64 protein-coding genes and 1 tRNA gene (2 of these 65 cut by a window edge) are annotated in these 57,147 nt (G+C 34.4%); 28 read left to right on the plus strand and 37 right to left on the minus strand.

The features are described from left to right. Positions 1 to 413, plus strand: the final stretch of a protein-coding gene (glyS, locus tag O5633_RS00885; RefSeq protein WP_269610124.1) for a glycine--tRNA ligase subunit beta. The gene continues 1,753 nt to the left of window position 1, outside the view; only the last 413 of its 2,166 coding nucleotides appear in the window; its start codon lies off the left edge, out of view; the stop codon is at positions 411 to 413. A gap of 20 nt (positions 414 to 433) precedes the next feature. On the opposite strand, the gene chlP is transcribed toward glyS, so the two are convergent. After that, complete coding sequence (gene chlP, locus O5633_RS00890; protein ID WP_269610126.1) at positions 434 to 1,768, minus strand: geranylgeranyl reductase; 1,335 nt, start codon at positions 1,766 to 1,768, stop codon at positions 434 to 436. A gap of 137 nt (positions 1,769 to 1,905) precedes the next feature. Here chlP and O5633_RS00895 point away from each other — a divergent pair, with 137 nt between their 5' ends. From O5633_RS00895 to ccsB, 7 genes are all read left to right on the plus strand, one after another. Then, entirely contained in the window at positions 1,906 to 2,616 is a 711-nt protein-coding gene (locus O5633_RS00895; protein ID WP_269610128.1) for a M15 family metallopeptidase, read from the plus strand. Positions 2,617 to 2,746: 130 nt separating this feature from the next. Next, on the plus strand, positions 2,747 to 4,549 hold the full coding sequence (gene typA, locus O5633_RS00900) for a translational GTPase TypA (RefSeq protein WP_269610129.1): 1,803 nt from the start codon (positions 2,747 to 2,749) through the stop codon (positions 4,547 to 4,549). After that, positions 4,549 to 4,929, plus strand: a complete 381-nt coding sequence (locus O5633_RS00905; protein ID WP_269610131.1) for a DUF309 domain-containing protein — start codon at positions 4,549 to 4,551, stop codon at positions 4,927 to 4,929. Before typA ends, O5633_RS00905 begins: the two co-directional genes overlap by 1 nt. A 133-nt stretch (positions 4,930 to 5,062) precedes the next feature. After that, complete coding sequence (locus O5633_RS00910) at positions 5,063 to 6,619, plus strand: hypothetical protein (RefSeq protein ID WP_269610132.1); 1,557 nt, start codon at positions 5,063 to 5,065, stop codon at positions 6,617 to 6,619. 75 nt (positions 6,620 to 6,694) lie between these two features. Further along, the gene (gene lptB / locus O5633_RS00915) at positions 6,695 to 7,420 is read left to right on the plus strand and encodes an LPS export ABC transporter ATP-binding protein (RefSeq protein WP_269610133.1); all 726 of its coding nucleotides are present in this window, start codon (positions 6,695 to 6,697) and stop codon (positions 7,418 to 7,420) included. Positions 7,421 to 7,426: 6 nt separating this feature from the next. Beyond that, a complete protein-coding gene (locus tag O5633_RS00920; RefSeq protein WP_269610134.1) occupies positions 7,427 to 8,617 on the plus strand; it encodes an LptF/LptG family permease in 1,191 nt (396 codons plus the stop codon). A gap of 37 nt (positions 8,618 to 8,654) precedes the next feature. Next, the gene (gene ccsB, locus O5633_RS00925) at positions 8,655 to 9,602 is read left to right on the plus strand and encodes a c-type cytochrome biogenesis protein CcsB (protein WP_269610135.1); all 948 of its coding nucleotides are present in this window, start codon (positions 8,655 to 8,657) and stop codon (positions 9,600 to 9,602) included. Between the two features lie 17 nt (positions 9,603 to 9,619). On the opposite strand, the gene rpe is transcribed toward ccsB, so the two are convergent. Further along, positions 9,620 to 10,372 (minus strand): ribulose-phosphate 3-epimerase, encoded by a 753-nt coding sequence (rpe, locus tag O5633_RS00930; protein ID WP_269610136.1) that lies wholly within the window; start codon positions 10,370 to 10,372, stop codon positions 9,620 to 9,622. Positions 10,373 to 10,571: 199 nt separating this feature from the next. Between rpe and glpX the strand changes: the two genes are divergently transcribed. The 7 genes from glpX (at position 10,572) to O5633_RS00965 (ending at position 17,626) form a co-directional block, all read left to right on the plus strand. After that, positions 10,572 to 11,576 carry a class II fructose-bisphosphatase gene (gene glpX, locus O5633_RS00935; protein WP_269610137.1) on the plus strand — a complete coding sequence of 335 codons (1,005 nt, stop codon included), beginning with the start codon at positions 10,572 to 10,574 and terminating at the stop codon, positions 11,574 to 11,576. Positions 11,577 to 11,606: 30 nt separating this feature from the next. Next, complete coding sequence (locus O5633_RS00940; RefSeq protein ID WP_269610138.1) at positions 11,607 to 12,932, plus strand: glutamyl-tRNA reductase; 1,326 nt, start codon at positions 11,607 to 11,609, stop codon at positions 12,930 to 12,932. Between the two features lie 104 nt (positions 12,933 to 13,036). Further along, complete coding sequence (locus tag O5633_RS00945; protein WP_269610139.1) at positions 13,037 to 14,332, plus strand: glucose-1-phosphate adenylyltransferase; 1,296 nt, start codon at positions 13,037 to 13,039, stop codon at positions 14,330 to 14,332. A gap of 161 nt (positions 14,333 to 14,493) precedes the next feature. Further along, positions 14,494 to 15,912 (plus strand): NADP-dependent phosphogluconate dehydrogenase, encoded by a 1,419-nt coding sequence (gene gndA, locus O5633_RS00950; protein ID WP_269610141.1) that lies wholly within the window; start codon positions 14,494 to 14,496, stop codon positions 15,910 to 15,912. A 5-nt stretch (positions 15,913 to 15,917) separates the two neighbouring features. Next, on the plus strand, positions 15,918 to 16,634 hold the full coding sequence (gene pgl, locus O5633_RS00955) for a 6-phosphogluconolactonase (protein ID WP_269610143.1): 717 nt from the start codon (positions 15,918 to 15,920) through the stop codon (positions 16,632 to 16,634). Positions 16,635 to 16,668: 34 nt separating this feature from the next. After that, positions 16,669 to 17,244, plus strand: coding sequence for a CIA30 family protein (locus tag O5633_RS00960; RefSeq protein WP_269610145.1), 576 nt, complete (start codon positions 16,669 to 16,671; stop codon positions 17,242 to 17,244). Further along, complete coding sequence (locus O5633_RS00965) at positions 17,231 to 17,626, plus strand: coat protein (RefSeq protein WP_269610146.1); 396 nt, start codon at positions 17,231 to 17,233, stop codon at positions 17,624 to 17,626. The genes O5633_RS00960 and O5633_RS00965 overlap by 14 nt, the downstream gene beginning before the upstream one ends. Before the next feature lies 1 nt (position 17,627). On the opposite strand, the gene ilvD is transcribed toward O5633_RS00965, so the two are convergent. From ilvD to O5633_RS00980, 3 genes are read right to left on the minus strand one after another with little or no spacing between them, the layout of a single operon-like run. After that, positions 17,628 to 19,298 carry a dihydroxy-acid dehydratase gene (ilvD, locus tag O5633_RS00970; protein ID WP_269610147.1) on the minus strand — a complete coding sequence of 557 codons (1,671 nt, stop codon included), beginning with the start codon at positions 19,296 to 19,298 and terminating at the stop codon, positions 17,628 to 17,630. A gap of 32 nt (positions 19,299 to 19,330) precedes the next feature. Further along, the gene (locus tag O5633_RS00975) at positions 19,331 to 19,630 is read right to left on the minus strand and encodes a hypothetical protein (RefSeq protein ID WP_269610149.1); all 300 of its coding nucleotides are present in this window, start codon (positions 19,628 to 19,630) and stop codon (positions 19,331 to 19,333) included. Between the two features lie 24 nt (positions 19,631 to 19,654). Next, positions 19,655 to 20,272: a uracil phosphoribosyltransferase gene (locus O5633_RS00980; protein WP_269610150.1), complete on the minus strand. Its 618-nt coding sequence runs from the start codon at positions 20,270 to 20,272 to the stop codon at positions 19,655 to 19,657. Between the two features lie 71 nt (positions 20,273 to 20,343). On the opposite strand from O5633_RS00980, the gene O5633_RS00985 reads away from it, so the two are divergent. The 4 genes from O5633_RS00985 (at position 20,344) to purQ (ending at position 23,272) form a co-directional block, all read left to right on the plus strand. Then, positions 20,344 to 20,856, plus strand: coding sequence for a pentapeptide repeat-containing protein (locus O5633_RS00985; protein ID WP_269610151.1), 513 nt, complete (start codon positions 20,344 to 20,346; stop codon positions 20,854 to 20,856). 14 nt (positions 20,857 to 20,870) lie between these two features. Beyond that, positions 20,871 to 21,932 carry a cobalamin biosynthesis protein CobW gene (cobW, locus tag O5633_RS00990; protein WP_269610152.1) on the plus strand — a complete coding sequence of 354 codons (1,062 nt, stop codon included), beginning with the start codon at positions 20,871 to 20,873 and terminating at the stop codon, positions 21,930 to 21,932. A gap of 409 nt (positions 21,933 to 22,341) precedes the next feature. After that, complete coding sequence (purS, locus tag O5633_RS00995; RefSeq protein ID WP_269610153.1) at positions 22,342 to 22,614, plus strand: phosphoribosylformylglycinamidine synthase subunit PurS; 273 nt, start codon at positions 22,342 to 22,344, stop codon at positions 22,612 to 22,614. A 4-nt stretch (positions 22,615 to 22,618) separates the two neighbouring features. After that, positions 22,619 to 23,272 carry a phosphoribosylformylglycinamidine synthase subunit PurQ gene (gene purQ / locus O5633_RS01000; protein ID WP_269610154.1) on the plus strand — a complete coding sequence of 218 codons (654 nt, stop codon included), beginning with the start codon at positions 22,619 to 22,621 and terminating at the stop codon, positions 23,270 to 23,272. 72 nt (positions 23,273 to 23,344) lie between these two features. On the opposite strand, the gene O5633_RS01005 is transcribed toward purQ, so the two are convergent. From O5633_RS01005 to hisA, 17 genes are all read right to left on the minus strand, one after another. Then, positions 23,345 to 24,412 (minus strand): class I fructose-bisphosphate aldolase, encoded by a 1,068-nt coding sequence (locus tag O5633_RS01005; protein WP_011823524.1) that lies wholly within the window; start codon positions 24,410 to 24,412, stop codon positions 23,345 to 23,347. 98 nt (positions 24,413 to 24,510) lie between these two features. Then, positions 24,511 to 25,611, minus strand: a complete 1,101-nt coding sequence (locus tag O5633_RS01010) for a Gfo/Idh/MocA family protein (RefSeq protein ID WP_269610156.1) — start codon at positions 25,609 to 25,611, stop codon at positions 24,511 to 24,513. 21 nt (positions 25,612 to 25,632) lie between these two features. After that, entirely contained in the window at positions 25,633 to 26,037 is a 405-nt protein-coding gene (locus tag O5633_RS01015) for a hypothetical protein (protein ID WP_269610158.1), read from the minus strand. Then, positions 26,030 to 26,914, minus strand: a complete 885-nt coding sequence (accD, locus tag O5633_RS01020; protein WP_269610159.1) for an acetyl-CoA carboxylase, carboxyltransferase subunit beta — start codon at positions 26,912 to 26,914, stop codon at positions 26,030 to 26,032. The genes O5633_RS01015 and accD overlap by 8 nt, the downstream gene beginning before the upstream one ends. A gap of 60 nt (positions 26,915 to 26,974) precedes the next feature. Then, positions 26,975 to 27,454, minus strand: coding sequence for a prepilin peptidase (locus O5633_RS01025; RefSeq protein WP_332299680.1), 480 nt, complete (start codon positions 27,452 to 27,454; stop codon positions 26,975 to 26,977). A gap of 58 nt (positions 27,455 to 27,512) precedes the next feature. Continuing rightward, complete coding sequence (locus O5633_RS01030) at positions 27,513 to 28,415, minus strand: phosphoribulokinase (protein WP_269610162.1); 903 nt, start codon at positions 28,413 to 28,415, stop codon at positions 27,513 to 27,515. An 87-nt stretch (positions 28,416 to 28,502) separates the two neighbouring features. Next, positions 28,503 to 29,582, minus strand: a complete 1,080-nt coding sequence (leuB, locus tag O5633_RS01035) for a 3-isopropylmalate dehydrogenase (RefSeq protein WP_269610163.1) — start codon at positions 29,580 to 29,582, stop codon at positions 28,503 to 28,505. 26 nt (positions 29,583 to 29,608) lie between these two features. Then, complete coding sequence (gene lpxD / locus O5633_RS01040; protein ID WP_269610164.1) at positions 29,609 to 30,661, minus strand: UDP-3-O-(3-hydroxymyristoyl)glucosamine N-acyltransferase; 1,053 nt, start codon at positions 30,659 to 30,661, stop codon at positions 29,609 to 29,611. 45 nt (positions 30,662 to 30,706) lie between these two features. Next, complete coding sequence (gene proB, locus O5633_RS01045; protein WP_269610165.1) at positions 30,707 to 31,789, minus strand: glutamate 5-kinase; 1,083 nt, start codon at positions 31,787 to 31,789, stop codon at positions 30,707 to 30,709. Next, a complete protein-coding gene (locus O5633_RS11670; RefSeq protein WP_420063630.1) occupies positions 31,786 to 32,307 on the minus strand; it encodes a YqeG family HAD IIIA-type phosphatase in 522 nt (173 codons plus the stop codon). Before O5633_RS11670 ends, proB begins: the two co-directional genes overlap by 4 nt. After that, positions 32,295 to 32,831, minus strand: a complete 537-nt coding sequence (locus tag O5633_RS01050) for a DUF3727 domain-containing protein (RefSeq protein WP_269610166.1) — start codon at positions 32,829 to 32,831, stop codon at positions 32,295 to 32,297. The genes O5633_RS11670 and O5633_RS01050 overlap by 13 nt, the downstream gene beginning before the upstream one ends. A 63-nt stretch (positions 32,832 to 32,894) precedes the next feature. Continuing rightward, the gene (gene ruvX, locus O5633_RS01055) at positions 32,895 to 33,329 is read right to left on the minus strand and encodes a Holliday junction resolvase RuvX (protein ID WP_269610168.1); all 435 of its coding nucleotides are present in this window, start codon (positions 33,327 to 33,329) and stop codon (positions 32,895 to 32,897) included. Next, on the minus strand, positions 33,326 to 34,363 hold the full coding sequence (locus O5633_RS01060) for a hypothetical protein (protein WP_269610169.1): 1,038 nt from the start codon (positions 34,361 to 34,363) through the stop codon (positions 33,326 to 33,328). Before O5633_RS01060 ends, ruvX begins: the two co-directional genes overlap by 4 nt. Positions 34,364 to 34,401: 38 nt before the next feature. Further along, positions 34,402 to 35,505, minus strand: coding sequence for a hypothetical protein (locus O5633_RS01065; protein WP_269610170.1), 1,104 nt, complete (start codon positions 35,503 to 35,505; stop codon positions 34,402 to 34,404). A gap of 99 nt (positions 35,506 to 35,604) precedes the next feature. Further along, on the minus strand, positions 35,605 to 36,162 hold the full coding sequence (locus O5633_RS01070) for a thylakoid membrane photosystem I accumulation factor (protein WP_269610171.1): 558 nt from the start codon (positions 36,160 to 36,162) through the stop codon (positions 35,605 to 35,607). A 68-nt stretch (positions 36,163 to 36,230) separates the two neighbouring features. Then, on the minus strand, positions 36,231 to 37,832 hold the full coding sequence (locus O5633_RS01075) for a DUF3685 domain-containing protein (RefSeq protein WP_269610172.1): 1,602 nt from the start codon (positions 37,830 to 37,832) through the stop codon (positions 36,231 to 36,233). 128 nt (positions 37,833 to 37,960) lie between these two features. Then, positions 37,961 to 38,731, minus strand: coding sequence for a 1-(5-phosphoribosyl)-5-[(5-phosphoribosylamino)methylideneamino]imidazole-4-carboxamide isomerase (gene hisA, locus O5633_RS01080; RefSeq protein WP_269610173.1), 771 nt, complete (start codon positions 38,729 to 38,731; stop codon positions 37,961 to 37,963). 94 nt (positions 38,732 to 38,825) lie between these two features. On the opposite strand from hisA, the gene O5633_RS01085 reads away from it, so the two are divergent. Then, the gene (locus O5633_RS01085; RefSeq protein ID WP_269610174.1) at positions 38,826 to 39,743 is read left to right on the plus strand and encodes an NAD-dependent epimerase/dehydratase family protein; all 918 of its coding nucleotides are present in this window, start codon (positions 38,826 to 38,828) and stop codon (positions 39,741 to 39,743) included. On the opposite strand, the gene pgsA is transcribed toward O5633_RS01085, so the two are convergent. Continuing rightward, positions 39,715 to 40,287 (minus strand): CDP-diacylglycerol--glycerol-3-phosphate 3-phosphatidyltransferase, encoded by a 573-nt coding sequence (gene pgsA / locus O5633_RS01090; protein ID WP_269610175.1) that lies wholly within the window; start codon positions 40,285 to 40,287, stop codon positions 39,715 to 39,717. The two genes, O5633_RS01085 and pgsA, sit on opposite strands and share 29 nt — an antisense overlap. A 213-nt stretch (positions 40,288 to 40,500) precedes the next feature. Between pgsA and O5633_RS01095 the strand changes: the two genes are divergently transcribed. Both O5633_RS01095 and O5633_RS01100 read left to right on the plus strand, forming a co-directional pair. Then, positions 40,501 to 41,112, plus strand: coding sequence for a PCC domain-containing protein (locus tag O5633_RS01095; protein ID WP_269610176.1), 612 nt, complete (start codon positions 40,501 to 40,503; stop codon positions 41,110 to 41,112). Positions 41,113 to 41,321: 209 nt separating this feature from the next. Beyond that, complete coding sequence (locus O5633_RS01100) at positions 41,322 to 42,209, plus strand: GNAT family N-acetyltransferase (RefSeq protein ID WP_269610177.1); 888 nt, start codon at positions 41,322 to 41,324, stop codon at positions 42,207 to 42,209. A 12-nt stretch (positions 42,210 to 42,221) separates the two neighbouring features. On the opposite strand, the gene O5633_RS01105 is transcribed toward O5633_RS01100, so the two are convergent. The 3 genes from O5633_RS01105 to nth form a co-directional block, all read right to left on the minus strand. Then, the gene (locus O5633_RS01105) at positions 42,222 to 42,425 is read right to left on the minus strand and encodes a hypothetical protein (protein WP_269610178.1); all 204 of its coding nucleotides are present in this window, start codon (positions 42,423 to 42,425) and stop codon (positions 42,222 to 42,224) included. A 21-nt stretch (positions 42,426 to 42,446) separates the two neighbouring features. Further along, positions 42,447 to 43,115 (minus strand): SDR family oxidoreductase, encoded by a 669-nt coding sequence (locus O5633_RS01110; RefSeq protein WP_269610180.1) that lies wholly within the window; start codon positions 43,113 to 43,115, stop codon positions 42,447 to 42,449. A 77-nt stretch (positions 43,116 to 43,192) separates the two neighbouring features. Next, positions 43,193 to 43,846 (minus strand): endonuclease III, encoded by a 654-nt coding sequence (gene nth, locus O5633_RS01115; RefSeq protein WP_269610181.1) that lies wholly within the window; start codon positions 43,844 to 43,846, stop codon positions 43,193 to 43,195. A 189-nt stretch (positions 43,847 to 44,035) separates the two neighbouring features. Between nth and O5633_RS01120 the strand changes: the two genes are divergently transcribed. Beyond that, positions 44,036 to 45,094, plus strand: a complete 1,059-nt coding sequence (locus O5633_RS01120; RefSeq protein WP_269610182.1) for an ABC transporter ATP-binding protein — start codon at positions 44,036 to 44,038, stop codon at positions 45,092 to 45,094. Between the two features lie 175 nt (positions 45,095 to 45,269). After that, entirely contained in the window at positions 45,270 to 45,821 is a 552-nt protein-coding gene (locus O5633_RS01125) for a ferritin (RefSeq protein WP_269610183.1), read from the plus strand. Positions 45,822 to 46,128: 307 nt separating this feature from the next. On the opposite strand, the gene O5633_RS01130 is transcribed toward O5633_RS01125, so the two are convergent. Beyond that, positions 46,129 to 46,728 (minus strand): Crp/Fnr family transcriptional regulator, encoded by a 600-nt coding sequence (locus tag O5633_RS01130; protein ID WP_269610184.1) that lies wholly within the window; start codon positions 46,726 to 46,728, stop codon positions 46,129 to 46,131. Between the two features lie 283 nt (positions 46,729 to 47,011). Further along, positions 47,012 to 48,070, minus strand: a complete 1,059-nt coding sequence (locus O5633_RS01135) for a chlorophyll a/b binding light-harvesting protein (RefSeq protein ID WP_269610185.1) — start codon at positions 48,068 to 48,070, stop codon at positions 47,012 to 47,014. 228 nt (positions 48,071 to 48,298) lie between these two features. Here O5633_RS01135 and O5633_RS01140 point away from each other — a divergent pair, with 228 nt between their 5' ends. Further along, complete coding sequence (locus O5633_RS01140; protein WP_269610187.1) at positions 48,299 to 49,057, plus strand: AhpC/TSA family protein; 759 nt, start codon at positions 48,299 to 48,301, stop codon at positions 49,055 to 49,057. Between the two features lie 10 nt (positions 49,058 to 49,067). Then, a complete protein-coding gene (locus O5633_RS01145) occupies positions 49,068 to 49,283 on the plus strand; it encodes a hypothetical protein (RefSeq protein WP_269610188.1) in 216 nt (71 codons plus the stop codon). 2 nt (positions 49,284 to 49,285) lie between these two features. Here the strand turns inward: O5633_RS01145 and O5633_RS01150 are convergent, their stop codons facing one another. From O5633_RS01150 to O5633_RS01165, 4 genes are all read right to left on the minus strand, one after another. Beyond that, complete coding sequence (locus O5633_RS01150) at positions 49,286 to 50,092, minus strand: ATP-binding cassette domain-containing protein (RefSeq protein ID WP_269610189.1); 807 nt, start codon at positions 50,090 to 50,092, stop codon at positions 49,286 to 49,288. Between the two features lie 34 nt (positions 50,093 to 50,126). Beyond that, positions 50,127 to 51,461 carry a Rieske 2Fe-2S domain-containing protein gene (locus O5633_RS01155; protein WP_269610190.1) on the minus strand — a complete coding sequence of 445 codons (1,335 nt, stop codon included), beginning with the start codon at positions 51,459 to 51,461 and terminating at the stop codon, positions 50,127 to 50,129. 189 nt (positions 51,462 to 51,650) lie between these two features. Continuing rightward, positions 51,651 to 51,842, minus strand: coding sequence for a hypothetical protein (locus O5633_RS01160; RefSeq protein WP_269610191.1), 192 nt, complete (start codon positions 51,840 to 51,842; stop codon positions 51,651 to 51,653). A gap of 127 nt (positions 51,843 to 51,969) precedes the next feature. Continuing rightward, positions 51,970 to 52,140: a hypothetical protein gene (locus tag O5633_RS01165; RefSeq protein WP_269610193.1), complete on the minus strand. Its 171-nt coding sequence runs from the start codon at positions 52,138 to 52,140 to the stop codon at positions 51,970 to 51,972. 350 nt (positions 52,141 to 52,490) lie between these two features. Here O5633_RS01165 and galE point away from each other — a divergent pair, with 350 nt between their 5' ends. Beyond that, positions 52,491 to 53,537 (plus strand): UDP-glucose 4-epimerase GalE, encoded by a 1,047-nt coding sequence (galE, locus tag O5633_RS01170; RefSeq protein WP_269610194.1) that lies wholly within the window; start codon positions 52,491 to 52,493, stop codon positions 53,535 to 53,537. Between the two features lie 431 nt (positions 53,538 to 53,968). Here the strand turns inward: galE and O5633_RS01175 are convergent. The 5 genes from O5633_RS01175 to O5633_RS01195 all read right to left on the minus strand — a co-directional run bounded on the left by O5633_RS01175 (position 53,969) and on the right by O5633_RS01195 (position 56,556). After that, a tRNA-Met gene (locus O5633_RS01175) sits at positions 53,969 to 54,045 on the minus strand. 52 nt (positions 54,046 to 54,097) lie between these two features. Further along, positions 54,098 to 55,060 (minus strand): asparaginase, encoded by a 963-nt coding sequence (locus O5633_RS01180; RefSeq protein ID WP_269610196.1) that lies wholly within the window; start codon positions 55,058 to 55,060, stop codon positions 54,098 to 54,100. Positions 55,061 to 55,063: 3 nt separating this feature from the next. Beyond that, positions 55,064 to 55,561 (minus strand): CGLD27 family protein, encoded by a 498-nt coding sequence (locus O5633_RS01185; RefSeq protein WP_269610197.1) that lies wholly within the window; start codon positions 55,559 to 55,561, stop codon positions 55,064 to 55,066. Beyond that, positions 55,554 to 55,928, minus strand: a complete 375-nt coding sequence (rsfS, locus tag O5633_RS01190; protein WP_269610199.1) for a ribosome silencing factor — start codon at positions 55,926 to 55,928, stop codon at positions 55,554 to 55,556. The genes O5633_RS01185 and rsfS overlap by 8 nt, the downstream gene beginning before the upstream one ends. Continuing rightward, a complete protein-coding gene (locus tag O5633_RS01195; RefSeq protein WP_269610200.1) occupies positions 55,921 to 56,556 on the minus strand; it encodes a DUF3318 domain-containing protein in 636 nt (211 codons plus the stop codon). The genes rsfS and O5633_RS01195 overlap by 8 nt, the downstream gene beginning before the upstream one ends. A 120-nt stretch (positions 56,557 to 56,676) precedes the next feature. Here O5633_RS01195 and carB point away from each other — a divergent pair, with 120 nt between their 5' ends. Further along, positions 56,677 to 57,147 carry the 5' end (the start) of a carbamoyl-phosphate synthase large subunit gene (gene carB / locus O5633_RS01200; RefSeq protein WP_269610201.1) on the plus strand. Its footprint extends 2,838 nt past the window's final position, so only the first 471 of its 3,309 coding nucleotides appear in the window; it begins with the start codon at positions 56,677 to 56,679; its stop codon lies beyond the right edge, outside the window.

Raw genomic sequence — 57,147 nt, forward strand, 5'->3', positions numbered from 1 at the left:
TTAATTTTCGATCTTCATTATTAATGGAAATGAGGAAAAATAATACACTTAATTTGTTGCAAGCTGTAGTAACTCGAGCCTCTAAGTTGGCAGCTAAAAGTTCTATCCCTAAAGACGTGATAGATCCTTCAGGTTTTGTAAATAAATCACTATTTGAGAAGGATTGTGAAATCGAAATGTTTAATGTTTTGGAGAAATTAAAACCTCTAGCTATAAATTGTGATCGTGTTAAATATAAATTATTAGCTGATGGTCTAGTCTCAAGTGCTGAAACTTTAGCCAACTTTTTTGATGGAGAAGGAAGTGTAATGGTTATGACTGATGATATTAATCTAAGAAATAACAGACTAAATCTACTGACAATCCTTAGAAATCAATCTTTGAAGATTGCCGATTTCAGCAAGCTTAGTTAATTAGTTAATTAATATTGGTATTATTTTTTACTGGTTTTTATACCACCTTTAATTGAACTTACGGCTAACATTTTATTAACTTCTTTATCATCTCTTACTGCGCTTGGTACTGGCTTGTATGTGCTTGGTGCTAGCGCCTTCCCTCTTAAAACAGAACCAATAGTTAATAGGGTAAGTTTTAATTGTTGAAGCGGCTTCATTGCAACCACAGTTTTATAGAGATAGCTATCGAATGTAAGTCTTTGAACATCCATGTCACCACACATCTCTACGAAAGCCTCTCTTGCTCCATCACTGGTATAGAAAATTCTTTGGAGAATATCTAAAACTGTATATGTAGTTCCATACTTTTTATCCCATTTTTTTAAATATTTTTTTAGATCATTCTCTGAGGGTATTGTTTTTCCATTTTGACTTGATTCGACAATTTGCTCAGCACACATTCTCCCGCTTTTGGCCGCAAAATAAATTCCTTCCCCTGAACTTTTGGTTACATAACCAGCAGCATCTCCGACTAGAGCCATTCTTCCAACAACTCTTCTTGGTCGGGGATGCTCAGGTATTGGATGAGCTTCTACTTTGATGACTTCACCATTTACGAGTCTCTTCTTTGCTCTCTCTCTAACACCAATCTGGAGGCTTTTTATTAAACTACCATTTTGTTTCATTGTTCCTGTTCCCGCTGCAACATGGTCGTATTTTGGAAAGACCCAACCATAGAAATCAGGTGATACATCTGTGCCTACATACATTTCGGCCCTGTCTTCGTAATACTTCATTTCCTCTTTAGGAAGTTTTATCCTTTCTTGAATTGCTACTGCGTAGTTGTAATCACCAGCATCCATTGCTTTTGCAACTCTGCTAGTTGCACCATCTGCCCCAACAATTAAATCAACCTCTAGTTGCTTGCCTTTCTCTTCGGATTGGTCGTTAAGGATTTCTGTGTAATGAAGTGTATATGGACCTTGCTTGTTAGTACCAGTTTCTATTTTTGACACCAATCCATTTACTAATGTTGCGCCAAGTTCTGCGGCACGATTTCTCATAAATGAATCCATTACTTCGCGCCTCAACATGCCTATATATTCTTTGTCGCTTCCTGGATAAATATCATCCAAAATAATATCTACTTCTCTATTGGATGGAGATATCATTTTCATATTCCTGACTTTCCTATCAATAATTGATTCAGGAAGATCAAATTCAGAAACCATACACAATGGAATAGCTCCTCCACAAGGTTTTGCATTATCAAGCTTTCTCTCGAAAATCCAAGTTTTAATTCCCGCTTTAGCCAAAATTTCTGCGGCGCATGATCCACTTGGACCACCACCAATAACAGCAACTCTTAACATCTTTGGATGAAAAATTTAGTTCTCTATATATAAAACTTACATCCTTCTCTGATAGAAAGTATAAAGATTGGAGATACTCGTTACTATCGAAACATCATTTTTGTGAATTTCAATTGTTTTGACCATAAGCAGATCGTATGAATTACCAAGATGACATCCCGCTGGCCAAAAGGATTAGAACCATCAAAACCCTTACCACTAAATCTTTTTTGCGTTTAGGACTTCTATTCGTTGGCCTTGGTATATCTTTAACGTTTTTAGCTGATAAATCATTATTACGCCAAACAGAATCTTTAGATGATTCGATTAACTCCACTGAGACAAATCAAAATAAAAGTTTGTTAGGCCATCTCCCTTACCCTGAGGCTTCAAAAAATGAGTTAATTCTTTTCTCTCCAGGTATTTATATTCATAAGGAAATTTATGAAAATTTTAAGGAAATGCAATTTATGGCGGCCCAAAGAGGGATTTCTTTACAACTATTAAGTGGTTATAGATCAATTGATTTGCAAAGAGATATTTTTTATGAAAATAAATCTATTAGAAATCAAACTGCTGTTGAGCGATCTATGGTTTCAGCTCCTCCAGGCTATTCTGAACACAGCACAGGATATGCAATCGATGTAGGTGATGGGAATTATCCCGAGACTCATTTTGAGGTTGAATTTGAACAAACGCCTGCTTTTAAATGGATGAAGAGGTTTGCTCCTAAATATCATTTCGTTCTTTCATTTCCACCCAATAACAAACAAGGAGTAACTTATGAGCCTTGGCATTGGAGATTTGAAGGGACTGTTAATGCTTTAAGGAAATTTGAAGCTGCCAATAAAGTTATAAAATTCAAATAAGTTTGACTTAATTTTTTTATTTCCATTTTTTTATTCGATATGTTAATTGGCATTTAAAACAGCTAAAGGAAGTCATGGTGAGATATTCTTTAAGTTTCTATTAACCAAAGAAATTTAATTTTTTTAAATTATGAGTTTTGATATACAGGCCATAAGGAATATCGCAATAATCGCTCACGTTGATCATGGTAAGACAACTTTGGTTGATGCACTTTTAAATCAATCCGGGACTTTTCGAGATAACGAGGAAGTTCCAACTTGTGCGATGGACTCAAATGATTTGGAACGTGAAAGAGGCATAACAATTCTTTCTAAAAACACAGCTGTTACATATAACGATACCCGTATAAACATTGTTGACACTCCAGGTCACGCTGATTTTGGAGGGGAAGTCGAGAGGGTTTTGGGTATGGTAGATGGCTGTCTTCTTGTTGTTGATGCCAACGAGGGACCAATGCCACAAACTCGATTCGTTCTAAAAAAAGCTTTAGAGCAGGGTTTAAGACCTATTGTCTTTGTGAATAAAATTGATCGTGCAAGAGTAGAACCTGAAACCGCGGTAGACAAAGTTTTAGATCTGTTTTTGGAACTAGGGGCTGATGATGATCAATGTGATTTTCCTTATTTATTTGGGAGTGGATTAGGTGGTTTTGCAAAGACTGATGTCAAAAGTGAAAGTGATAATATGAAACCTTTATTTGAAGCAATTATTAGGCAAGTTCCTCCTCCGGTAGGCGATCAGAATAAGCCTTTACAATTACAAGTCACCACTCTTGATTATTCAGATTTTTTAGGAACGATAATTATTGGAAGAGTACATAATGGAGTGATTAAAAATGGCCAAAGGACTTGTTTGATAAAGGAAGATGGAAGCTTGAAAAAAGGAAGGATTAATAAACTATTAGGATTTAAGGGATTAAAAAGAATCGAAATAGATGAAGCAAATGCTGGAGATATCGTTGCCTTGGCTGGATTTGAAGATGTTTCTATTGGAGAAACCGTCGCCTGTCCTGATGAACCGAAGCCTTTACCTCTAATAAAGGTAGATGAGCCAACATTGCAAATGACTTTTGTTGTAAATGATTCTCCATTTGCAGGAAAAGAGGGAAAGTTTGTAACTAGTCGGCAGTTGAAGGATCGTTTAAATAAAGAACTTCTTACGAATGTTGCATTAAGAGTCGAGGATACAGATTCTCCTGATCGTTTTTCTGTTAGCGGAAGAGGAGAGCTTCATCTAGGAATTCTTATAGAGACAATGCGAAGAGAGGGGTATGAATTTCAAGTTTCTCAACCACAAGTCATTTTTAGGACTATTGATGAAATCAAATGCGAGCCGGTTGAGACCCTAGTCCTTGATGTCCCTGAAGCTTCTATTGGCGCGTGTATTGAAAGCCTTGGGGTAAGAAAAGGTGAAATGCAAAATATGGAAACGGGAACTGATCATCGAACTCAGCTTGAATTTGTTATCCCATCAAGAGGCTTAATTGGATTTAGGGGTGAGTTTATTCGTGCAACAAGAGGTGAAGGGATTATGAGTCATTCGTTTTTTGAATACAGGCCATCAGTGGGAGATTTTGAACAAAGGAGAAATGGAGTCCTTATTTCATTTGAAGAGGGTGTGGCTACCTTCTATTCCTTAAAAAATGCTGAAGACCGAGGACAATTTTTTATTACTCCTGGAGCCAAAGTTTATAAAGGAATGATTATTGGAGAGAATAATCGACCACAAGATCTTGAATTAAATATTTGCAAGGCTAAACAACTTACCAACATGCGATCAGCTGGTGCAGATGAGTTAGATCAATTGCAATCCCCAATTGAAATGACATTAGAAAGAGCTCTTGAATACATTGGACCAGGGGAGATGTTGGAAGTTACTCCTGAATCTATAAGGCTTAGGAAAATTAATGCAAAGAAAAACTTGAAAAAATGATGACTCTTATAGATAAACAAGATGATTTATTTATTAATGATTCTCGTTTTGAACTAGGAATGAAATTATTTAATTCTTGTCAGTGGTACAAATCTCATGATGTTTTTGAAGAGATATGGCATGAGACTGGAGAGCCTGAAAGGCAGTTAATACAGGGCATATTGCAAGTGGCTGTTGCACAAGTTCATCTAGAAAATTGTAATTTAAATGGGGCGACGATACTTTACGGAGAAGCATTGGGTAGATTAAAAAGATTTCACTTAACTAATTTTGGATTAGATATTGAAGGACTTTCTAATTGCGTTTCAAGGAGATTGGAAATCCTACAAATTGGTAGGGACCTAGCTGGTTGCAGCTTGCCTGTTCTCAGTTTGCTTTGAAAACTTTGTTAAACCTTTTATAGTATTGCTGTTAAATAGAGATGATTTTATATTATTTTTCTTGTTATGCTGTTGCTTTGCTTCAATTTGGATTAATCCAAATTATATAGATCGACATTCTGCATAAATAAAAATGGAATTTAAGAGAATCAATCAAATACAATTACCAGATCAGCGTTTTTATCAGATATTTTTTCCTGTTTTATTTATAATTATAGGTTTATTTGGTGCATTTAATCATGCTCTTTGGAGAGACGAGATGCAAGGATGGCTGGTGGCTTGGCAAAGTGATAACTTAATAGATTTATGGAAAAATAACGCACCATCTGGACATCCTGTCCTCTGGTCATTGTTAATTTATTTCTCAAAGAATATTACTGGCACACCCATAAGTATGCAACTTATGCATTGGTTTTTAGGTAGTTCTGCGATTTTAATTTTTTGGAGATTTAGTCCATTTAGCGTAACTACTAAAGCCTTATTTACTTTTGGATATTTTCCTTTTTGGGAATATTTCTTTGTTTCTAGACATTATGTTATTTCAGAATTAATTATATTTATTTTTTGCTCTATTTATAATTTAAAAGAAAAAACCTACATACCATTTTCTTTATGTATTGGCCTTTTGGCTAATACACAAGCTTTGTCCTGGTCATTAGCATTCGCAATTGGAATGACTCTATTATTGGATTGGTTTTTTAACCCTAATCAAAGAAAAAATTATAAAAGAAATAAATATTGGATTCTTGATTTAACATCTAGTATCGCTATTTCCTCCACACTATTGTGTTTTGCAGCTTTTAGTCTTCTTCAAGTAAGAGATTCAGTTAAGTTACTTTCTTCTTTTATAGATATTCGTCACTTCTTTAGAGTTATAGGACAGATTTTTGGAGGATATATGCTTATTATTCCTGATTCAAGTAGATTTTTTGATTTAGTTTTATGTGCCTTAATTACTTTGATTTTGCTAGTCAGTACAATCACATTTATTAAATTTTATCGTCCAGCATTAACTTATTTCTTTAGCGGTCTTATATTTTTATTTCTTTTCAATTATTTTTTATTTTTGGGTGATGGTTCAAGACATTATGGATATTATTTTCTATTGATTATCTCTTCATTATGGTTATCACTATCTAATCAAAATCAACAACTTACGTTTTCTAATCAACAAAATTTATTCACTAAAGGTAATTTATTTCATTTCCCTAGATTACTTACCATTTGTTTAACTATACATTTCGTTGTTGGGATTCATATGGTCATTAATGATTTTCGGGTACCGTATTCTAGTGGGAAGGAAACTGCTCAATATATTAAGTCTAAAGGATGGGAGGACTTTCCAATATTTGCGACTAGAGATGTTGAAGTGGCGACAGTATCTGGATATCTAGATAGAGAATTCTACTTGCCTGAATTGGATGGATTTGGAAGTTATGCACAGTGGGCTAATCGGCTTATATTAGACAGAACTAAAACACTTGATGAAGTCCAAGTTTATTTAGATAAATTTCCTAAAGTAAATAAATTATTACTACTTTTAAGTAATCGATCATCTATTAAGAATTTGGAACCAGGTGAATCTCTTTACTTTGAAAAATTTAGACTAATTGCTGATTCAAAATTTGAGAACTCCTTTCATGATTCAGAGATGTTTTACTTATATTGGGTTGAGAGGATTGCTGATTAACCTTATATATAAGAGGTATAGTTTATTATCAGATAATTCTTATGCATAAGCTTCCCCCTTATAGGTTCTATTGAAATGACTCTAGTTATTGAGAGTTTGGACTTAACCATATCCAATAAAGCTATTGTAAAAAACGTTAATTTAAATGTTAAACCTGGTGAGGTTGTGGGTCTTTTGGGACCAAATGGTGCGGGTAAAACTAGTACTTTTAATATGATCGTGGGCTTGATCAAGCCAAACAAAGGCAATATCTACTTGGAGGGAAATAGCATAAAAAGTTTTTCGATGACAAAAAGAGTTCAATTAGGAATAGGATATTTACCTCAAGAACCAAGTGTCTTTAGAAATCTTACAGTTATTGAGAATTTGGATATTGCGCTTTCTCAAGCTAACTTATCAATTTCTTTATTTAGAAAAAAACGTGAAGAATTGATTGAGGAATTTAATTTGGTCTCCTTCCTTGATCGTTTTGGTTATCAACTTTCCGGTGGGGAAAGACGGAGATGTGAGGTAGCTAGAGCTTTAGCTGTGGGACGTTTAGGTCCTAAGTTTTTACTTTTAGACGAGCCTTTTGCAGGAGTTGACCCTATAGCTATTAATGATCTACAGAATTTAATTAGGAAACTAAAAAATAAGAATATAGGTATATTAATTACTGATCACAATGTAAGAGCAACATTAGCTATAACTGAACGCTCTTATATTCTTAATCAAGGTGAAATCCTCGCCAATGGATCTACAGATCAACTTACAAGAAATGAAGTTGTTAAAGAGAGTTATCTTGGTAATTCATTTGATTAATTAGTTATGTTTAATAACCTATTATTATTATTATCTAGTGTTCAAAAATTAGTAGAAAGGGTATGGAAAATAATTCCATTGTTAGATAGATGGATACTTTTTGAATTATTGCCACCTTTATTTTTTTCAATAGCTGCTTTTACTGTCGTTTCTCTTTCGGTAGGAGTTGTTTTTGATCTGATAAGGAAAATAGTTGAGATTGGACTTCCTTTTTCTATAGCTATTCAGATTCTATTGTTAAAGCTACCTAGTTTTATAGTTATTTCTTTCCCTATGGCAATGTTACTTTCGACTTTGTTGGCTTACGGAAGTCTTAATGATAATAGTGAAATTAAGGCATTAAAAAGTATTGGTATATCAATTTATAGAATTATTTTACCAGGATTAATTTTGTCAATATTTATGTCGTATATGACTTTCATTTTTAATAATAATATTGTTCCAAGTACAAATAAAAATGCTGAAATTATCTTAGCTAATTCTTTAGGTAAATCTTTTACAAATGAACAGGGAGAAGATATTATCTTTTCTAAGAAAGGAGAAATTTTAGATCCATATTCAAGCTATAAAAAAACAGGAGTTACACATCTTTTTTATGCTTGGAAATTTATTGATGGACAGATGTTGGATGTCACAGTAATTGATTTCTCAAGATTAGGTTTTACTCAAATGCTTAAGGCCAAAAAGGGAATTTGGAATAGTGAAAAAAAGAATTGGGAATTCTTTGAAGGAGATATTTTGACACTAAGTCCCGATGGAAGTAATACACGAACTAAATTCTTGAGCTTTTTATATCCATTAGGTACTGAGCTTACTAATATTGCACAATTGCCAAAAGATGCAAATGATATGAATCTTGGTGAAGCTAAAACGGCTATGGAATTATATCTAAGTAGCGGTAATATTAAAGAAGCAAGAAGAATGAAAGTAAGAATTCAAGAAAAATTTACTTTACCAATTGCTTGTTCGGTTTTTGCTTTGATTGGTTGTAGCTTTGGGGTAATGCAAAAAAAAGGAGGAGGTAGAAGTCAAAGTTTCGGATTAAGTATTATTTTAATACTCATCTATTACATTTTTAGTTTTAGTTTTAGCTCTCTTGGAGTCAAAGGCATAATAAATCCTTTTTTTGCTGCTTGGTCCCCTGTTTTTTTGTCTATGTTAGGAGGGAGTTTTTTGTTAAAACAGGCAAGCAAATGATCCTGTCTTTCTAAATAATCTCTTGTTCCTTTTATTAATGGATAATTTTCAGTTAAATAATTTTTCTTTTGACCCTGTTGTTTCTCTTGGGTTTGTAGCTTTTCTTTCCTTATTAATTGCATTACCTATTTCATTTTGGTCAGTTGCCAGTAGAAGTGATTCCTCTAAAGCTAGATTTTTAGTCGCAATATCCAATCTTTTTCTAACTAGTCAATTGATCCTGAGATGGTGGCAATCTGGACATTTCCCAATTAGTAATCTCTATGAGTCACTTTGCTTTTTGACTTGGGGTTGTACCTTGACTCAACTTTTTGTCGAAAGGGCATGGCGGTCTCCAATCGTTTCTGCTGTTGCGACTCCTATCTCATTGCTTTCAATAGGTTTTGCTAGCTTTTTTTTACCAGAGAATTTGCAATCTTCTACACCTTTAGTTCCAGCACTTCGTTCTAGTTGGTTGGTAATGCATGTAAGTGTAATTATGAGTTCTTACGCTGCATTACTAATAGGTTCAATTCTGTCTTTTGGTGTCTTTCTTGTTGATGGAAAAAAGCAATTCAATATCCGTAATAGCTCCCTTGGCTCTGGGTTGTTTAGGCAAAGTTCTGAGCTATATATTGAGGAAAGAGCTGAGAACTTAAATTCAATACAACCGGTGGAATTTACAAATGCTGAGCAACTTGATTCTTTAAGTTATAGATCAATAACTCTTGGATTTTTATTGCTTACAGTTGGTCTTATTAGCGGTGCTGTTTGGGCTAATGAAGCTTGGGGTAGTTGGTGGAGTTGGGACCCTAAAGAAACTTGGGCTTTAATATGTTGGTTGGTTTATGCTGTTTATTTGCATACTAGGCTAACAAGAGGATGGCAAGGTAAAAAGCCTGCATTAGTTGCTATAGCAGGCTTTTTTGTTATTATTGTTTGCTATATAGGGGTAAACCTTCTTGGGGTTGGCTTACACAGTTATGGTTGGTTCTTTGATGCTTAGTAGTTAATTAATATTTACTATTTCTCTACAATTATTCCATTCTGTGCGTCATTCGCAACTTTCCTTAGTGCATCACAACCTTCTTTAAGTGTTGGGTAAGCGAACATACCACTTCCTGCTATGAAACAGTTTGCCCCTGCAGCGCAACATTGAGATAATGACCAATCTGCTTTTATTCCTCCATCAACTTCTATATCTACGTTGTGTCCATTTTCTAAAATTATTTTTCTTAATTGAGTGATTTTGTTTAGCATCGTTGGAATATAAGCTTGCCCGCCAAATCCAGGATTGACTGTCATTACCAGTACGTGATCAACCATATCCAGAACATCCTTGACCATATCCATTGGAGTATGTGGATTAAGGGCTACGGAGGGAGACCCTCCTAGTTGGCGAATCTTGCCAAGAATTCGATGAAGGTGAACATTAGCTTCTGCATGAGCAATTACAACTCCTGGCTCTCCATTTGCACCCTTACTTGCTTCTACATATCCCTCAAGCATGGTTTCACAATTGTATTGACTAACCATTAACTGAGTTTCAAATGGAACTTTGCAATACTTTCGGCATGCGGAAATCATTTCTGGGCCGAATGTGAGATTTGGAACAAAGTTCCCATCCATCACATCAAATTGAATTCTGTCTACACCTGCTAATTCAAGGTCTTTTACACATTGTCCCATATTTGCCCAGTCTGCTGGCAATACTGAAGGGATTATTTGAACTGGACGGTGTTCAGAAAAAATTGCTGACGAGATGGATTGGATCATAGTTTTTGTCTTTTGGCAGAGATTCTATTAATTCATGGTCACAAGTTCTAGTGTGACCATGCACTGATACAGTCATTATTGCTTATCAACAGATAATAAGTTTTTTGTGAGTACTTTTTTCAGAGCATTTATCAATGCCCTCAATTACTTACAATATTATCTGCCTTAAGGCGTAAATTTCTTTACCTAGCTGCAAAAAGTGGATCGTACTCTCGTCCAAGAAATTCTTGAAGTGGTTGAGCAAGCTGCAATTGCTTCTGCTCAATTGACTGGTTTGGGTCAAAAAGATGAGGCTGATGCCGCTGCCGTAGAGGCAATGAGAAAAAGAATGGGAACGATTCAGATGCAAGGAAGGATCGTTATTGGTGAAGGAGAAAGAGATGAAGCTCCAATGCTTTATATAGGAGAAGAAGTGGGATCAGGAACAGGACCTGGAGTCGATTTTGCTGTAGATCCTTGTGAAGGTACGAATTTATGTGCTAACAGCCAGCGTGGCTCTATGGCTGTCTTAGCTGCATCTGATAGAGGTGGCTTGTTCAATGCTCCGGATTTTTATATGAATAAATTAGCTGCGCCACCAGCAGCTAAGGGCAAAGTTGATATCAGAAAAACCCCTAAAGAAAATATAAAAATCTTGAGTGATTGCCTTGGTATCGCAATAAGTGATTTAACTATTGTTGTTATGGATCGGGCTAGACACAAAAATTTAGTGTCTGAAATAAGATCCACTGGTGCCAGGATTCAGCCTATTTCAGATGGAGATGTTCAAGCTGCAATAGCATGTGGCTTTGAGGGGACTGGAACACATTGCTTGATGGGTATTGGTGCTGCTCCAGAGGGCGTTATCTCGGCCGCGGCAATGAGGGCACTTGGAGGCCATTTTCAGGGACAACTTGTATATGATCCTGCAATAGCTCAAACATCAGAATGGGCAGACTATACAAAAGAGGGAAATATTAAAAGATTGAATGAAATGGGCATTACTGATATTGACAAGATCTATGAAGCAAATGAACTTGCCTCCGGAGAAAATGTTGTTTTTGCTGGTGGTGGAATTACAGATGGATTACTTTTTGATGGAGTTAAATTTGAAAAAGATTGCATCAGAACTAGTAGTCTTGTGATTAGTACTCTTGATCAAACAGCAAGATTTACCAATACTGTTCACATCAAAGATGGTGCCAAAAGCATCTCTTTGAAGTGAGATTTAATTAAATGAAGTAAGGGGCAATTTATGCATATTGCTGTCGTCGGTCTTAGCCATCGCACGGCCCCAGTCGAAGTGCGTGAAAAGCTAAGTATCCCAGAAGAGATGTTAGAAAGATCCTTTAATAATTTAAAGAAAATTGATCAAATATTGGAAGTTTCAATATTAAGTACATGTAACAGACTTGAAATTTATAGCTTAGTTAAGGATCCGAAATTAGGAATAGAAGCAATTAGATCTTTCCTTCTTGAATTTTCCGGTCTTGAAGATAAAATATTATTCCCACATTTATTTAATTTCGTCCAAGAAAAAGCAGTTTCTCATGTGATGAGGGTTTCTGCTGGTTTGGATAGTTTGGTTTTGGGAGAGGGACAGATTCTTTCTCAAGTTAAGAAAATGGTGCGTCTTGGTCAAGACCATCAAAGTTTAGGTCCTATTTTAAATAGATTATTAACTCAGGCAGTTAGTACAGGTAAACGGGTAAGAAGCGAGACAAATCTTGGAACTGGAGCAGTTTCTATAAGCTCTGCCGCTGTAGAACTAGCACAATTAAAACTTGGTCAGGCTCACGGAATAGATCAATTGATGACTTTAGAAACTGAAAAGGTCGCTGTTGTTGGGGCTGGACGAATGAGTCGTTTGTTGCTTCAGCATCTTCAATCAAAAGGATGCTGTTCACTGACACTTTTAAATAGAACGATAAAAAGGGCTGAGGACCTTTCAGCAGCGTTCCCCGATATTAAAATTGACTGCCAATTAATTGATGAGCTTGATAGTTGTCTATCACTTAGTACTCTTGTATTTACAAGTACTGCTTCTAATGAGCCAATCATAGATGCAAAAAAATTAATAAATATTGAGAGAAAACCTCTTCTAAGACTTATTGATATTGGAGTGCCAAGAAATATTTCTTCTGATGCAAAATCAGTTGCTGGTATTGAATCTCATGATGTTGATGACCTTCAAGAAGTAGTTTCAAGAAATCAAGAAGCAAGACAAAAGCTCGCCTTAGAAGCGGAAGGTTTGATAGAGGAGGAGTGTCGTATTTTTCTAGAATGGTGGGATAGTTTAGCGGCTGTTCCAACTATTAATTGTCTTCGATCTGGTTTGGAGTCAATTAGAAAAGAAGAACTTCAGAAGGCATTAAGCAGAATGGGACCTGATTTCTCCGCTAGAGAAAGAAAAGTTGTAGAAGCATTAAGCAAAGGCATAATTAACAAAATACTTCATACTCCAGTAACAAAATTAAGGGCACCTCAATCAAGGAATGATCGCAGAGATGCTCTTGATGTGATTGAAAAACTTTTTAATCTAGATGTTTCTAGTTCTTTGAACAAGCCAAAAGACAGCTGAAATTATTATTTACTTTAGAAATTCTTACTACATATCACTTCTTTCTGGATAAAGAGCACTCTATCCAGTAGGTTTGCTCCGAATAGCCGATTAATAGTGCCTTCATGAAGAGAGTACTTGCCATAATTCTTGGCGGTGGAAAAGGATCACGCCTATATCCATTAACGAAAATGAGGGCAAAACCTGCTGTTCCATTAGCTGGAAAATATCGATTAATAGATATTCCCATAAGTAATTGCATAAATTCGGACATCAGTAAAATGTATGTTCTTACGCAATTCAATAGCGCTTCACTTAATAGGCATATTGCGCAAACTTATAATCTCAGCGGACCTTTTGGTCAGGGATTTGTTGAGGTTTTAGCCGCTCAGCAAACACCCGAAACACCATCATGGTTTGAGGGTACAGCTGATGCTGTAAGAAAATATCAATGGCTTTTTCAAGAGTGGGATGTTGATGAATATTTGATTCTCTCTGGAGATCAGCTTTATCGAATGGATTACAGCTTATTTGTTGAGCAGCATAGGAAAACGGGAGCTGATTTAACGGTTGCAGCTTTGCCAGTTGATACAGCTCAAGCTGAAGCGTTTGGATTGATGCGTACTGATGAATCAGGAAATATTAAAGAATTTCGTGAAAAACCAACCGGTGATTCATTGAAAGCAATGGCTGTTGATACTTCAAGGTTTGGATTGGAAGCAGATGAGGCAAAAGAAAAACCTTATTTGGCTTCTATGGGAATATATGTTTTTAGTCGTGCCACACTTTTTGACTTATTGAATAAATTTCCTTCTTATACAGATTTTGGAAAAGAAATTATTCCTGAGGCTTTAGGTAGAGGTGACAAACTAAAAAGTTATGTTTTTAATGATTATTGGGAAGATATTGGAACTATTGGTGCATTCTTTGAATCTAATTTAGCTTTAACTCAGCAACCGACCCCTCCGTTTAGTTTTTATGATGAAAAGTTTCCTATTTATACGCGGCCTAGATATTTGCCACCTTCAAAAATTGTAGATACACAAATAACTGATTCAATAGTTTCCGAGGGATCAATTCTTAAATCCTGTAGCATCCACCATTGTGTATTGGGAGTGAGGAGTCGGATTGAAAGTGACGTTGTACTTAATGAAACCCTAGTTATGGGATCTGATTTTTACGAGTCATATGAAGAGAGAATCGCGCTAAGAAATGGAGGAGGGATTCCCTTAGGTGTTGGTCAGGGAACAACTGTTAAAAGAGCAATTCTCGATAAGAATGCTCGAATAGGTGACAATGTAACTATAGTCAATAAAGACAATGTTGAGGAAGCTGATCGAGCAGATCAAGGTTTTTATATTCGTAATGGAATAGTCGTCATCGTCAAAAATGCCACAATTCCTGATGGAACAATTATTTGAATTTAATTTAATTTTCTAGAAATTTAATAAGCCTAGTTTTTTCGAGATTTTTATTATCAAATATTTATTAAAGAATCCTTCATCCCTGACATTGAGCTCTTTAATGCAGCGAAATGATTCCACAGTCGTCACACTAGCTCAAGTAGAAACTTATTAACTTAATGACCAAGGCACATTTTGGATTAGTCGGTCTTGGAGTAATGGGAGAGAACCTAGTTCTTAATGCAGAGCGTAATGGTTTTTCTAGTGTGGTCTATAACCGTACTTATCAAAAAACTGAAGATTTTCTTTTAGGTAGGGGGTTAAATAAATCAATTCAAGGAGCGAAGGATCTTCAAGAATTTGTTTCAAAGCTGGAACGTCCAAGAAGAGTACTAATGATGGTTAAGGCTGGAGCAGCTACTGATGCTGTTATTAATCAGATTTCACCTTTCCTCGAGGAAGGTGACTTGCTCATCGATGGTGGAAATGCCCAATTTATGGATACAGAAAGAAGAGTAAAAGAACTTGAGAGCAATAGTTTTGGATACATCGGGATGGGTGTATCAGGTGGGGCGAAGGGTGCATTGGAAGGACCTAGCATGATGCCTGGTGGCACAAAGACCTCTTACGACGCCATAGAGAGTTTGTTGAATAAAATGGCAGCGCAGGTTGAAGATGGACCTTGTGTGACTTATATCGGCCCAGGGGGGTCAGGACATTTTGTTAAGACCGTTCATAATGGAATTGAATATGGCATTGAGCAAATTTTGGCTGAGGCCTATGACTTGATGAGGAGAGTTTGTGGAATGAGTGGGGATGAGATGGCTTCTGTTATGGGCTATTGGAATAAAACTGAAGAACTTTCCTCCTATCTTGTTGAAATTACTGAGGCATGTTTACGAGTTAAGGATCCTGATGATAGTTCCGATCTTGTCGAAAAGATAATGGATAAGGCGGGTCAAAAAGGTACTGGCTTGTGGACAGTTGTCAGCGCACTTGAACTTGGAGCTTCTGTCCCAACTATCTATGCATCTTTGAATGGAAGGGTTATGAGTTCGATGAAAGACCAAAGAAATTATGCAGAAACAATTTTGAACGGTAATAAGCCTTCGTTTGTTGATTTTGGAAAAGCTTCTGATGGAATGCCCTTGCTTATGGATGCAGTTGTATTGGCTACAATAGCTAGCTATGCCCAAGGTATGGATATTTTGCGACTTGCTTCTGATGAATATAATTACGATCTTGACATGCCCTCCATAGCTCAGATATGGAAAGGTGGTTGTATAATAAGGTCTACTCTTTTGAGTCGTATACAGGATGCATTTAAGAAAGATCCGAAGTTAAGCAATCTTATTCTAGATACTTGGTTTACTGAACAGGTGAATAATCGTCTTTCTGGTCTGACTCAGGTTGTTTCTGCGGCTGCTAATGCTGGAATTCCAGTTCCGTGTTTAAGTAGCACTCTTGATTATTTAAATAGCCTTAGAACCTCTAGACTTCCCCAAAACTTGGTTCAGGCAATGAGAGATTGTTTTGGTTCTCATACTTATGAGCGCGTAGACAAAGCTGGATCATTTCACACTGAATGGATTGATTGATACTAATGACTAAATATCAAATTCAAGTTTCAGAAGACAAAAACTCTCTCGCTCAAGCTGCCTCTGATTTGATTGCTCAGATTGTTGAGTCAACTTTAAAAATTAAAAATAAAGCAAAAATTGCCCTTTGCGGTGGTTCGACTCCTAAGGCTGCTTATTCTTTATTGGGAAAAAAAAATATTGATTGGATGAACGTCGATTTGTTCCTTGGAGATGAAAGATGGGTTGAAAATGAATCTCAAGATAGTAATTGCTTTCTATTGAATAATTCATTATTTAAAGAAGGCAACCCTTCTCTAGAGGCATCATTTTTTAGTGTTTCAACCGTTCAATTAGCATCGCCAGAGGATAGTGCTAAAGATTATGAAAAAATTTTGAAAGATAATATGGATGGGGATCCACCAAAATTTGATTTTATTTTATTGGGCTTGGGAGATGATGGGCATACAGCATCCCTCTTTCCTGGTTCGGATGCATTATTTGAAAGAGATAGCCTAATAACTGTTGGAGAAGGTAAAGGTCATAAAAGAATTACCTTTACCAGTAAATTACTTAGTTCAGCAGACAATGTGGTCTTCCTAATCAGTGGATCTTCTAAACAAATGGCTCTTAAACGTCTACTTGATCAATCAGAATCATGGGAGCGAACACCCGCAAAATTAGTTTCACCAAATTCTGAAATTATTGTCTTAGCTGATAAAGATGCTTACCCATCTACCTAGTTAGATTATTGTATAAGTAGAGCATACTTCTTAATTGATTCCTGATTCACCACCGACTGAAATTTCAATAACTCCTCTCATACAGGGTTCAGAATTTTCAGATTGGAAATCTCTGAATGACACAATTATGGGCGGATCAAGTCTTGCAAAGTGTCGTTCTTCAGAGAAAGGCTTATTTCTTGAGGGTAACTTGGTAGAAGAAGGCGGTGGCTTTGTTAGTTGCCGCTCTCCAATTTTTGATAAGCCTTTTAATCTTTCCAAATATTCCGGATTAATTCTTGACGTTGAAGGAGAAGGGAGAACATTGAAATTTGCGATTGCTTGTGAAAAGAAACCTTTATCACTATCAAATCTTCTAAAAGGGGATATTCGTTGGGTTGCTTCAATACCCACAATGAAAAATGGAGTTAGTAGAATAAAAATACCTTTCAAAGATTTGGAACCGGCTCGTCGAGCAAAGCCTGTTCGACTACCTTTAAGTTTTGATCCCACATGTATCAATAGATTTCAAGTACTCCATTCAAAATTTGGTCAGCCAGGCAAAATGAACTCAGGATTTTTTGCTGGTCCTATCAATGTCTTAATTAAGTCAATTAGTGCATACTCCTGATTCGAAAGATAGCTTGATAGCTGAAGTTGCTAAAGCAGCTGACCTTTGTATGAAGCCATATGTTCATTCTGTTTTTTTAGAAAATCAATTAGATGATGATAATGATCTTGATGACTTGATTTTTAAAATTCAATCTAGAAATATAGACGGCGAAAGAGAAGAATTTATGGATATTGAACTTGAAGTGTATAAAAGTGGGAATGATGTAAATATGACTATATCTTGGAAATCATTAATTGATAGGCCGATATTATGGCAAGGGAAGCATGCTGTTTGGATGGATAGCTCTTCTGGTGTTCAATGCGAAACGCCTTCATATGGAAAACTTTTTGAGTCCCTTGCAAGAAGACTCAGGACAGTTTTTAAGGCTTCGTTAAACTGAACTATATTTGATCGGTTGTAGCTCCTTGGCTTGATGAACTTACTAGTCTGGAATACTTTCCAAGAATGCCTGTCTTATATCTAGGCTTTGGCTTCTTCCAATTCTCTCTCCTTCTAGCTAGTTCTCGGTCTTCAACATTTAACTGAATTAACAATTTATTAGCGTCAACAGTAATACTGTCTCCTTCCTCTACCAACCCAATTGTTCCTCCAACGGCTGCTTCTGGAGCAACATGGCCGACCACTAATCCATATGATCCCCCACTAAATCGGCCGTCTGTAATTAGTGCAACTTTCTCTCCTAATCCTTGACCTACAATTGCTGAGGTTGGAGAGAGCATTTCTCTCATTCCTGGTCCTCCTACAGGGCCTTCATATCTAACGACTACTACATCTCCAGCTTTGACTCTATTGTCTAGAATTGCAGCTAAGCATTCTTCTTCACTCTCAAAAACCCTTGCAGGCCCTGTTAAAATAGGAGTTTTGACCCCACTGATTTTTGCGACACTTCCTTCACTAGCTAAATTTCCTTTGAGAATAGCTAGATGTCCTTTCTTGTAAATAGGATTTGATATTTCTCTGATAACATCTTGATTTTCTTTGGGCTTTGAGGGGATATCTCTAAGAACTTCTTTAATTGTTTTACCTTCAATAGTTTTGCATTCTCCATGAAGCATTCCTGCATCGAGGAGTAATTTCATTACTTGAGGAATCCCCCCAGCTTGATGTAAGTCTACAGTTACGTATTTACCGCTTGGCTTGAGGTCGCAAATTACTGGAACAGTTTGTCTTATACGTTCAAAGTCATCGATTGTTAAATCAACTCCTGCAGTCCTCGCTATTGCAAGTAGGTGAAGGACAGAATTTGTTGAGCCACCAACAGCCATGATGACACTGATCGCATTCTCAAAGGCTTTTTTTGTGAGTAAATCTAATGGTCTGATGTCGTTCTTAACTGCATTGACAAGCACCTGAGCACTTTTGGCAGCGCTCTCTGCTTTCTCATCGTCTACAGCTGCCATTGTTGAACTAAATGGCAAACTAAAACCCATCGTTTCAATTGCCGCAGACATGGTGTTTGCAGTGAACATCCCACCACAACTACCAGGACCAGGGATAGCATTTTTTTCTACTGCTATTAAACGTTTTTCGTCGATTTTCCCACTTGTTAATTGACCGACAGCTTCAAAAGAACTAACTACGGTTAGGTCGCAACCGTCTAATTTCCCAGGCTTAATTGTTCCTCCGTAAACAAAGATTGAAGGTATATTCATTCTTGCCATTGATAACATTGCGCCGGGCATATTTTTGTCGCATCCACCTATTGCTAATACACCATCCATGCTTTGAGCATTGCAAGCTGTTTCAATTGCGTCAGCAATAACTTCTCTTGAAACTAATGAATATTTCATCCCTTCTGTTCCCATAGAGATGCCGTCACTAACAGTTATGGTCCCGAATGTTTGAGGCATTGCACCAGCCTCTTTTAAAGCGGCCTCTGCTCTATTAGCCAGATCCATTAATCCCATATTGCATGGGGTTATTGTGCTGTGACCATTAGCGATTCCAATAATTGGCTTATTAAAGTCATTATCATCAAAGCCAACAGCTCTAAGCATTGCTCTGTTCGGTGACCGTTGAATACCCTGTGTTATCGCATTTGATCTAAGCATTTGATTTCTATTTAATTGTTTAAAAATTAGAATTAATTAGAAGACCCCAGGTCTTCTAATTGTTTCCGTACGTCTGCGATTGCCGAATTAAGCTGTTCAACACGTTGCTCAAGGTGCTCGTTGCTTTGATTCCCTACAGTATTTGATTCTAATTCAGTTGCCTCAGAGCCATCTTGAATCCTTGGTGCATAAAGCATTGCCTTTTGCTTTCTGGTTTCTTGCCTTTTCTCGGCTTCAGAAAGTAACCACCAAGCTAAACCTGCAGCTCCAAGTACGGCACCACTAATTAATGATGCCAAACTTCCTGAATTTGAATCTCGGTATTGGCTCATAGCTTTGAATAACTTCTTTAAATGCTAGTCCGATGAGGTGACTCTGGTTTTGATACGTAATGATGGATCACCAATTCCTGGTGATAGTTCACTTTCTGATATTAATTCAGGATCTATACAAGCACAATAAATATTCAAATCTTGAATATTTTCACCGATTTCTTTAAGTCCTTGATTAGCGGCTAATGCTGTAATCACTCTTATCCTTCTTGCATCAATTTTTTTATTTTTAAGATGATTTAAATCTTTTAAAAGTTGTTTACCGGTTGTTATTTGATCTATGTAAAAAATAATTCCTGCATTTTCCTCAATTTCTTTAGGTAGCCCGCCAATACACAAATTTGAATTAGGAATTAAATTTCTAGCACCCCTAAAGAGCTCAAGCCCTGCAGGCAAATAAGGAATTGCCAAAATAGGAATATTTGGATCAATAATTGAACACTCAATTTTTCCTGCTGAAGCAGTGATCTGCTCTTTTTTACTTGGGATCCAATCTCTCAGAGCTTCATAAGTTAGCCAGGTACCAAGTTGTTCTAGGCCTGTTGCATAGAGGATTTCTGGGGTAGTAGGGTTCCTTAAAATAGTTAACCAATGTGATATGAGTGGGTGCGGAGGAACTATTACTCTTAAGCTCATTGACATGATTCATTCTTGGCCCTATTTGCCATAACGTGAATAATTAAATTACCTGTTAAAAGTCCTTTTAAGCTCCAATGAACAAAAAAACTTCTTTCATCTCTGATTTTAAAGCAATTGTTTTTGCTGTATTACTTATTTTTGTTTTGATCTTTCCTGCTCAAAGTGTTTTCGCTAGAACGCCTGCTGAGATTCGCAATCAAGAAGAACTAAATATTTCCCAGGATATGTCTAGCCAGGATTTAAGTGGAAATGATTTCGTAAAACTAGATCTGAAGGGCATAAATTTCAGTGAATCAAACCTGACAGGAGCAGTGTTTAATAATAGTAAATTGAATGGAGCAGATTTGCATGGTGCGCAGCTGAATGACGCTTTGGCATATGCAACTGATTTCGAAGGAGCTGATTTAAGGGATGTCGACTTCAATGGTGCATTATTGATGGAAAGTACCTTCACAGACGCTCTTATTGAAGGAGCTGACTTTACAGATGCGGTAATAAGTCGAATACAACAAAAAGAACTATGTTCTATGGCTTCTGGAATAAATTCAAAGACCGAGGAGGATACAAGCTATAGTCTTGGTTGCTGACTTGTTGAACAAAGATGAGTGATAGTCGTCTACCAGTTACTGTGGTTACTGGGTTTTTGGGTTCTGGCAAAACAACACTCTTGAGACATCTTTTAAGTGAAGCTCATCAACGTCTAGCTGTAGTCGTTAATGAATTTGGAACAGTAGGCTTAGATGGAGACCTTCTTAAAACCTGTGGCTTTTGCCCTGATGATGAAGTAGATGAAAGAATAGTTGAATTGAATAATGGCTGTTTATGTTGCACTGTTCAAGAGGACTTCTTACCTGCAATGGAAGCCTTGCTCTTTAGATCAAATCAGCTTGATGGAATCATTATTGAAACCAGTGGTCTTGCTTTGCCAAAGCCTTTACTGCAAGCTCTCAATTGGCCTGCAATAAGAAGTAAGGTTTTCATTAATGGTGTCGTAACTTTGGTTGATGGATATGCTCTCTCAAACGGAAGTCCAGTGGGTGATTTAAAAAGTATTAATGAACAAATAATAAATGATAATAGTATTGATCATTTAACTCCAATAAATGATCTTTTTAGAGATCAATTGATTTCTGCTGATCTCGTTTTGATTAGTAGGTCTGATTTGCTTTCTGCAAAAAGTTTTTCATTGGCTAGGGATGAGGTGAAAAAACAAGGGAATTCCATTACTAATATTCTGCCAATATCTAATGGAAAAATTGAACCTTCAGTAATTCTCGGCCTTTGCAAAGAACAAAACAATATTTCTCGATCAGATCAAAATGACCATGACCATGACCATGACCATGACCATGACCATGACCATGACCATGACCATGTTGATGTAATAAGTGAGCATTTAAGATTTGAATTCCCAATTGATAAAGATTTATTGAAAGAAATACTTTTAAAACTTGTTCCGGAATATAAAATTCTTCGTATAAAAGGGAGATGCTGGATAGAGGGTAAGGCTTTGCCTCTTCAGATCCAAATGGTTGGATCTAGATTTAATTCATGGTTTGAGAGCGCGAATGATGATTCTTGGAAACCTTCTAAGGCTGGGATTGATTTAGTATCTTTGAGTCTGAAAGGCGGAGTTGAAAAAGCTTTTGAATCTTCCTTTTAATTAATCGGTTCAAATTATTATATTTATATTAAAAATAGGTTGTATTTTTATTTTTATCCGCGATTCTTTGTGTGTTAGGAGATAATTCTCTTATACCAATTTTCTAATAGTTTCTAACCGGACTTTTTGTTGTGAGTCAAGCAGTTTCCACTACCGAGAAAAATGAAGTTCAGAGTGTTGCCAATGCTTTGAACCTGAAGACCTGCAATAAATGTGGCGGTAATGGTTATATGAAATCTAGCCCAAATTGTTATCACACTTGTCTGACATGCCTAGGTAAAGGATTAATAAGTGAACAATAAGAAAGTATCAATTAGAAATTTATCAAATATTATCTACAATAACTTTGTAACCTTCTTTCTTGGATTAACTAAGGGAAGGGAGTAGGAAATTCCATTGATTTTTAAAAGTGTCTTTATTTAAAGCAAGAGTTTTTGTTCATTTAAGACCTTCTGTTTTGGATCCGGCGGGAGAGGCTACTAGGTCAGCTACTAAGAGATTAGGAATAGATGGAGTTACTCAACTAAGAATTGGTAAATCTATTGAACTTGAGATCGAAGCGGCAAATAAGGATGAAGCCCGATCGAAGATTGAGTTAATGAGTGATCGATTGCTCGCAAACCCTGTTATTGAGGACTGGTCTTTGGAATTTAAGGACGAACAGAAAACTCCCATAAACTAAATAAATGAATATCGGAATTATTGTTTTTCCTGGATCGAATTGCGACAGGGACGTCAGGTGGGCTACTGAAGGATGCCTGGGAATTCCTACAAGTTTTCTATGGCATGAAACTACTGATTTAAATGGTTATGACGCAATTGTCATTCCAGGGGGGTTTAGTTATGGAGATTATTTACGTTGTGGAGCAATAGCAAGATTCGCACCTGTTTTAAATTCTTTAATCTCTTTTGTTGATAAAGGTGGAAAAGTTATTGGTATTTGTAATGGGTTTCAAATACTAACTGAACTTGGTCTCTTGCACGGAGCTTTGACAAGAAATAAGAATCTAAATTTTATTTGTGATAGAGCAAATTTATCTATTGAAAGTACAAAATCATCTTGGATGAAAAATTATAAAAAACATGATTCTATTTCACTACCTATCGCTCATGGAGAAGGGAGATATCAATGTAGCAATGACGTCTTGAAAAAATTGCAGGATGATGATTCGATTGCTCTAAGATACGCTCATAACCCAAATGGATCAATCAATGATATTGCTGGAATTACAAATAAAAAAGGAAATGTTTTGGGGATGATGCCACATCCTGAAAGAGCTTGTGATGATGCTTTAGGTAATATTGATGGCAAGTCAATTCTTAGTACACTTCTTTCTTGAATTTATAAATCAAGGCATTAAAAAAGCTGCTATCAAAAGGAGAGATAGCAGCTTTTTGTTAGCTTTTTTAGCTTAGTACTTGTATCCAGCTACAAATAATTGTTCATCAGAAGAAGGCTGAGAACCAGCAACATACAATCCTTTTGATGCCTCAGAGTTTGCTTGAGCTCTAGCTATGAGTGCTTTTTGTCCATCAGACGTGTTCGAGCCTTTCCATGCTTTTAGACATGAATGTTGTAAAGCACGACCATATGAGAATGAAACATTCCACTTAGCCTTTCTGTCGATCTTATTCATCAGATTTAAATAAACTGATGCAGCTTCCTCGCTCAAGCCACCTGAAAGGAAAGTAATACCAGGGACACTTGCAGGTACACAGCGTTCCATTGTACGGATTGTCATTTCAGCTACTTGCTGAGGATCAGCTTTCGTTGAGCTGTCAGCACCTTGAACCGTCATTGATGGCTTTAGAAGAGTTCCCTCTAAAAGTACTCCGTTTACCTGGCAAGCTAAGTAAACTTCTTTAATTACTTCTTCTTGAACTGCTGCTGTCTTTTCAATTGAATGAGAACCATCCATTAAGATTTCAGGTTCAATAATTGGAACCAAGCCAGATTCTTGTACTGATCTAGCGTATCTTGCTAAACCCCAAGCATTTTCTCTAATAGAAAGTTTAGAAGGACAACCATCGTCTGTTATTTGAAGCACTGCTCTCCATTTAGCAAATCTTGCACCTTGCTCGTAATAATCAGCAGCTCTTTCAACAAGACCGTCTAAACCTGAACAAAAAGTTTCTACATCGTGTCCACCAGCTAATGGTCTTAGACCTTTATCAACCTTGATTCCTGGAATTATTCCTAGCTTCTCAAGCTTTTTAACCATTGGCTCACCATCTGGATGGTTCTGGAAAAGAGTTTCTTCAAAAAGAATCGCTCCGCTTATAAAGTTTCCAAGACCTTCTGTGGTGAAAAGCATACCTCTATATGCTTTTCTGTTGTCCTCAGTGTTCTCAACACCTATTGAAGCAAGCCTTTTACCTACTGTTTTAGTTGATTCATCAACAGCAAGAATCCCTTTGCCTGGCTGGGCTATGGCACTTGCTGTTTTCTTTAGTTCTTCTGCGTAGTACGAGAGTGCCATTTATGCAACAAAAATTTCCTTAAGATTATTCCATATCAAAGGCCCTTTTTGTGGCTTATTACACCTAAAAAAAATTTTTTTTTATTTAGTGTATATCTCTAATTGATTTCAAGCTTCATTCCAATCGAGTTTGATTCTTTAATCTTGTCACAAACAATTTGGCTTGCTAATCCCTCAGCCAAGCCTGGAATAACTGGTGTACCGTCTTTTATGCTTTGAACCCACCAGTTTTGTATTCTTGCTACTGGGGCAATTCGTCCATCTGTCCAAATTTTTGAAAAAGAAAGATCTGAATCTGGTTGAATACTTTTAAGAACTTCTTCCTTAGTTGAGAACCACAGCCCAAATCCGTGCACATAATCGTTCTGATTGTCACTGCTAAGAATAAGAGTTCCATTGCTTCCATAAATTTCTAGACTAAAACCCCTGCTTTGTTTTGTTACGGCAGAGAGATTTACTTGGACTGGAATCAAATTGTTACTAATGCTTTTAATTTGTAGTTGAGAAATGCTTACATCTTCACTTGTCACTTTTTTAGTGGTTTTTGATTGGGTACAATATCTTTGTTTGATTGAAGTCGAATTTATTGCGCTTAATGAATGAGTTGGGCCAATGAGCCAATGAATCATGTCAAAAGCATGGGTACCTAACGCGCCCAATACCCCTCCACCAGAATCTTCGTCTGAATACCAATTCCATGGTCTATCTGGATTAGCTCTGCTGCTCATTAGCCAATCTAGTTTCACAAAATAAGGTTCATCTAGTTTCTTCTCGTTAATTATTCGCTTTGCTTGCATGAACAGAGGAACCGCTCGATATTCGTAATCGACAGCTATTTTTAAATTTCTTTTTAGGGCATTTCTTTGCAGTTCTTTTACTTCTTCAGAGTTTAAGCAAGTTGGCTTTTCTAGTAAAAGATGTTTTCCTCCTTTAATTGCCTCTAGTGCAAGCTCGTATCTGGGTGCTGGCGGAGTAGCTATGATTATTCCATCTACTTTGGAATCATTTACTAAATCCTCCCAGGTCTCGTAGGCACGAAGATTGTGCTTATTGCAGACTTCTTTAAGCCTTTCTGGCCGAGGATGCCACAATCCCACAAGCTCAATATTCTTATTAGATAATGATGCAGGGATATGAACACTTTCACCGAAACCTAGTCCTGCAATTGCTATGCGGATCGGATGATCTGTATTGATCATTCTTTTAAATAATTGATGAGCTTAAACATTTTCGCAGCTATCTGAAATTACATCATCTAATAGTTTATCCCCATTAGGCTCTTCCCATTTCGCGGATAAATTCTTTTTACCATTAACTGAAATATCCTTGAATTTATTAGTCATGCAATTGATTTTCATTATATAAATATTCTCTTCAATTTTCCTTGATTCATTAGTATCGATTTTCAAGTATTTTGTGGTTACTTCTATTATTCCTTTCCCTTTAATATCTATACTATCTATATCTAAATATTGAATTCCGGCTTGAGTTTTACTAACTTCAACCCAATTAATATTGGCTGCATATAATAAATTTGTCCTATTGAATAAAATTATTAATAAAAGGACTAAGATGTTTAATAGATAATCAAGTTTATTTTTTATCTTTGGATTTGTTTTATGCATTAGTTTTTAACTTTAGTTCTTGTGTCTTATGTAATCGAAGTATCTTTGCCAAAGTTTCTTTAAGTTCTGTTCTAGGGACAATGGTATCTACGAAACCATGGTCTTGAAGATATTCTGCTGTTTGGAAATTATCAGGGAGTTTTTCTCTCAATGTTTGTTCAATGACTCTTCTCCCTGCAAATCCAATAAGTGCTTTGGGCTCTGCAAGTATTAAATCTCCAAGCATGGCAAAACTAGCAGTAACTCCTCCAGTGGTGGGATGTGTAAGTAAAGGCATATAGAGCAACTGTGCGTCTCTATGTCGTTCAAGCGCCCCTGAAATTTTTGCCATTTGCATCAGGCTTAACATCCCTTCTTGCATTCGAGCACCACCCGATGCGCAAACAATTAACAATGGCAATTTTTCTTTGGTTGAGTGTTCGATAAGCCTTGTGATCTTCTCTCCTACCACAGATCCCATTGAGCCACCCATGAATCTGAAATCCATTACGGCTAATGCCATAGGAATAGAATTAACTTTGCATGTACCTGTTATTACACCATCTTTAAGACCAGTGCTAGCTTGACTTTCTCTGAGCCTATCTGCGTAAGCTCGTCGATCTTTAAAACCTAGTGGGTCAACTGGAGTTAAATGATTATTTATTGATTTGAATGTATTTGGATCAGTAATTAGTCTTATTCTCTCTTTACTATCTATTCGATTGTGATGCCCACAATTATTACAAACACTGCAATTATCTATTAAATCTTTTCTATAAACTACTTGTCCACATTCTGGACATTTTTCCCATAGTCCATCACTTTCTTCAGATTCCTGAGTGACTTTGCCAACAAATTGGCCTTTCCTTCTATCAGCAAACCAGTCGAATAATGACACTTCTATTTTGTGATTGAATTTAATTTAATACCTTGTGACCCGTAAAAGGGATTAGAAAGTTTAAATCTTATCTATAATCCATGAACAGAATATCCCAATTGATAGAAATGGCGCAAATGGATACTGTTGAAATGGCTTGATTCGTTTAGTAATTTTTCCATGTAAACTATATATAGCTGATAATAAAAATGAAATGCATAATGATAAAAAGCTCAATTCAATACCAATCCATATTGTACTAATAGAAGAGAGTTTTATGTCACCCATACCTAATGAATTTACTCCAAAAATTTTATAACTTACATAACTTATTGAATACATTACTATAAAGATAATAATCATTGAAAAAGAATTATTTATAATTAAATCTTTAACAGCTATTTTTTCATTTGATAAGCCCTTACATATTAAGTAAACAATACCCAATATAGATAATAGTATTAATTTATTTTCAGCTATTATCATTGTATTTATATCTTCAATACAGATAGAAAATAACATGTATAAAAGTATAAAAGTAAAGGATATGATAATCACCATTATTTATTAACTTTATTTATTAAAAATAGATATTATTAGCTTGAATTGATTGACTTTGTTATCCTGCTGCTTTTTTCTCTTCTATCATCTTATGAATAATAGGTGTAAGAATAAGTTCCATTGCAAACCCCATTTTTCCACCGTTGACAACAATACTTGTCGGACTTGACATAAATGAATCGTGTATCATTCCTAATAAATATTGGAAGTCAATTCCCCATTTTTCTCTTGAACCTTTTCTGAAATGAATAATTACAAAGCTTTCGTCAGGTGTTGGAATATTCCTGCAAATAAATGGGTTTGACGTATCAATTGTCGGTACTCTCTGGAAATTAATATCTGTTCGGCTAAATTGAGGACATATGTGATTGATATAATCAGGCATTCTTCTCAAAATTGTATCGACGATTGTTTCGGCTGAATATCCTCGTTCTGCGTTATCTCGATGTATTTTTTGAATCCATTCGAGATTGGTAATTGGTACTACACCAACAAGTAAATCAGCGAATGAAGCCACATCATAATCTTTTCCTACTACTCCACCGTGTAGTCCTTCATAAAACAAAAGGTCGGTTCCTGTTGGAATATCTTCCCAGGGAGTGAATTGACCTGGATCTAATTTTGTTCCTAAACGTGTGTTATGTTCCTCTGCTTCTTCTGGGCTATGTAAATAATATCTTTTTTGACCTCCACCAGTTTTTCCATATTGACTAAACAGGTCTTCTAATTTGTCGAATAAATTTGCCTCTGGCCCAAAATGAGAAAAATTTTCACCTCTTGAAAGTGCCTCAGACATTGCCTTTTTCATCGGCATTCTCTCAAAACGGTGATAACTATCTCCTTCAACAACTGCAGGGATAATCTTTTCACGAGCAAATATATGCTCAAATGCTCTTTTAACGGTGCTTGTTCCTGCTCCGGATGAACCAGTTACAGCTACTACTGGGTGAAGCTTTGACATCGACGCTTATGTATTGACTTTCATTTTTACAGGTCGACTGACCCTCAAAGGGAAACTATTCAAAGAGTTTTTTAATTTGTGAACTAATTATTTTAATTTTTCTGCCAATAGTTCACCCATTTGAGAGCAACCAACCTGTTTAGTTGTCTGATTGCTCATTAAGTCAGAAGTTCTATAACCCTCAGTTAGGATATCGTTAATTGCATTTTCTAAAAAAGTTGCTGCTTGTTTTTCATTAAAGGCAATTTTTAACATCATTGCAGCAGATAAAAGCATTGCTATTGGATTAGCTATATCTTTTCCTGCTATGTCAGGAGCTGAACCATGAACAGGTTCAAAGACACCTGGCCCATTAGTGGTTAATGAAGCAGAAGGAAGCATGCCAATTGAGCCTGTAAGCATGGCGGCAATGTCGCTAAGAATATCTCCAAATAAATTACCTGTAAGAATCACATCAAATTGGCTTGGATTTCTAACAAGTTGCATTGCTGCGTTATCTACATATTGATGCGTAAGTTCTATATCTTTGTATTTGCTAGAAACCAATATTGTCTCCTCTCTCCATAGTTGACTTACATCTAAAACATTAGCCTTGTCGACTGAGCAAACTTTTTGATTTCTTTGTTTGGCTAATTTAAAAGCAATTTCTGCTATTCGTTTAACTTCCTCGGTGGTGTATGTCATCGTATTAAATGCCCTTTCTCCCCTTTCTGTTTTTATCCTCCCTTTAGGTTCTCCAAAGTAAATACCGCTAGTAAGTTCTCTAACTACTACTAAATCAACTTCTTTAACAAAGTCTTCTTTTAAGCTACTTGCGTTTGTTAAGGATGGAATTATTTTTACTGGCCTTATATTTGCGAAAAGATCCAAAGAAGATCTGAGATTGAGTAGACCTGTTTCAGGTCTTTTCTCTCTAGGTAGTTCGTCATACTTTGGGTCTCCTATTGCCGCTAACAAAACACCATCAGAGTTCTTACATTCTTGAAGAGTTCTATCTGGTAAGGGGATACCATCTGAATCTATAGCTGATCCGCCAAAAGGCATTTCTTTAAATTTGATTTCAAAGCCAAATTTCTTTGAGATGAGGTCAAGGATTTTATGAGTGACGTTTGTTATCTCTGGACCAATTCCATCTCCTGGCAATAATGTTATTTTGTAAGACTTCATTTGTTGTTATTAATTAAGGGAAAAACTTACCTGGAGTTTCTGCGATCTAATTGACGAATGGCTTTTGCTATCTCAGGTAGTTTTTTGAAATTAGCAGAGCATCTCAACCATAGTTTATTGGGAATAGCAGGGAAGCCGCTAACTACCTTTCCTGCCTCAATATTTGTTACGATTCCTGTTTTGGAACTGGCTATCACTCTATCGCCAATTTTGACTCTATTACTTACACCAACTTGTCCAGCAAGAATAACTCCATCTCCAATCTGTGCTCCGCCAGCAATACCAACTTGAGCAGCCATAGCACAACCTTTACCGGTAGTTACTCCGTGACCAATTTGAACTAGGTTATCAATTTTTGTATCTTCACCAATTATTGTCTCTCCGACTGAAGGCCTGTCAATGGTAGATCCACTACCTACTTCTACTTTGTTTTTTAATATAACTATTCCAACTTGAGGCATTTTCTTCCATCCATGTGATGTGGGCACGAATCCAAAACCTTCACCACCAATAACGGCATTAGCATTAATTACACATTCGTCCCCAAGTGTAGATCCAGAATGAATAACACTATTTGCGTGAAGTATATTTTTGGCACCAATACATACATTTTTATAGACAACAACGCCTGCATGAACAATAGTTCCAGCCCCAATTTCTGTATTATCTCCAATATATGCATTGGCTCCAATTGAAACGCCAGGACTAATTTTTACATTCTTTCCAATAACCGCACTTTTATGTATACCTTCAATTTCTATATTAGAAGGATAAAGAAACTCCAATGTTTCAGCAAAAGCAATCTTGGGCTCTTTAAGTAGTATCCAATCAACTGAAATCTTCTTTGCCATTTCAACAATATAATTATCATTTGCTGGCAATAATAGAGCAGATGCTTTTGAAATTTTGATGAGATTCCTAAGATCTAATGGACTATTATTGTCAAGAAAACTTATCTCATTTTCCTTGGCTTTGTCTAAAGAAGCTGCAGTTAAAATAACTGGATTGTTTTTTATCTTAAAGTCAACTACGCCAGATTGACCTTGCTTCAGATTTTCGACAATTTCATTGAATTGCATAATTTGATTTGATTGGGAAAGTGAAAATTACTATTTTTATCTGAGTTATTCACTTGTTAGAACCAGAACATCTCTGTGAATAACTAGGGGAGATCCTGTTGTGTCGGATCTTGAATTAATTCCTATCTTTATAGCATCACTACTCATAGAGCAAATTCCTTTAGCAATTTCTTCTCCATCAGTATTCATAACTTTTACAGGTTGATTAGCAATAAAACTCCCACTCACTTTTTTCACGCCAACTAACAAAAGGGAAGCGCCTTTATTTTTGATAGCTTCACTAGCACCATCATCTAACTGTATTTCTCCAACTGGTTTAATTGCATGTGCTAACCAACTTTTTCTATTCCCGATAGGGTTTGGATGTGGGTGGAAAACAGTTCCTATTTTTTTTCCATCAAGTAATTCGCCTAATGTTTTAGGAGATCTGCCATCTGCTAATTGCACTTTTATTCCGCTTTCAGTAGCTATCTTTGCAGCAGTTAATTTGGTTTTTATTCCTCCAGTCCCCCAGGAAGTTTGCTCATTTGCTAGTTCTAAATTATTTAATTCCTTTGAATTATTGATATCTCTGATTGGCTTGGCTTTGCTGTCGGTTTTTGGATTAGAAGAGTACAGATGGTCAATATCAGTTAACAATATTAATTGATCAGCAGATATTGCTGTTGCAACTAATGCAGATAAAGTATCATTATCGCCATATTTTAGCTCTTCATTTGAGGTTATATCATTTTCATTTACTATTGGTATAACATCCCATTCAATTAATCTTTTTAATGTCTGCGAAGCAGATTTATAACTATTTCTTGAGCCCAATTCTGACCTAGTTAATAATATTTGTGCAACTTTATATCCAAAACTGCTCATGGCCTTTTCATACAAAGCCATTAAATGAAGTTGGCCTATTGCAGCAGAAGCTTGAAGAGAGATTATTTCTTTAGGCCTTGTTTTGAAGCTCATTTTATGACATCCAAGTCCTACAGCACCACTAGATACCAGTATAACTTTATCGCCATTTCTTTGAGCTGTTGATATGTATGAACAATAATTATTAATGATATCAAAGGTTGTATATTTATCGTTTCCTCTTAAAAGGCTTGTACCAATCTTGATTACCCAGGTTGTCATAATAAGTCTCCAGTTATAATTTTTGCTAGGTATCTTTCTATGGATTGAAAATTATTTTTTTCAATTTTGTTTCCATAATAATCTACTGAATCTACCAATATTGTATACATTCCTAATCTATTGCCTACAAGAATATCTGTAAAAACTCTATCTCCAACGATTGCTACTTCATTTGATGAATATGGAATTTTATCTAGGATCTTCTTTAACTTTTTTTTACTTGGTTTACTACCAGAGTATGTAAATGCTAAATCTAATTCATCAGCAATTAATTTTATTCTATTTTTAGATGGATTGTTGCTAAATAAGTAAGTATAAAAGTATTTTTTTGAATTTTCAATCCAATCTTTAATATCAGTTGATAATACTGGCTTGTTCCCAGAGATTAATGTTCCATCTACATCAAGTATTAATGCTTTAATATTTTTCGATAATAAATCATCTATCGAAATCTTTGAGATTTTATCGTTTACCTTCCAATGTGGAATAAGTAATTCTTTTATGTTTATTCTGATAATCCTCTTTCCTCAAGCTCAGCTTCAATTCCTGATTGTATCTTGTCAAATTCTTCACCTTCAACAAGCTTTACTTCACCATCCTCTAGCTTTCCAACTATGAAGAAAGGGTCAAGTGGAATGTATAGACCATATTCATTATTATCAACTCTAAAATTGACGAGAAGTTCGTAAGTCTCTGACTCGTCATCAATATCTTCTTCTTCAATTTCTTCTGGCTCGGGCTCATCTAATTCACCTGAGACTGTAAGGGTGATAGCTGAGCGGACAAGTCTAAGATCATGTTCTTGAAGGACAACATCAGCTACTTCAAGTATTGGCTCATTCTTTTTAATCGTTTCTATTAGCTTAGGATCTTGATCATCAATTAATTGAAAAAGAGATACTGGAGTATCTACAGGTGTTAAAAGGGCATATTCATTACCTTCCAGAGGTACTACTTGTTCAAGAAAACATAGGAGATCTGAGCCTTGAGAATCTTTAACTAAAAGTGTAGGTACTTCGTCGTTTTTATTTGTTGATGGCATAGTTAGTTTTTATTAGTCAGTATCTGTTTTTATTTGATTATGTTTTTATATCATATTCAAAATTTAATTTGAGTCATCCAGATCAGGTCCCTCAATAAGCCATTGTTGTAAAAGTATAGCGGCAGATGCACTATCTATTTTTCCGGTTTTGTCATTTTTTAAAGAGAATTTTTCTTTGGCCTCGATGGTTGAACAATGTTCATTGATAAAAGCCAATGGAAGTTTTAAACATTTCGCTAATTTAATTCCATATTTTTTACATCTAATAGATTGATTAGTCTCCTTGCCGTGCATATCAAGAGGATTGCCAACAATGAGGCCTTCAACTTTACGTTCAAAACATATTTTCCCGAACTCTTTTAGATCTTGTTCAAAGCTATTTCTAAAAATTGCAGGAAGATGAGTTATCGATATTCCAAGTGGATCACAACCTGCTATACCAATCCTTTTATCTCCAATATCAAGACTTAAAACTGAACAGGGTTTTGGCTGTATCATTTGTTTTTTTCCATTTGAATAGTAGAAGGTAATTCCGGTTGTTGTTGTAAATTTCCTACAAGATTAGTTAATAGTTCGGTTTCGATCGATTTTAATTTATATCTATTTTGTCTTTTCCAAACACTTCTTCCTAGAAGAACTCTCTCTTCTGTTATTTCCCAATTATTTATATTCAAAATCTCATTCAATTTGTTGTCTTCACTTGTTGTTTCTATGTAATACTTCTTTTGACTAGCTTTCATATTATTAATTCTTTGAGGAATAGATTTATTTAGTCTTTCATCCCATGCTAATCCTCTTATTAGTTCTACTGAATAATTATATTGGGGGCAAACAGATGGTATTAACCCTGCAATAATATTATTCTCTTTTGATTTAATAACACCAGTTAATGTATTTCTTTTTTCATAAATATCATGCCACTGCCTATCAAAAATTGATCTAAAGTTAATTGACTCCCTTGCTTGTTCAAGTCTCCATATTTGTTGGCTATTATCTTCATTTAGTTTTTCCCAGTTAAAATTATCTTTATATTCTTTCTTTCTATATTTAATCCCCTCTTTCCTATTCCAATACTTTATTATTCTTAGCGGTTGAAAACCAGATTGCCTTATTACTGATAAGTTTTGATTGTCATTTGTGTTTATGGAAATTAAAAAACTTTGAGTATTAATATTGCTTTCATAAAGAACTTTTCTTAATAAACTCTGCAATAAGTTATAACGACTAAAGGATATTGATTCACCTATAAAGTATGGCTCTGAGATTGACCAACAAGTACCTCTCCGATTAATTGGAGTAGCTAAAATATATGCAATTATATTATCTCTTTCTACTGCTACTAAACATGTTGAATTCCTAGTAGGAATTAAATTAGTAAAACTAGACTCTAATGATGAAAACCATTTTTTGCATAATAGAATTTGAAATATTCCAAGATATTTAGAATTACTGTTAGCTCTAAGCAGGGATAAATGCTTGAGCTTGAGTGGCTCAATTATTAAATCTGAAGGTAGTGCTTCATGATTTTTCATTTAATTATTTTATTATATTTTTTACTTTCATGTGACTTCTAACTTAGTTCATTTGATCTGATGAGTACTAATGGTGTTTGTTGGTTAGCATTACCTGCTGGATTTGATGTTAAAGCTCTTTTTATTATTTCAGTATTATTATCATTATTTGTTGAAAGAATTTTAACTCTTCCTAGATCATTTACATCTACAACAGCAACATTAATATTTAAGGTTTTTGCGGCTTTAATACAAAAAGTTTGAGTATTTTTAGGTCCTAAAACTATACTTTTATCATAGGGTGGCGTTGTACCAGTAATGTCGTCAATTAATCTTGCTTGTTCTCCAGCTAAACGATAAAATATACCTCTGATACCAAAAAATTTAAATATTCCCCCAATTAACCATGAAATTATTACTCGTGTTGGACCAGAAATATTTATTAGTGTTTGCATCCCGGAAGCAGTGGCTAAACTACTAGTTGGATGAAATCCTTTGCAAATTAACCTAGAAATAAGATTTGAATTAACGTTTCTATAATCTATATATCTTCCTTGCATTATTGCCAAGGGAGACTCTCCAATTGTAAGAATATCTGTAGGTAAGCAATTCTCTGGCATGTAGGATTTTAATATCCCAATAGGATCATCTAAACTACCAAGAATATGAGTTTTAATTGGATCTATTGAATTAGTATTAGAAGAATTTATTTCCGATATATCTATAAAGTTAGGCAATACAAAACCATCGAACCTTTTGAAGGTACCGAATGGTCCGTAATTGCTCCATTCTATATCTAGCCAAAGACATTTAATCTTATCTATTGCTGTATTTGTAATCTCATACTCAATTTCAATTTCGACAAATGTCGATTTGTTCGCCTTTAAGATATATGCAGACCAATAGTCATTTTTTTGTTCTTCTGCATCTGGATGAAGTGGTGTGATTTTTGTATTAATCTTTATTATCTCGTTTGTAGATATACCAATTAACTGAGGATTAACATTAAAAGAAGGAATCATAACTTCCATTCTCTTCTTCAGATTTTTAATTTCAACCAAAGTAATATATTTATGATTAGAATCTTGTATGACTTTTTTAAATTCTTTGGGTTTAAGAACTAATGGCCAATCTTGTCTGAAAGAATGATTTATTTCAATCATAAAAAATATGATTATTATGAGAAAAAGAGAATCTAATAACATTTTTTAAAGAAAATATTTGATAATTTAATTGAAAACTACAGTGATTTCATTACATTTTCAACTGCCTCGAGGTTTAGTATAACCATCTTTAGATGGCTCACTATTGTATTCGTTAAAACTTTTGACTGTTAGATTAAAATCAGGTTTTTTTAGACCTGTTCCTTTAGTTATTGCATCATTAATTTCATCGAAAGATACTTGACCTTCTTCATCTAGGAGAACATTACCTTTTCCGTCAATAATCACTGTCTGAGGTATCTTCCCATGCCAGTAATAACCTGGGTCTTTAAATGTTTTCTGGTCATCATTGTCTAATTCATCAATTGATAGGGGAATTAAATCAACAGATGAGCTCCACAATAACTTAATACCTGAAACTACAGGTGCAAATTGTTTACTAGTAGCACTATCGTCTAGATAGAAAACTAAAACACTTGTTCTTTCGTTCTTTAATGACTCTGATAATGTGCTTGGTGGTGGAACTAATGATCCGTTACCGGCATAGATTGGGTATATATTCCCGTCGTAACTATCAGTATCTCTAGCTGAATATACTGGATTAACAAATAGAAAAAAAAGTATAAGTAGTGATGAGAATATTCTTATCAAAATCAAAGTAAAGTATTAATTTTATAAATTCTAAAGTCTTAAAGCTGATCTAGCTATATTTATTAATAAATAAATTATCCTTTGGATAGATTTCTCCCCATACCTTGGGCAATACCTCTACCAATTAACCCTATAGATCTTCCAACAACTTTTGTGAGAATTAGAACTATTAAATCACCTAAGTATTGAATTATTGCCTGTACTTGTGGAGCCAAGGCATCTCTTAATTCAACTATAAATGCTATTTGTCTTTGGGCCCAGTCTAATTTCTTTAATTCATCATCTCTAGGTTCAAGGATTGTAATCTTTTCAATTCTATTATTTTTTACTGTATAATACAATCTTTTGCTTTCGTACAATCTAACTGGCTTTTTGAATAGATTTTGAAGTTGATTATTTGTATTGATATGATTTCTTTTACGTTCTAGTTCCCTTGTTGAAAATAACTCTTGATTTAAAAAATATTTACGTAATTCTGGCCATTCAGAGCATGAAGATATAATTTCTTCACTAACTATTTCAGCTGTCCTGAATATCCAATTTAGAATAAATGTTTCTAATTGAATAATTGATCGAGGATCTTCTATTGATAAATATTCTCCATCGATGAGAATCGGCTTATTATTTAATATTGGATCTATTATTAAAGAAATTGAAGGTAGTTCATCATCAATTATTCCAAGCTCTGCATTATGGACTAGAAAGTCTGAAATGAAAACTTCAACGCCATTCTTTTGCAAACGATCATACGAATCTATGAAATTACGCAATGTATTAGCGCGTAATTCAGGAGTGATTGATTGTAAAATCTCATCAAACTCTTTTTTGAGATTATTGTTTGAATCAAGTTTGTTGATAATAATTGAAAATTCTTGCAGAAGCGTTTTCAAGAGGTTACTTCGTTTGCTTATATTTAATGAATAAAGAGCTGCGAGTTCGTCAGTTGAATTTAATAGATCAACTTGAAGTCTCTCTTTTACACGTTTATAAATTACATCCCATAACTCATTAGTTGAAGTGTTTTTTATTGTTATGTCAGTACTATATTTATTAATTAGATTTATATTTTTATTGTAATTATTTTTAATTGGTGACTCTATTAATACCTCTAGCGGACCCCATAACCAGATAATCAATTTCTTTGCTGTTAATAGTTCTCTTTTTCTACCTAGTAATATGAAAGAATAAATTGCATTTATTGATTTCTTGCTTATTATATGATCTATCTTATATAAATCTTTATTTATTTGTGATATACCACTAGTTAATAACCAATGTCCTAATCCATATGAATTATGAATTGAGTTGGCATTGTAATTTGTTTCATTATTAATTTTAAATACTCTGCCGCCACCAAGCAAAATATTGATTGTATCTCTTAAAAGTTCAACAGTAGGATCTTGAATAACGCCTTCACTACCAAAAGTCATCAAATCGGTTGAGGATAATTTAATGCTTTTTGGTATTACAATTAAAATAGGAGATTGATCCCATCTTTCTTTTAACTTAAGGATTTCTAGTTTAATTGAGTTTGAGAGTTCAACTTCTTCAAAGCAAAATAGAATAAGTTTAGGTAATCCAATTATATCTTTTTTGTCTAGGATTATTTCTAAATTATTATCCTGAGATGTTAGCTGCAAAGCCAATGACTCGCCCAATAGTGAAGGCGCTATCATTAAAATTTGTTTTGGTCTTTCTTCGATCAAGTTGAATTCTAGAAACTATCCTTTTAAAGATAACTTGATTTAAAAATACTTCCAGCCCTATCCCATAAATTCAAAAGACCAATCATATTTTCTAAATGTTAGGCAAGATAAGTATCTTTATCATTAAATGAATCTTGAATAAGAAGATTTTTTAGAGTTAATATCGCTTCTTTTAAATCTATTGAGCCGTCATATAGTGCTCTGCCTACGATTATTCCTTCAATACCTTCATTCTCGAAAGCTGCTAGGGAAATTAAATCTGCTATTGAGCCTATCCCTCCTGAGGCAATTACTGGATTAATACTTATTTCAGCCATTTCTCTCAAGGCTTCAACATTAGGTCCTTTTAGAGTGCCATCAGTTGCAATGTCAGTTGATATGATTGCGGCTAATTCAAGATCGTTTAGTTGTTTTGCTAAGTCTAGAGAAGATATTTTGCTTTCTTTTAACCAACCTCGAGTAGCTACCATTCCCTCTTTGGCATCAATTCCTACTGCAACTCTTTGTGGATATTCTTTAGATAGATCTTTTACTAACTCCGGTTTCTCTACCGCAATTGTCCCTAAAATAATTCTGTCTATTCCAATATCGAATAATTCTTTTGCACGATCAATGCTCCTAATTCCACCACCAAGTTGTACGGGTATTGTAATTGATTTTTTTATTTCTTTTATTGTTAGATCATTTATTGGTTCACCAGTCTTAGCACCATCAAGATCTACAAGATGTAGTCGTTTTGCTCCCTGGCTTTCCCACGTTTGAGCTTGTTTTACAGGATCACTATTGAACTTAGTAACTTCATTGTAATTTCCTTGATTTAATCGAACACATTTACCATTCAGTAGATCTATTGCAGGTATGATGTCCATCAAGAAAAAAAATTATTACTATTCATCTAACATCATTTATGTAGCTCTAGGAGATTATCTATAGGCTTTAATATAATTTTTTTAATAAAGTATCTTGAAAGTTCTTTTTTACGGTGGAACAAGGTTTGTAGGAAAAGCTCTTGTCTCGAGATTGCTATCAAAAGGACATGAGATATTTGTATTTACACGTGGAAAATTACCAGTACCAAAAAATATAACTCACCTAAAGGGAGACAGGTTAAATGATGAAGACCTAAAAAAGTTATCTGAGCACACATTTGATCTTATTGTTGATAGCTCTGGACGTAAGTTGGAAGATACGCAAAGACTTCTTGAATTCTCAGGTCTTCCTGATTTTAGATTTATCTATATAAGTTCCGCAGGCGTATATGAAAATACTGGATTATTTCCTGTTAGTGAAGAGAGTCTAATAGATCTTGAAAGCCGTCATATAGGTAAAGCAAAAACAGAGTCTTGGCTGAAAGATGAAGGTATTCCTTTTACGAGTTTTCGTCCGACTTATATTTATGGCCCAGGTAACTACAACCCTATTGAAAAATGGTTTTTTGATCGTATAACTAATGGCCGATCTATTCCTGTTCCTTATGACGGTCAAATCATCACGCAATTAGGACATGTTTCGGATTTGGCCGAGGCTATTTCAAAATCTCTTGAAACAGATAAATCGATTAATCAAATTTATAATTGTTCAGGAACTAAGGCAGTAACTTTTAAAGGCTTAATTGAAACAGCAATTTTAGCTACTGGAAATAGAGTCAATGATTTCAGTTTACGTTCTTTTGATCCTTCAAGACTTGATCCTAAGGCAAGAAAACTTTTCCCTCTAAGATTAACTAATTTCTTTACGGACACTTCAAAAATAGAAAAAGATTTATCTTGGGAGCCTAAATTCGATTTGTTTAATGGTTTAATTGATAGCTATAATAATGATTATCTATTAGCTAATTATGAACAATTTGATTTTAGTTCTGATGAGCTTCTTTTTGATTGAATATATATTTTATTGCTGAACTTAAAGTAAGAAATAATGCTATCCAGAATGATATATAGCCTATTTTATTAATAATATAAATGGTATCATTAGTACCCCAATTGTTGGGCCATAATAATAGAATTATACTAGCAAATTGGAATGTAGTTTTATATTTACCTTGAATTGAGGCTGGACCACCTGAGTTTTTATCAGAACGCCAACTAGTTATTAAGAGTTCTCTCGATATTATTAACCAGACAGTCCATAAGGGTACAAGATTCTCATGCACCAACCAAATCATTGGACCAATTATAAGTATCTTATCTGCCAAAGGATCTAACTTCGCACCAAAAACAGATTTATGATTGTATTTACGTGCAAAAAAACCGTCAAGAAAATCAGTAATACCTGCTATAAGGAATAGAAAAATAAAAATATCATTGTTACCATTCATTAGTAAAATAATTATTGGTAACCCAAGTAATATTCTTGAAAATGTCAGGCCATTTATAATTCTCGGCCAAGTAAAAAATTTATTAGGATTGTTAATTTTTTTGTTCACTTTGTTTTTACTCTTATTTAGTAATTTTGTTTAAAAATCCTTAAGTATGTCCTATATAGAACCTATTATATTATACTAAGAATTAAAATAGTGAAATTATGACTGCATTTCTCATTTTCATGTTTTTCTTATCATTAGGAATAATGGCATTTATCGTAAGAAAATTAGATCAAGAATAACTTAAATGTCTTAATTACTAATAATATTAATATTATGGAACATCATTTTTATAATTTTTCTACAGGAGTAGATGTCTATAAATCATTAAATGAGTTGCATAAAGATCATAACTCTACATCGTTTTTAATAAGCGCTGTTGGCGACCTTTCAAAAGTTTCATTTAAGTGCCCTTTAAATGATAAACCGGTAATTTTTGAAAAGAAATTGGAGATAATAACTTTAAGTGGTTATATAAGATCAACCGAGTCTCATCTTCACATAAGTGCATCTGATGAGAATTGCAGTGTATTCGGGGGACATCTTCTTGCGGGATCAATTGTCCTCAAATCATTAGATGTCTTGATTGGAGTTATTCCTAATCTTAATAAGACATCAATTGGTAGCTCAAGAAATATTCCTGCAACCGTTGATATTTATATTCTGCCTGATTGTCCTTGGTCAAAAAGAGCTCTTAAACTTCTTGATTCTTTTCATTTAAAATATAATTCTCATATATTTACTAATGATGAAGAATTTAATAAAATTAGTAATATAACTTCTATTTCTACTTTTCCACAAATATTTATAAATAATCAATTTATTGGTGGTTATTCTGAGCTTTCTAATATGTCGTCTAAAGGTGCTTTGAAGGGACTTATTTATTAACGCTTTATTTAAAATTAATTTTCGGGGTTATTTTTTTATCTAATATTAAAAATTTTTATATCTCTTTTTTAATATTCGACTAATAGATCTAAAATTTTCTTTATTAATTTATATTATATATATTAGCTAACTGGATGTTTTTTTTTGCTCACATTTATAGATTTAAAATTTTTCTTTATTAGAGTTATTGATAACGGAAAATATAATTTATGGATGATCCTTTATCTATTAAACCCCTATGTGATGCCGATATTGAATTTGTTACTGAAATTTCTAGAAAAGAAGGATTTGCCCCAGGAGTTGGTGATTTAGGAATATATAAAAATACAGACAAACAGGGACTTTGGGTTGGTTGGTTGAATGACAATCCTATTGGATGTATCGCTGGTGTTCGATATAATCAATATTACGGATTTCTTGGATTGTTTATAGTAATTGAAAAGTATAGGGGTAGAGGTTTTGGCCTGCAGCTTTGGAAAAAGGCATTAAGTCATTTAAGCGATTTACCATGTGTTGGTTTAGAGGCAGCTCCAGAGAGAATCACTGATTACTCAAAATGGGGCTTTACTAGTTCCTCAAAAACAACTAGATGGCAATGGTTGGGCGATGGGAAATTACTTGAGGAATACTCTAAGAATGATGATTTAGAAGATTTCAGCTTCGTTGAAGGCTCCTCAATACCTCAAGATGCCGTAGAGAGATTTGACGAAGAGAGAGAAACAACGCCAAGACCTCATTTTTTATCGGATTGGCTGAATCATCCAGCTGGAAAAGTAATTGCAGTTATTGATAAAGAAAACCGATGTCATGGCTTTGGGCGAATAAGACCATGCCTTTTAAAAAACGGAGATGGATGGAGAATTGGTCCTTTAATGGCTGATACTCAAAAGCTTTTGATGATTTTATTGAAAAAATTAATTGAGAGCCATCCTGGATTGATAATCATCGATGCTCCTGGCCTTAATAAGTCAGCTGGAGAAGTTTTTAAAAAACTGGGTTTTAAATCAGAATCTGAAACTTTTAGGATGTATAGAGGTTCTCAACCTCCGGTTTCTATGAATGATGTGTATGGTTTGGCTTGCTTGGAATTGGGTTAAGACTTTCTTTTTTCATGCATTGGAATTTGAGTTTCCTCTGTGAATTTGTTTTTCTTCATTCAATTGAGATTCTAATTGATCAATAAGTGCCGTAACTAATGATTGGAATTCTGGTTGGCATCCTCTGAATGCAGCTTTATGTCTTATTGATTCGTTCCTTGTTCTTAGATCAGTAAGCATTAGCTGCAACGCGTCAATTTTAGCGTTGTTGTTCATAGCGAATTTAAGTTTTTATAGTCAAATACTAAACGCCTTTATTGCCTTACTCATAGTTGTCTTGGGATTCTCTTTGTTACTAGTAATCTCGATAATTTTTTTGATCGAATCTTTTGTTTTTAAGGCTTCTATACAGGCTTTTGCAACCAGTCTTCTGGGGATCGAACCTTCCTCTTGAGTTTTTTCACCAGAAAACAAAATGTTCTGATTTTTTAAATTAGTTTCATTCTCATTCAAACCTCCAGGACGTATGACAGTCCAATTTAGCCCACTTTTTTGTAGAGATCTTTCGCCTAATCTTTTCCATATAAGTATGAGACCAAATAAATTTAGAGGGTGTATCAATTTCCCTGCACAAAGTGAACTAACAAGAATAACCCTTTTTAACTTTTGTCTTTTACAACTTTCAATTTGTTTTTGGATATTAAAATAATCTACTTTTGCTGGACCTGTTAAATCTATAGATGGCCTTGCACCTGTTGCTATAACTAGGCTTTCACAACCTTGTAATGCATAATCAAGAGTGGTCCCATTAGTGTCTGACAAAACGTACCTTTCACAACCTTTTATCGCTTCAGGAATCTCAGACTGTGATCTAACTATCAATCTCACCTCATATCCAGCTGAAATTGCTTCCTCTGCTACTCGGAAACCTGTTTTCCCCGAAGCTCCTGTTATGGCTAATTTCATTAAAAATAATTTTCTTTTCTATGTTTCTAGCAAGAAATACTCCTTTTTGTTGAGATAATAAAATTAATAGATAATTATTAAGCCTTTCTACAAATAATTGGTTTCTTTCTATTAGGGTAAAGTTCCATGCACAGGTTACAGATAGTACCATTACATCCTCTTGCTGAGCAATATTCTCTTCCGTAAAAGATAATTTGTAGATGTAACTTATTCCATCGATCTTTTGGAAAAAGTTTTTTTAGATCCTTTTCAGTTTGTATAACATTTTTACCTGATGATAATCCCCATCTCTGAGACAATCTATGTATGTGTGTATCGACAGGAAATGATGGGACACCAAATACTTGAGACATAACAACACTTGCTGTCTTGTGACCAACGCCAGGCAGTGACTCAAGCTCCTCAAATGAATTTGGAACTATATTGTTGAATTTTTCATAAATAATCCTAGATAAGTTGTAAGTATTTTTTGCTTTAGTTTTTGCAAGCCCAAGTTGTTTTATATAATTGTATATTTTCTGCTCACCTAATATATACATTTTCTTAGCTGAGGGGGCAACCATGAAAAGTTCTTTAGTTAATTCATTGACTTTCTTATCTGTTGATTGTGCACTTAATACAACTGCTACGAGTAGCGTGAAACTATTTTGATGATCTAAGGGTATCGGTGTATCAGGATATATTTCTTCAAGTCTCTTAATTATTATTTTTACTCTTTCATCTTTTTTCATTGCAGTATAAATATCATGGTTTTTAAAGTTACCTAATTAAAACAATTTAGCTGAGGCTAGAGACTTTGATGGGAAAAGATCGTATCATTTTATACTTATAGTTGTAATTTCTGTCCAAAGATTTTTCCTTTTGTGGTTAGTTTGTTTTTAATGGATTTCTAGTGAATAGAATAAACAAAAATAGTTTTGGTGAATACTGAACTAGAAATCCAAAATTTATGGCACGAGTTTAAACCTAACAAAAATAATAATTGGGTTTTAAAAGATATCAATTTATCTCTAAGACCTGGAGAATTAGTTGGTTTGTTAGGCCCTTCCGGTTGCGGTAAAACTACCCTTCTAAGATTAATAGCAGGTTTTGAAAAGCCTAAACGTGGATTAATAAAAAAAGAAGGGCAACTAATCTCAGATAATCAATATCTTCTATCTCCTGAGCGAAGGCAAATAGGCATGGTTTTTCAAGATTATGCTCTTTTCCCTCATTTAAATGTTTGGGATAATGTTTGCTTTGGCATAAATAAGAAAGATCAATCTATAAAAAGAGCAAACTGGCTATTAAATCTATTGGATATTTATGAGTTTAAAAATAGATTTCCTCACGAACTCTCAGGAGGTCAGAGTCAAAGAGTGGCATTGGCTCGTGCTTTGGCCCCTGGTACTTCTTTAGTTTTGCTGGATGAACCCTTTTGTGCTCTAGATGTTGAAGTTAGATCTAGATTAAGGTCAGAACTATCTTCTGTTTTAAAATCTTGCTCAGCATCTGCACTTTTAGTTACTCATGATCCTCATGAAGCATTAGCTATTTGTGATCGGGTGGCTGTATTAAGAAGGGGAGAGATTCAGCAATATGCAACTCCTTTTGAGATGGTTTCAAACCCATCAAATGATTTTGTAGGTCAATTTGTACTTCAAAAAAATATTTTGCCTATTCGATACATTAAAGATTCCTATTGTACATGTATAGGTAAATTGAATTTTCCTACTGATACCAAGATATCATCTGAATCTGTTTGTATGTTTGATAAAAATGCAATTCGGATACAAGCTTGTGCAGATGATGACTTTATAGTTATTTCAAAAGAATATCGCATCAATCATTATGTCTATACTGTAATTAATAAAGACCTAAAGTTAAGATCAGAGATGAGCTTGGATACACATTTATCTATTGGAGATAAATGCAAAGTTCAAACAATACATGAAAAAAGTTTTTTGGTTTTACCTGAAAATATTAAATCTAATTTCTAAATAGTTTAAATGCTTAATTAAGTATATATTTAATTTTTTGACGCAATTGAGATTCATTATCAAATAAATAAATATCAAATTTTAAGTTAATAACAACAATATGATACAAAAAGAGCTATCATTTGAATGAACAAAAAATTAGTTTTTGCGTTCTTTGCCCTAGCTTTTTTTTGTTATGCAATCAGCTACATCCAGTTCAATAGGTATTAACGTAGGTCCTTCAGGCCGTGCTATTGCGCAGCCTATGGATGTTGATCTTCTTGAGGCTCTTTATCAACATACTTCTCTTGAAAGGGTATCAAGCGCACAATATTTAGCTATGTCTCTTTGGTTCCTAGAAAGAGAACTAAGAGGTTTTTCTTCATTTTTCAAGAAAGAATCTTTATCTGAGCAGGAGCATGGATTTATCTTCGCTAAATATATGATTGCTCGAGGTCAAACAGTTGAGCTTGAAGAAGTAACTAAACCAATACAAGAATGGCAGACGGTCCAGGAATTAGTTGCTTTGTCTTTCCAAATGGAGTCTGACGTAACAACATCTGTTCAACAGCTTTATTCAATGGCAGAGAGATCAAATGATACTCGTACTACGGTATTCCTTGATCCTGTTATAGACGAGCAAATTAAATCAGAAGATGAAATGGCTTATTTGCTAGGTAAAGTTAAATTTGCTAATAATGATCCTTCAGCTTTATTCATAATTGATAATGAATTAAATATTAATTAAATTTATTATTTCTTTGGACTTATATTTGTTGAAAAGAATTAGATCTTTTAGTTATTTCTAATAGAAATTCTAGAGACAAATCATGAGAATTTTTTTTGAACATACTCTCAGAAATTGCTAATATTTTTATTTTATTTTTATTTAGTTTATCCAGCTCTAGCCTTAATCTTTTTGATAGAGATTTATTATGACAAGTCTTTAAAGAGCTATTAATGTTTTTGGATCTAACCTTTATAAATTCTATCTCTTTGCAGAGTGAAAAAACAATAGATTCTGAACAGGAAAATATATTTTTATTCATTATTTATTAGGCTGTTAATGGTGATGACTCAATGAACTCCGGCGAAAGACTTAGAGTTGGATCACCTGATGGCGCTTTTAGTAAATCTGCTGTTCTCAGTCTTGAAATTAAACGAGTAGAAGTAACCCTTGTCGACCCAATTAGCTCTCCAATTCTTTCATGAGTAAGTCTGAATGGTAATTGGCACCAATCACCACATCTTTTACCAAGTCGATTAACTAATAAAGCAAATAAAGCTTGTAGTCTTTGTTCAGCGTTACCCAAATGTCTAATTCTAAGAAGCTGAAGAGTCCACTCATTGACAGCGTCATATCCTCCTCTAGCCTCTTCTGATGTTTCAGCATCACTTACAAAGCAAAGCGGGGTTAAAGCTTCTACACATACACCTTCACTGCAAAGTCGGTCTGTTCTGAGTTGATCGCCTGATTGCAAGAAAGCCAATGTCATCCCTTCAGTCTCTTCACAAGGGCAGTAAACACGAGCTATACCATCCAAAACTTCCAAGCATGTATCTCCTCTCCTTGAGGAAGGATCTATTAACACCGATTGCCCCGTTGCCATCCGGACCGCTGATGATGGTGTCTCTGCGTAGCTTCTAAAGCTCATGAAAACCTAAAGGAGCTTGTTGGATTTATAATTTACACAAAATCTATTCCTTTTTGCAACCGATTCTCAATAGCAACAAGCTCTTGAGATTTTTTTACAAGTTTTTACTTATAAATGTATAAAAAATTACATATAAATTAGGCTTTTGTTTCTCTGGGGATTTTTGAGTGAACGTTTAGTGACATTAGTGTCCTATTTCCTGTAATCGTTTTTACTAGAAATATCGCAAAAAAAAAGGCCCGCAAGCGGGCCTTTTCACTATTTTAATTAATTAGGTTACTAATTAACCGTTAGTGATTTTTGCGTTTTCCATATTGTCGAACGCTTTGCCTACACGTCTGAAGTCAAATCCCATAGCTCTTAAAGCATGCCAGAGGTGACCCTGGATGAAGAAGAAACCAAGATAGAAGTGAACATTTGCTAACCATGCTCTAGCTGTGTGGGCGCCAGTAGCAAGTGATGCGTCGGTATCAACAAAATAAGGAGCAAAGTCAAACTTCAGTTGAAGTACATCTCCAAAGAATTCTGTTGAATAAACAGTTGTGTTTGTTGAACTCCAGAAAGCTGCAACAAGAGCACAATAGCCAACACCAGCGAGTGAGTATGAAAGAACAGCTTCAGCTGAAAGGAGTCCTTTACCTTTGAATTCCGTGTACTCACCAAATTGCTTAGTGATGATGTGGAATGCACCACCAATTATTTGGAAAAATGCTAAGAAAGCATGGCCACCCATTACATCTTCTAAACTAGAAATTTGAAGGAAATCAGCTTGGTGATTCCAAATCATTCCTAAATCTAGATTGTAAGAGACTGTACGAGTAGCTCCTAGAGCAGTATCCCAAATACCATGATATTGAGCCCATTCAACGAATTGAATGTTTGCCAAACCTAGGAAAATTAGGTGGTGACCAAGAATAAATGTAAGTTTGTCTGGATCATCCCACTCGAAGTCAAACTTTTTAGGACGACTTCCTTCTGGGTAGTTTCCTAAATCACCGTCATATCTTGTGGAGTGAAGAATTCCACCAGCACCAAGAACACCAGAGAAAATAAGGTGAAGTACAGCAATAACTGTGCAACCATATGGCTCAGTTATTACTCCGTTTTCGATTCCACCTATTCCAAGTTGAGCAAGGTGAGGCAAGCAGATCAAGTTTTGATTACCCATCGCAACGGATGAGTCATAACGAGCTAGCTCAAATAAAGTGAACGCACCTGCCCAGAACATCATCAAACCAGCATGGGCAGCATGCGCAGCGATGAATTTTCCGGAGCGATTGGCCGTCCCTGAATTACCCGCGTACCAGTCATAGGTAACGCTAGGATTCCCGTAGGTCTGCACGAGAAATAAACAAAGAACAGTAAGAGGATATATTTATAGGTCTGTAAGTTCCATATCCCTTCACATTGCTTATTGAAATTGTAGGTTTTGTACATATTTCGCGAACATCTGCTACTAAATATGATCTTCGTGTTATGGGATCATTTATTCCTTAAGTCGCCTTACTCACTACGTTATTCGCTTGTAGAGATAGTTAAAGGTCATATTCCACCTTAGAACTTTGTTATTTTGAAAACAAAGCTAAATGCATTAATGGATTGCAAAAATATTATTATTGAGTTTATTGGAATAGAAAGGGGAGAGAGGTTTTTTCTGAAAAAAAGAAAGAAGTTGATAGTTTTGCTGGGTTCTTTTGCTGATTTTGACAGTTTTGAATACGCTCAACAATTAAGTGCCCAATCAAAAAAACTTTCTAAGCACTCAGTTGATTTGTTATTGATAGGAATTGGCAGTGAAAAATCTAAAGATTATTTTTGTAGTTTTAATAAGATTGATATTCAAAATGTTATTGCATTAAGAAATGCAGACCTTCATGAAAAACTTAAACTGAATCCAGGGTTTGTTTCACGACTACCAGCAATAGTTAATTTATTAATTATGTGTGCAGGTATAAATTCCAGAGGTACAATTAAAGAGGTTATAAGAGGTTACCTTGGGGATAAAAATTCAAAGAATTTATTTAGTTTTAATGAGGATATAATTATAGGACCTTTCTCCTTATTCAAAGGGGAAATGTTTGATATTTTTTCTAAAAAACAACATTTACGTCCTTTTGAACTAGCTACTAGGAGACTTTCTAATATGATTCAAATCCTATGTAATTGGAATATATATGTTCCTGACTCCTCATTTCTAACGCAGAGAGGGGCAACAATATTATTAAATGAAAAAAATGAGGTCTTATATGAATTTTTTTCAGAGAGCCTTCTAGGATATTCAAGAAAAATGAGTGAACCATTATCATTCCTAGAAAATATATTGAATTAATTTAATTGTAATGATTGCAAATAAATGCTTAGTCTGTGGAAGCTCTAATATGAGAGCAGATCGTTCATTATCAGGAAGATTAGTATGTAATTCATGTGGAACACCTTTTGGAGTTAGACGAGCAGGGGAAAATAAAATAAATAATTTCAATGTTTTTTCATTAAACAGAAAATATACCTTATTCATCTGTATATTTATAATTGCTTTTACTCTAGTGATTATTTAGTTTTATTCTGGTATACCTCTCCAGTATTCCTCTTGCTTCATTACATTAAGAGAAATTCCAAAAAGATCACTAAGTGTTTTTGAAGTTATTAATTCATTAGGATTCCCATCTTTTATTATTTTACCTTCTTTTATCAAAAGAACTCTATTAGTCTTAGACAGTATAGATTCTAAATTATGTGTAACATAAATTATATTTACTGATTGGTCAATTAATTTATTTATGTTCTTATTTAAAATATAATTTGATTTTATATCTAAATTAGAAAAAGGTTCGTCAAGGACTAGTATATTGGGTTCATAAACAAGAGCTCTAGCTAGTAAGGCTCTCCTTCTTTGACCATCTGATAATGAGGTGAAATCTTTATCAATAATATTATTTAGTCCCCATTTATTTATTAGATTATATATTTTTATTTTTTCTTTTTCTGAAAGTAATTTAGAGTATCGTGAATTGAATGTCCCAGAAAAACCTGATATAATTAAATCATAAAGCTTTACTCCTTTGTTTACTCTTTGTTCCATTTCTTTAAATAAAAATCCAATCTTTTTCCTTACATCCCAAATATTTATGTTTTCCTGATTAAATAGTTTCAATGAACTATGCTTTGATGCTATAGGATAAATGGATCTATTTAATAACTTTAAAAAAGTTGATTTACCAGACCCATTTGGGCCTAATATGAGTATATTTTCACCATAATTCAAATCAATATTGATATTCGATAAAATCTCTACTTTATCAATGTAAACATTTATATTTCTAAAAGTTGCCCAGCTTATTAAATCTTTTTTAGATTCAATTCTCATTTGTATAATTATATTTAATTATAGTATTTTTTAATTACACTAATAGAAGAATAAAACTTATTGGGAATAATAATCTTGTCAAAAGCTTAATAATTATCTTTCTATTATTCTTTATTGCCATATTAGGATTTTCTGGTGGATATTTCATCCCTCTATCCTCATGAACAGAGTTGGTTAATGAATTAGTGGGATGTAAATCCCATGGTTTTTCTTTGTTTAATGCGTTTTGTAGCCAATCCCAGTAATATTGTACCATTTTATCTTCGCCTAATAATTTGACATTATCCTTTTGTATATAACCCATCTGATCATTAAATGTTTGGGTCTTTAATACTAAATAATCTTCTGTAAAAATCTTATAAAATGTTCTTCGTTGTAAATGGCTAAATAAAACTAAATTTGTGAATATCTTATTTTTTAGGAATTTCCTGTAATGTCTCACTATGACTCTTGCTTTATTACTTCCTAGTGGAATATGATCAAGAACTTGAATATATCTTGTACTTTCAGGTGAGCCTTTATATATAAAAATCCTACCTGGAGGTACAAATTTTATTCTAATAAACTCTTCTTGCCCATTTGTTTTATATGAATAAATACTTTCTATTTGTCTATTATCTCTTTTTATTTTTTGATTAAAACTAGTAATGGTTTCCCTGTTAACATTTTTGTCTGGAATAGTATCTCCGTGCATCCAGAATACATGTAATATATCTAGATGGTTTTCAATAATCCTTGCCCAATCCGCTTTGAAATCTACATATACTTCTTCATATTCGTACTCTAATGATGGAAATCCATAGGAATCAGGAAGAAGGCTATTTATTGAAGACTTGATCTCAAAGTCTTCAATATTTGCAAGTGGTGTCCCAGTATAATATATATAAATATAACCTTCTTTTTCTATGCATGGGTACTGAAAAAGCTTTATGCTTTTAGCATAATTATCATAATTAGAATCAATAATATGCTGACAAGTTATTCTATCTAAGTTTGTACAACTTCCTTGAGATGAGAACCTTGCCCCATGATAAGGACAAACAAGTTGTCCGTTTATAACTTCACCACCTAAAAAAGAAGCTCCTCTATGGGGACATACGTCTTTTACACATCTAACAATTCCTTCCCTATCACGATATAAAACAAGTGGCTCATTATATATTGTGAAGTGATTTAATTTACCCTCTTTGATTGTCTCACTGCTCGATACTGAATACCATCCCAATAGTCCATTAGTTAATTGATTAGATGGCTTTGAAGAAATATTATCTATGTCTTTTACTGTATTTTGCTCATTAAAAGCTGAACTAATGAGATTATTAGTCTCATATTCATATGAATTATTTTCTTTTCCTTTTTCTTCTTTCATAGACGAGCAGCTCTTTTTGTGAGGTGTTTAGCTCATTTAAAGAGTATTCTCCTGATATGTTTAAAGTTCCAAAAAAATAGCACCTAAAGCCTTCGAGAATCGATTAAATTTACATAAAAAAACTTGTATCCATATTAGCTGAACCTCTATTTGATTTTATCTCTTTTTTGTGTCCATGGAATCTTATATTTAAAGGCTTTTTGGAGAGATCTCTATGCTAGATACAAATTCTGATGCTTCCTCAATATCATTGCAGAATTTACAGGTTCCAAGATAGCAACCAAGGTATCTCATGAAAGAGGTTTTACCTCCTGTTAGTAGGTATTTATGGATAGTGCCTCCATGGGGAGTTGATTTTACTAGTTGAGGTAAAGCAGCCATTAACAAATTATATTTTTTATAATTTGCTTTTTATATCAATAAATTGCAATAGGTAAATCTACTAAAATCAGTTGAGATGAATATGTCTTTAGTTTCTCTTTAGCTTATAAAAGCCATAATGAGTATTTTAATCGGCATAACCATCATCGTCATCTGATTGAATGATTCGTGGAGTGTTTTTCATATGCTCGTCCCATGGATGAACATATGACTCTTTGTCAGAGTAAACCTCACTTTTTAGTTCTTCTATCAAAGTTTCGAATTGTTTGATGATTCTCTTTAAGTTGTCCTTTTTCATATATATAGTTTTGATTAAATAGATTTTGTATTTATTATACTAAATATATTCTTAAAATATTTATTTACTTTATTTATTTATAATATTTGATTCCACACGTAGTTATAAAAAAAATATGTTTAAAGTTTACGAGGTAACAAAAATATTTATTATATTAATTGATAATATAATGATAGACAATTGGAATAGTTTTAAATTAATATCAGTATAATTTTCAAAAAAAGTGCTTAATAGATTCAATTTGGTTTTATTAGGTGCTAATCTGTAATTTAGAATAGATGAGAAAAAGTCTTTTTCTTTTTAGGCTAGTGTCAAATGACGTTTTCTCTTGAATCGATACATAACCTATTATGAGGGTACTTTTAACTGGTGGTTCTGGATTCATAGGTTCTCACATTGCTTTGTTGTTGCTTGAGAAGGGATATGATGTATTAATAATAGACTCTTTCGTTAATAGTTCTCCAAATGCAATTAAAGCAATTAAAAATTATTTAGATGATAAAAATTTAAATTATAATTTAAAAACGATTAATTGCGATATTAGAGATAAACAACTTTTAGGTAAAATTTTTATCGATTCTGCTAAAGAATTTAATCCGATACAAACGGTTATTCATCTTGCTGGCTTGAAGTCTGTATCTGAATCTTTTATTAACCCCCTTCTTTATTGGGATGTAAATGTTTGTGGTACAGAAAATCTTTTAGCTACTATGAATGAAAATGAATGTTATTCAATAGTTTTTAGTAGTAGTGCAACTATCTATGGCTTAACAGATTCTATTCCCATAACTGAAGACCATAAAATCTCACCAATTAACCCCTATGGCAAAACAAAGGTCGCAATTGAAAATATGTTTTATGATTTATATAGATCAAATATAAGCTCTTGGAAGATTTGTTCCTTACGCTACTTTAATCCTGCTGGTGCTCACCCATCTGGTTTTATTGGAGAAGATCCAGTCGGAATTCCAAATAATCTATTCCCTTACATCACTCAGGTAGCAAGTGGAAGAAGAAAGTTTGTAAATGTTTTTGGTGATGATTGGGAAACTAATGATGGCTCAGGAGTTCGAGATTATATTCATATTATGGATTTGTCTGAAGGTCATATTAGGGCTTTAGACTTTTTATGTTCTAATAAATCATGTTTAGAATTTGTCAATTTAGGCTCTGGAAAGGGTTACTCAGTATTTCAGATCATTAGTCAATTCGAGCAATCTACCGGTTCTCAAATTCCATTTTCAATTCAAAGCAGAAGAGATGGTGACTTAGCCAAAAGTTATGCAGATATTTCAAAAGCAAAAAATCTTTTAGGATGGGCTCCTAAAAGATCATTAGAGCAGATTTGCTTGGATGGATGGAAATGGCAAAGGAAAAATCCAAATGGTTATACTTAATAATCGTTATCATCATGATGGCAAAATCTTAACTTACATTCTTCGTAATCTTTCACTGGTGAAGTTTGCTTCCTATTTGAATTCGACTGGATTTGCCTATTGTTAATCAATGTTGTTAAAGGGATTAATCAATACTTTCCACGAAAAAGTTCAAGCATAGAAATAGTAATAATAAAAAGGCTTAATAGCCCTCTTGAAATTCTTCCTGTGGGAAGATTTGAATTTACGATCTTAGGGGTATTCGTTCAATGAATACCTGAAATGTTTCGATATCTTTGGCATTGCTTTTATGGTATGAAAAAGTCAGAAAAATCTGATTCAACTTTTTTTAGGTTATTCAAAAATGTTCAACTTTTATTAAAAGTTGAATTGGTTTATTCCTTTTAATCAATTTTGGGTAAAAAAAAAGCCCCTAAGGGCCTGGATTTAATTGGTGGCGGGGGGAAGATTTGAACTTCCGACCTTCGGGTTATGAGCCCGACGAGCTACCAGACTGCTCTACCCCGCGAAGTAATAGGAGCATACATCTTTATGTGACGTAAAATACTGGTTTGTTTGGGTTAGGGGATCTTTAATTGTCCTTCAACTTCAAGATAGATACCAGGTTTTTTTTGGAGGATGCTTTCATCTAGTTCCTCTAATGCAGATGGAGTAATCCATTCAAGTTGACGCAATAGATGTATTGCTACTGCATGCTTTGCTCTTTTCGATCCATCTTCGACCTTTATTGAGAGTCCAAGTCCTTCGCCCAAAAGACCAATACATTGAATACCCTCACTTCCACCTTTGCTAATAATTTGATTGTGACCTAGTTTTATTAATTCAGAATCAAAACATCCCTCTCCAGCAAGTAGATCTGGGTGATGTGTCATTGCACGAGTTATTTTTTCAAATTCAGGTTGATCCGATCTAGATAAGTGTGCATACAAAACAGCCATCTGGGATAAACGCAAAAGTAATGTTGGCGCACCACAGTCATCTCTTTCAGCAATTAATTCTTCTGCTGGGATTTTTAACAACTCTGAAACTCTTCTGAAAATTTCTTTCTGAAGTGGATGATGTCCCATTAGATAGTTTTCTAGATCCCAGTTCATTTTTTTGCATGTAGCTAGAAATGCAGAATGCTTTCCCGAACAATTATGTTGAAGTTTACTTTTTTTATTTGGTGGAACTGGGCATTTTAAATTCTTAATGTCAATATCTGCATTCCAAAGGAGTTTGAAAGCAATTCTTGCTTGATCTGCTGATCCAGAATGTGAGCCGCATGCAAGGGCAAGGGCTCTTTCATCTAAATTATATTTTTCTGAAGTTCCGCTTGTAAGAAATGGCAAAACCTGGAAAGGTTTTAATGCTGATCTTATGAAAGTTTCATAATCAGATGACCCCGCTTTCATAAGGGTCCTACCTTTCGTGTCGCAAATTGAAGCGTGTGCCCTATGAATTGATTCCACACTTGAACCTCTTTTGACTAGGATCCTCAAATAATTTTTATTATTTGTTGATAATTTGTCTTTTAGATTCATAATCTAATTTATATCCAATAATAAGAAAAAGGTTGAACAAAGAATAATAAATATAATCAATATTATTATCTTCAACAGGTGATTTAAGATGGGTTTAACCTGATATTGAGCTATTAGCAATTCTTTTGCTCTCCAATCAATTGGTTTTTCCCATATCTGTCCATCATACCAACCAGACTCTTCATATTCGATGTTTTCAGAATTAAGACGTTTATATATGTATATCCAACTTAACCATTGTCTAATTAGTAATAAAATAGGAAAGACAAGAGAAGTAGTTAAGCTTACTAATGTAAGTTCAAAAATGTTATTTTTTAAGTAATCACTTCCATAAGAAATTGTTAAACTTAATGGTATAATAAGTAACCAGCTAAATATTAATTTCCTGTAGAAAATGCTTTTTTCTAAAAAAGGCCAGGAGATTATCCATGAGCTTCTAACGCTATTAAATTCATTTAAAGGCCTTTGGTTTGGGGGTACAGGACATATTATTTTATTCATACTTTAATGCGATTAATTTATTATTTATAAAATCATGAATAATTCCATTACTCCAGAAAGATTCTAAATCGTAGTATTTTCTTTCACTAGGTTGAAAAACATTTATTATTAGATCTCCATAATCTAATAATGCCCATTTTGCTTCGTTTATTCCTTCCTTTCGGAGAGGAAGGAGGTCGGCTTTTTCTCTCAGTATTTTTTCTACATTATTGACTATGGCCCTTACTTGAACATCAGAAAGTCCTTCAGTAATTAGTATCCAATCGGCAATACTTGAGACTTCGTCAACTTTTAAAAGTTTTATATTTCCAGCTTTTCTGTCATCACAAGCATTTGCAGCTAATTCAATAAGCAAATTACTATCCATAAACATTTTCACTTGTAACTGATTTCTTAGATCCCTCTTGAGATGCCATTTCTGCCCGAGCTCTTTCGGCACTCTTTCTAAGTGCTTCTAATCTATCTTCATAAAATGTTCTCTTTTTTTTCTTTCTAGATTTTTCTACCAAATCTTTTAACGCACCACCAAGACTTTTATAAGCATTCGGAACGCTATATCCAAATCTACAAGCTAAATCAATAGCTCTCTCATCAGCGGATATAGCGTCTTGGAGGCGTTTTTCAGAATTATTCTTTAAATACAATCTGTATCCTGCAAAACCTGATAATCCAAGTGCCATTAAAAGTAACAATCCATCTTGTACCCATAATTCTCCTATTGCACCACCTAAACCTATTGCAAGAGCTGCCATTTCCCAGCCATCTCTAGGGATGGTGTCATTTTGAATGCGTCCCACCTCATGCCAAAACAATAAATTTCTATGATCTTGAGCTAAGTAGTCCCATTGATCCAAGTCAACTTGGATCTCCACTTCGTCTCGCCCAATTTCTTCAAGCGTGATTAAGGGGGGATCTATTGCTGCTGCGGCTTCAATGAATACCCAGCTTTGGTTTTCAGGTGGCAGCAGCCCTTTAAGGCGCTGTAGTTCGCTCATACTCTTTGTTTCTTATTCGGAAAGTTGGTTAAACTTTAATGGTAGTTTGCCGATCTAGACAGTAGATGATAAACAGATACCTAGAATGCGTGACATAAATGAAGTTTACAAGAAATTCAAATGCCACGGCGTAAAGATATACGTCGGATTTTGATACTGGGCTCTGGACCAATTGTTATTGGACAGGCCTGTGAATTCGATTATTCCGGTACCCAGGCATGCAAAGCGTTAAGAAGCGAAGGCTTTGAAGTCATTTTAGTTAACTCTAACCCGGCTTCAATAATGACGGATCCTGAAACGGCAAACAGGACTTACGTCGAACCTTTAACGGCTTCGGTTGTTGAACAAATTATAGAAATAGAAAGACCTGATGCTCTTTTGCCCACAATGGGTGGGCAAACTGCTTTGAATATATCTGTAGAATTGGCAGAATCTGGGATTTTAGAAAAATATAAGATTGAATTAATTGGTGCCGATCTTAATGCGATTAAGAAGGCTGAGGATAGAAATTTATTTAAAATAGCGATGAATAATATTGGTGTTGAAGTATGTCCATCTGGTATAGCTTCCAACCTTCAAGAAGCTGAAATA

This window comes from Prochlorococcus marinus str. MIT 1013 (genome assembly GCF_027359395.1).
In the GTDB taxonomy this organism is placed as follows: Bacteria; Cyanobacteriota; Cyanobacteriia; order PCC-6307; family Cyanobiaceae; genus Prochlorococcus_B; species Prochlorococcus_B marinus_E.

Bases quoted from the DNA above. Each gene is read 5' to 3' on its own strand.
- nth (WP_269610181.1), bottom strand. From the start codon at position 43,846: ATGAAAAAAGATGAAAGAGTAAAAATAATAATTAAGAGACTTGAAGAA.
- O5633_RS01125 (WP_269610183.1), top strand. From the start codon at position 45,270: ATGCAATCAGCTACATCCAGTTCAATAGGTATTAACGTAGGTCCTTCA.
- O5633_RS00975 (WP_269610149.1), bottom strand. From the start codon at position 19,630: ATGAGCCAATACCGAGATTCAAATTCAGGAAGTTTGGCATCATTAATT.
- rpe (WP_269610136.1), bottom strand. From the start codon at position 10,372: ATGATCCAATCCATCTCGTCAGCAATTTTTTCTGAACACCGTCCAGTT.
- O5633_RS01015 (WP_269610158.1), bottom strand. From the start codon at position 26,037: ATGCATAAAACAAATCCAAAGATAAAAAATAAACTTGATTATCTATTA.
- purQ (WP_269610154.1), top strand. From the start codon at position 22,619: ATGAATATCGGAATTATTGTTTTTCCTGGATCGAATTGCGACAGGGAC.
- O5633_RS01010 (WP_269610156.1), bottom strand. From the start codon at position 25,611: ATGATCAATACAGATCATCCGATCCGCATAGCAATTGCAGGACTAGGT.
- O5633_RS00920 (WP_269610134.1), top strand. From the start codon at position 7,427: ATGTTTAATAACCTATTATTATTATTATCTAGTGTTCAAAAATTAGTA.
- O5633_RS01005 (WP_011823524.1), bottom strand. From the start codon at position 24,412: ATGGCACTCTCGTACTACGCAGAAGAACTAAAGAAAACAGCAAGTGCC.
- O5633_RS00985 (WP_269610151.1), top strand. From the start codon at position 20,344: ATGAACAAAAAAACTTCTTTCATCTCTGATTTTAAAGCAATTGTTTTT.
- O5633_RS01145 (WP_269610188.1), top strand. From the start codon at position 49,068: ATGATTGCAAATAAATGCTTAGTCTGTGGAAGCTCTAATATGAGAGCA.
- cobW (WP_269610152.1), top strand. From the start codon at position 20,871: ATGAGTGATAGTCGTCTACCAGTTACTGTGGTTACTGGGTTTTTGGGT.
- O5633_RS01065 (WP_269610170.1), bottom strand. From the start codon at position 35,505: ATGATTGAAATAAATCATTCTTTCAGACAAGATTGGCCATTAGTTCTT.
- lptB (WP_269610133.1), top strand. From the start codon at position 6,695: ATGACTCTAGTTATTGAGAGTTTGGACTTAACCATATCCAATAAAGCT.
- O5633_RS01060 (WP_269610169.1), bottom strand. From the start codon at position 34,363: ATGAAAAATCATGAAGCACTACCTTCAGATTTAATAATTGAGCCACTC.
- O5633_RS00895 (WP_269610128.1), top strand. From the start codon at position 1,906: ATGAATTACCAAGATGACATCCCGCTGGCCAAAAGGATTAGAACCATC.
- O5633_RS01160 (WP_269610191.1), bottom strand. From the start codon at position 51,842: ATGGCTGCTTTACCTCAACTAGTAAAATCAACTCCCCATGGAGGCACT.
- rsfS (WP_269610199.1), bottom strand. From the start codon at position 55,928: ATGGATAGTAATTTGCTTATTGAATTAGCTGCAAATGCTTGTGATGAC.
- O5633_RS00910 (WP_269610132.1), top strand. From the start codon at position 5,063: ATGGAATTTAAGAGAATCAATCAAATACAATTACCAGATCAGCGTTTT.
- O5633_RS01030 (WP_269610162.1), bottom strand. From the start codon at position 28,415: ATGTCAAAGCTTCACCCAGTAGTAGCTGTAACTGGTTCATCCGGAGCA.
- O5633_RS01150 (WP_269610189.1), bottom strand. From the start codon at position 50,092: ATGAGAATTGAATCTAAAAAAGATTTAATAAGCTGGGCAACTTTTAGA.
- leuB (WP_269610163.1), bottom strand. From the start codon at position 29,582: ATGAAGTCTTACAAAATAACATTATTGCCAGGAGATGGAATTGGTCCA.
- O5633_RS01180 (WP_269610196.1), bottom strand. From the start codon at position 55,060: ATGAATCTAAAAGACAAATTATCAACAAATAATAAAAATTATTTGAGG.
- chlP (WP_269610126.1), bottom strand. From the start codon at position 1,768: ATGTTAAGAGTTGCTGTTATTGGTGGTGGTCCAAGTGGATCATGCGCC.
- O5633_RS01110 (WP_269610180.1), bottom strand. From the start codon at position 43,115: ATGAAATTAGCCATAACAGGAGCTTCGGGGAAAACAGGTTTCCGAGTA.
- hisA (WP_269610173.1), bottom strand. From the start codon at position 38,731: ATGGACATCATACCTGCAATAGATCTACTGAATGGTAAATGTGTTCGA.
- O5633_RS00980 (WP_269610150.1), bottom strand. From the start codon at position 20,272: ATGTCAATGAGCTTAAGAGTAATAGTTCCTCCGCACCCACTCATATCA.
- O5633_RS01100 (WP_269610177.1), top strand. From the start codon at position 41,322: ATGGATGATCCTTTATCTATTAAACCCCTATGTGATGCCGATATTGAA.
- pgl (WP_269610143.1), top strand. From the start codon at position 15,918: ATGACTAAATATCAAATTCAAGTTTCAGAAGACAAAAACTCTCTCGCT.
- galE (WP_269610194.1), top strand. From the start codon at position 52,491: ATGAGGGTACTTTTAACTGGTGGTTCTGGATTCATAGGTTCTCACATT.
- ruvX (WP_269610168.1), bottom strand. From the start codon at position 33,329: ATGATACAGCCAAAACCCTGTTCAGTTTTAAGTCTTGATATTGGAGAT.
- O5633_RS01155 (WP_269610190.1), bottom strand. From the start codon at position 51,461: ATGAAAGAAGAAAAAGGAAAAGAAAATAATTCATATGAATATGAGACT.
- O5633_RS01105 (WP_269610178.1), bottom strand. From the start codon at position 42,425: ATGAACAACAACGCTAAAATTGACGCGTTGCAGCTAATGCTTACTGAT.
- O5633_RS01165 (WP_269610193.1), bottom strand. From the start codon at position 52,140: ATGAAAAAGGACAACTTAAAGAGAATCATCAAACAATTCGAAACTTTG.
- O5633_RS01050 (WP_269610166.1), bottom strand. From the start codon at position 32,831: ATGCCATCAACAAATAAAAACGACGAAGTACCTACACTTTTAGTTAAA.
- lpxD (WP_269610164.1), bottom strand. From the start codon at position 30,661: ATGCAATTCAATGAAATTGTCGAAAATCTGAAGCAAGGTCAATCTGGC.
- proB (WP_269610165.1), bottom strand. From the start codon at position 31,789: ATGACAACCTGGGTAATCAAGATTGGTACAAGCCTTTTAAGAGGAAAC.
- O5633_RS01185 (WP_269610197.1), bottom strand. From the start codon at position 55,561: ATGAATAAAATAATATGTCCTGTACCCCCAAACCAAAGGCCTTTAAAT.
- typA (WP_269610129.1), top strand. From the start codon at position 2,747: ATGAGTTTTGATATACAGGCCATAAGGAATATCGCAATAATCGCTCAC.
- gndA (WP_269610141.1), top strand. From the start codon at position 14,494: ATGACCAAGGCACATTTTGGATTAGTCGGTCTTGGAGTAATGGGAGAG.
- O5633_RS01095 (WP_269610176.1), top strand. From the start codon at position 40,501: ATGGAACATCATTTTTATAATTTTTCTACAGGAGTAGATGTCTATAAA.
- ccsB (WP_269610135.1), top strand. From the start codon at position 8,655: ATGGATAATTTTCAGTTAAATAATTTTTCTTTTGACCCTGTTGTTTCT.
- O5633_RS01075 (WP_269610172.1), bottom strand. From the start codon at position 37,832: ATGATAGCGCCTTCACTATTGGGCGAGTCATTGGCTTTGCAGCTAACA.
- O5633_RS01130 (WP_269610184.1), bottom strand. From the start codon at position 46,728: ATGAGCTTTAGAAGCTACGCAGAGACACCATCATCAGCGGTCCGGATG.
- O5633_RS01195 (WP_269610200.1), bottom strand. From the start codon at position 56,556: ATGAGCGAACTACAGCGCCTTAAAGGGCTGCTGCCACCTGAAAACCAA.
- O5633_RS01025 (WP_332299680.1), bottom strand. From the start codon at position 27,454: ATGGTGATTATCATATCCTTTACTTTTATACTTTTATACATGTTATTT.
- O5633_RS00940 (WP_269610138.1), top strand. From the start codon at position 11,607: ATGCATATTGCTGTCGTCGGTCTTAGCCATCGCACGGCCCCAGTCGAA.
- O5633_RS00945 (WP_269610139.1), top strand. From the start codon at position 13,037: ATGAAGAGAGTACTTGCCATAATTCTTGGCGGTGGAAAAGGATCACGC.
- O5633_RS00905 (WP_269610131.1), top strand. From the start codon at position 4,549: ATGACTCTTATAGATAAACAAGATGATTTATTTATTAATGATTCTCGT.
- ilvD (WP_269610147.1), bottom strand. From the start codon at position 19,298: ATGCTTAGATCAAATGCGATAACACAGGGTATTCAACGGTCACCGAAC.